The sequence below is a fragment of the Nonomuraea mangrovi genome, from assembly GCF_042681425.1.
Lineage (GTDB): Bacteria > Actinomycetota > Actinomycetes > Streptosporangiales > Streptosporangiaceae > Nonomuraea > Nonomuraea mangrovi.
Window position 1 is genome coordinate 3,121 of sequence record NZ_JBHUFV010000026.1, and the last position, 55,609, is coordinate 58,729.

Genomic DNA, 55,609 nt, shown 5'->3' on the forward strand with positions numbered 1-55,609 from the left:
GAGCTCGCGGCGGTAGGTCCCGAGCACCCGTTGGCGCAGCATGAGGTCATGGCGGGCCCGCCAGGCCAGGACGTCGTCGGCGGTGACGAGATGGACGGTGCGGCGCATGAGGTGGGTTCGCACCACGCTCCGCCGGATCAGCAGGTCCGAGAGCACCGCCGGGTCGAACGCGCGCAGCCGCGACCAGAGCCCGACGAAAGGCTCCTGCGGTTCCTGCGCCTGCAGGCCGCACAGGTGCGCCACAGCGTCGAGGACCGGCACGTCGGCGTGGTCGAGCAGCAACTGCCGGGCGAGCGTCGCGCGGTTGAGCGCCCGGGTGTCGAGAACGGTCACCGGCTTCTGCCACGGGCGGCGACCCGCTCGTAACGCGCGAGAACCCCGGCAAGCGTCTCGCCCGGCAGCATCCGGAAGTCGCTCTGATGGTCGATCGCCCACTGCGGGACCTCACGTGCGGTACCGGCCGCGAGGTCGGCCCAGGTGACACCGTCGGGCAGGTCGTAGCGCATCGCCGACGGGCCCTCGGCCACGAAGCGCATCCACCCTTCCTCGATGGACGCGACATGCTTGATCAGCCCGCCCAGGCACAGCGCGCCGACCGTCGGGCGCTCGCCGAGCAGGTCGCCCCGCTCGGCGTCGAGGGAGGAAGGGGGCGTGGTGGTGGCGGTCACGGGGTTCGGGCCCTTCGGGTTGTCGTCGGCACGCGACTACGGTCGCAGGGGAAGCGGCCAGGGAGTGTCCGCTTCTCAGGGCAATATGGGGACCATGCCGAAGACTTCAGCGCGACTGCTGTCGTTGCTCTCGCTCCTCCAGGCGCGCCGGGACTGGCCGGGGGCGCTGCTGGCCGAGCGGCTGGACGTCAGCCCGCGCACCGTGCGCCGCGATGTCGACCGCCTGCGCGAGCTCGGCTATCCCATCGTGGCCTTCAAGGGGCCCGACGGTGGCTACCGGCTCGACGCGGGCACGGAGCTGCCCCCCTTGCTGTTCGACGACGAGCAGGCCGTCGCTCTGGCCATCGCGCTCCAGATCGCCACCACCACCGGTGCCGGCATCGAGGAAGCCGCGGCGCGCGCGCTGAACACCATCCGGCAGGTCATGCCCGTACGGCTGCGCCGCAGGATCGACACCCTCCAGGTCAGCGCCGTCGAGCGGCCCACGATCCGACCGAACCCCCAGGTCGACAGCAGCGTGCTCACGGCACTCAGCGCCGCCGTCCACGCCCATGAGGTGCTGCGCTTCGACTACACCCCCGCACCCGGGGTGGACGACGACGGCGTGCCGGCCCCACCGCGCCGGGTGCAGCCGCATCACCTCGTCACCTGGGGCGGGCGCTGGTACCTCGTCGCCTGGGACCTCGACCGCGAGGACTGGCGCACCTTCCGTGTCGATCGGATGACCCCGCGCACCCCCACAGGACCCCGCTTCACCCCGCGTGAGCTGCCTGGAGGCGAGGTGGCCGCCTTCGTGGCCGCCAGGTTCATGGGCTCCGGCGGCGCCGGCGACTGGCCCTGCCGCGGCGAGGTGATCCTGCACCTGCCCGCCGCCGCCGTGTCCCGCTACGCCCACGACGGAGTCGTCGAGGAACTCGGCCCGAACCGCTGCCGACTCGTCCTGGGCTCGTGGTCATGGCCCGGCCTGGCCGCCGGCATCGGCAGGTTCGACGCCGACATCGAGGTCCTCGGCCCGGCCGAGTTGAAGGACGCCTTCGCGCACCTGGCCCGCCGCTACGCCAACGCCGCAGCCGACGCACCCGCCCCGCCGCCCCCTGTCCCATGAGCCTTCCTGGCCACGGTCGCCCCCAACTGTGCCATCCGGTCACGGGCCCTGGACCCTGGCACGTCGACCACGACGGGGTGCGCACCACCTCCGTGGAAAGACCGCGCAACCATAGATCATCATTTTCGGCACTCCGAGATGAACGTGCGTCACGGTGGGTAATGGCGTGATGCCTGGCCGCAGCTGGCGGCCTGGACGATGCTCGGGGGGACGGCCGGCCCTGTGCGAGCGTGCACCGCCCTGTCCCGGCCGAGGAGTGTCATGTCGCCCACCACCGTTGAGGTTCCGACCGCCTATGGCCCGGTATCGGGGCTGATCGACAACGGGATCGCGTCCTTCCGCGGGATCCCCTATGCCGCCGCTCCCGTCGGGCCGAACAGGTTCGGCGCGCCCGTGCCGCCCGACACATGGACTGCACCGCTGCCCGCTCACGAGTTCGGGCCGACCCCGCCGCAGCCGCCGCTCAAGGGGAAACTCGGCGAGCTGTTCCGCAACCCGGTCATCCCCGGGGACGGTTACCTCAACCTGAACGTGTGGACCAGCGCCACCGATACCGACGCCGCGATGCCGGTGCTGGTGTGGATCCACGGCGGCGCGTTCACCACCGGCTCCTCCGCGGTGACGACCTACGACGGCGCCACCTTCGCCCGCGACGGCATCGTCTGCGTCACCATCAACTACCGCCTCGGGGTGGACGGCTTCGCCTACATCGAAGACGCCCCGGTGCCGGCCAACCGCGGCCTGCTCGACCAGATCTGCGCGTTGGAGTGGGTGCGGGACAACATCGCCGGCTTCGGCGGCGACCCCGGCAACGTCACCGTGGCAGGCGAGTCCGCCGGCGCGATGAGCGTGCTGACCCTGCTGTCCCTCGGCCGGGAGCTGTTCCACCAGGCCATCGTCGAAAGCGGCACCGCGCACATCGGCCAGACCCTCGAGGACGCCGCGCTGATCACCGCCGCCGTCGCCACCCGGCTGGGTGTGGAGCCGACCGCCCAGGCGCTCGCCGCGGTGGACACCGCCGCCCTGATAGCGGCGCAGGGCGAGGTGAGCGACGACGTCACCTCCAGCGCCGACCCCGAGCGGTACGGTGCGAGCACCATCGCCTCGTGCGGCATGTCGTTCATGCCGGTGATCGACGGCGAGGTGGTTCCGCAACTGCCGATCGAGGCCATCGCCGACGGCCGGGGCGCTGACGTGCCGCTGCTGATCGGCACCACGGTCGAGGAGTTCAGGACCTTCGTCGTTCCCACTCCCATGGTGGGCTGGCCAGGTGCGGCGCCGTTCAGGACCAGGACCGAGGTCTACGGTGCCCCGGCCGGTTTCTACGACCGCTACGCCGAGACCAGCGTCGAGCCGTACGTCCGCAACGCTCCCTCCGGCATCGCCTGCGCGACGTTGACCGACCGCATGTTCCGCATCCCCACCTACCGCGTCGCCGAGGCTCGCGGCGAGGCGCCTGCCACCACCCACGTCTTCGAGTTCGGCTGGCGGTCACCCACCACGCCCAACACCCTCCGCGTCAAGCTGGGCGCCTGCCACAGCCTTCCGCTCCCCTTTGCGTGGGACACGCTCGACAATCCCGACAGCGCGGAGTTCACCGGTCCGAACCCGCCTCAGGGTCTCGCGGACGCCCTGCACGGACGCTGGGTCGAGTTCGTCAAGACCGGTGAGCTCGGCCAGTGGGCTCCCTACAACACCACCGAACGCCCGGTGATGACCTTCTACCGCGACAACAAGCCGGACAACGTCATCGTCCACGACCCGCGCCGCGACGAGCGTGAGATCTGGAAGAACGAGCTCAACCCGAGCTGACCGGCAGCACACTTCCGGCCTCCGGCGTGCGCGGTGCGCGCCGGAGGCCGGAACCCCTGCGCTCCTCTCGTGCCGCCGTCGGGTCCAAGCCGCTCCGAGGCCGCGGGGTGTCACCGGTATTCATCGCAGGGTGAGCGGGGGTCGACCAGCGCACTGAGCGCCCGTCATGAGACCTGCTCGGTGCCGCCGCTCTCCGCGGCGCGCTCGATCGCCGCGAGTACCCGGTGATGGCGCGCGGCGGCGTGGAAGTCGGGGTACGCGGGGCGCCCCTCGGCGAGCGCCCGGGCGATCTCCTGGTAGAGCCCCGCCACGTTGGCCACCGGTCCGGCCGCCGGGTCGAAGGGAACCGTCCGGTACGTGTCAGGGACGGCGACCCGCTCGCCGCCGGACCGGATGTCCCAGTCGGTCCAGTGCATGTAGGCACCCGGTCGTGGAAGCGGGGAAGTCTTGCCGTCACCTCCACCAGACGGCCCGCCATCTGCTCCAGCGTCGGCAGGAAATGACCTGCCATGATCGTCAGTACCGACGTGCCGCCCGCGGGTTCGGTGCTCCACGCGAGTTCGGGGGAGATGCTTGCCCCGCCCAGCGGACCGCCGGAGGCCACCATGATCGCCGACTCCAGGCGGCCGATCCTCCCGTCGGCGACCAGGTCCGCGACGAACCGCGCGTCCGGCGAGTGGCAACCCTGCAGGCACACGGCGTCGCCAAGGCGCTCGACCGCTACGTCGGCGGTCCCGGAGCGTTCGCGGGCGAGGCTCTGGCGGCGGCCACCGTCCAGGAGGTCGTCGAGCGCCTGATCCATGGGGCCGTCGAGCTGACTGCCGGACCGCGCACGCCCCCTGGCTGCCTGAATGTGAGCACCGTCCACGCATGCGGACCCGACGCCGCCCCCGTCCGCGAGCTGGCCCTGGCCCGTCGGATGGCGGGGGAGGCGGCCCTTCGCCGGCGCCTTGAGCGAGCTCCCGACCTGCCTTCCGGCCACGACCCGGCCACCCTGGCCCGGCTCGTCCACACCATCTCCGACGGCATCGCGGTCCAGGCGGCCGCGGGCCGTACGCGCCAGGAGCTCCGCGAGGTCGCCGACCTCGCCCTGCGCACCCTCTTTCCGGACTGACCGGGCCTTGGTTCGTCCAGGCGCCGTCGGCCGACCGCCCGGTTCGGCAGCGTCACCCGGCGGCGTGCGCGACCAACAGACTCAAGCGTCAATTCAGCCAAGGCGGGTCAGCAGGATACGGCCTCCCTCGTAGACTCCGCCGTCGATGCCGACGACCCGGCCATCGGCGTACCTCACCACGTCCCGGACGTCCTCGGGGGCCACGCCGAAGTACTTCGTGAGCGTGCTGTGCCCGTGCACGAGCACGTCGCCGCCCAGCGTGCGCAGCATGACCGATACGGGATCGTCCGCATGCGCGGACTCGGCGTCGCGGAACGCCCCCCGGTCGCTCATGCGGCCACAGAACTCAAGCCACACGGCGGGGTCCGAGCAGTTCAGGGTGGTGGACACGGCGGTGTTGATGTCCGCGACGGTCGATCCGAACTCCAGGTAGCGAACAGTGTCGGAGTGGATGAGGAGGTAGTCGTCGACGAGCGCGACCGCGGGCAGATCGGCTATCCAGGCGATGTGCTTCGGGGAGAGCCGACGCAGGTCCTCCTCGCAGCCGCCGAAGCGCGCCCAGCCGCCTCGGAAGCCGCCGGGTTCATCCCATCCTGCGACGGGCGCGGCGCCGAAACGGTGAGCGGCGAGTAGTTGCACCTCGTGGTTGCCCAGCAGCGCCCCTACTTCGCCGCCGGCGGCCGTCGCCTCACCTGCCAGCCTCTGGACATCCTCGATGACGCCGACACCATCCGGACCGCGATCGACATAGTCGCCGAGCAGCCACAGCCGGGCGTTGCCCCCGGACCACCGTCCCTGGCCGTCGACAATTCCCGAGTCGCGGAGCGCTTCGCGGAACTCGGAGCGATGACCGTGGACGTCAGCAGCCACGTACAGAGGGGTATTCGTGGTCGACATGGCCCGGGAGGCTACCAGTGGACTTGCCCGGGCCGGTCATCGGCGATCCGCAACCCGGCCGACGGCGAGTGCAGGGAGTTCGCCGACGCCATGCTCATGGAGCTGCGGTGATGTCCGTATGTGACAGATAACTGTCGTTGCGGTCACGCTGCGCGGTTGGCGACAATCAGATCATGTCCGCTGCGCACCGCGTCGTCATCGCGCTCTTCCCGAACGTCGACCTGCTCGATGTCACCGGCCCGGCCGAGGTGTTCGCCCTGGCCAACCGGATCGGTGGCCGCGCGCTGTACGACGTGCGGCTCGCCGGCCCCCATGGCGGACACGTCACCACGGCCGCCGGGGTGCGCCTGGTCGCCGACCTGAGGTTCGACGAGGTCGGCGACCAGGTGGACACCCTGCTGGTCCCCGGTGCCGTGGACGTCACGCCTGATGGGCCGCGCGCCCTGACGGACTCCGAGGTGGTGGCATGGGTGCGGCGGACTGCTCCGTCCACCCGACGCGTGGCGTCGGTGTGCGTCGGCGCGCACATCCTGGCCGAGGCCGGGCTGTTGGACGGCCTGACCGCCACCACCCACTGGTCCACCGCCGCGCAACTGGCCGCCGACCACCCGAACGTCACGGTCGACCCCGACCCGATCTTCGTGCGGTCCAGCGGCCGGGTGTGGACGGGCGCGGGCATCAGCGCCTGCCTGGACCTGACCCTCGCTCTGGTGGCTGAGGACCATGGCGAGGAGACGGCTCTGGCGGTGGCTCGCGAACTGGTGATGTACCTCAAACGCCAGGGCGGTCAGAGCCAGTTCAGCGTCCCCCTGGCCCATGCCGCCTCCGGCCGCCGCGACATCGACGACCTGCGCCTGTGGATCGCCGAGCACCTCGCCGAGGAGCTCACCACCACGGAGCTGGCGGCTCGGATGGGGCTGAGTCAACGCCAGTTCACCCGCGTGTTCCGGCAGCAGACCGGCACCACGCCGGCCGCCTACATCGAGTCCGCCCGGGTGGAGGTGGCGCGACGGCTGCTGGAGACCACCGACCTGTCGTTGCCGCAGATCGCGGCCGACAGTGGGCTCGGCTCGGTGGAGACCCTCCACCGCGCGTTCCGACGCCGCCTGGGCACCGGCCCTGGCTCCTACCGCCGCCGATTCCACACGATGGCCTGACCCCTTCACCTCGTTCGCCGCACACCCGCGGCGGCGCGAGCCTGCCCGAAAACCGAAAGGAATCCCGCCATGAGCACCACCGCCTCGCCCACCCTCCGCCAGGTCATCGGCCTGCCTGCCGACCTGGCGCGCCTGGCCGACGCGACTCTGGTCCTGATCGACTACCAGAACACCTACCGCACCGGCGTCATGGCCCTGCCTGGCGCCGATCGGGCTCTTACGGCCGGAGCCCGCCTGCTGGAACGCGCCCGCGCCGCCGGAGCCCACGTCATCCACGTCGTCAACGACGGCGGTCGCGACACCCCCTACGACGTTCGGGCCGAGATCGGCGCCATCAGCTCACAGGTCGCTCCGCGCGACGGTGAACCGGTCGTGGTCAAGACGTTCCCCGACGCCTTCCACCAGACCGACCTGCACAAGATCCTGACGGACCTGAACGCCGGCCCCGATCTGATCCTGGCGGGCTTCATGACGCACATGTGCGTCGCTTTCACCGCACAGGGAGCGTTCAACCTCGGCTACCGCCCCACCGTCGTCGCCGACGCCTGCGCCACCCGCCCGCTTTCCGGCCCCGACGGCGCGCTGCTGTCCGCCGACACCCTGCACGACGCGGCCCTGGCCACGATCGGCGACCTGTTCGGCCTGGTGGTGCCCACCGCCGATCTCCTGCCCGCGTGAGGCGCCGGGCAACCGCCATGCTCGCGCGCCTGACCTTTCCCGGCGACGCGTGCGGTTGACGGGTCTGGGGGGTGGGCGCCGGCGCAGGGGCGTGAAGCCTGCGTAAGGACGCGTGCGGTTGACGGGTCTGAGGGGTGGGCGCCGGCGCAGGGGCGTGAAGCCTGCGTAAGGACGCGTGCGGTTGACGGGTCTGAGGGGTGGGCGTCGGCGCAGGGGCGTGAAGCCTGCCTAAGAGGGGCGGCTTCACGCCCTTCATGGCCGGTCAGGGACTGATCTCCTGACGGGCCCGCGGGTCAGGTGCGCGGGACGCGCCAGCGCCAGAACTGGTCCGTCCACGGGCCCTGCTCCTCCATCTCGAGGAGGGCTTCCACATCCTGGTGGCCCTCTCTGGGGGCCATCACGAGGTTGGGCTTCTTGGGAGAGGCGATGAGGAAGTCGGCTTGGGCCGGGTCGGCGTGGATGATGAGCCAGAGCTGGTTGTCGTCGTCATCGTCGCGTTCGGCGAACATGACGGGCGCGCGCTGCTTGACCTCCTTGAGGGTCAGGCAGCGGTTGTAGCCGGCGTTCTTGATGCGGACCAGGTGATGGTTCCCCTCGGAGGCCTGCGGGATGATCTCCCACATGGCTGTCTTGACCGAGGTCGTGGGGGCCGCGCGCCAGAGCCGGACCTGAAGGTCCAGATCGTGGTTTCCTTCGGGGGTGACGTAGCGGCCGCTGACGGAATGGGTGATCAACTGCGTACCTGTCGGGACGCTCTTGACGACCATGAAGGCGCCTTTCGCTGGAAGGGACGTGCACGTTCGTACGCAATCGCCATCATTACCGGCCGTGACGATTCGCTACCTTAAGTAACGCACAGTAACTTCTCAAGGGTTGACATCGATGGACAAAACACCCAAAAAGCGACCCTGGCTCTTCTCTCAGATGCAGATCGCCGGTGAGGCCATGGCTCGCCGTTCTGCGCCGAGCCGGCGAACACGGACGTTCGACGGGCTCGGCGGGGAGTGGCCGACGCGGCCGACCCGTGACGGGACGGTCGAGGCGTCAGGCAGGAGAGCCTGACGGTCGCCGCTCATGGCAGAGCGTCGCGGTCAGTGCCTGCCCGCTCGGGCCAGGGCGTCCTCGGCCTGCCTGGCCAGAGTGGCGACCAGGTCGGCCGCGGGCGGCAGGTCGGTGATGAGGTCCACGGCCTCGCCGGCCCACACCGGCAGCGGAGGCAGGTCGCCGCGCGCCACGCCGTCCTGGTAGGCCTGCCTGGCATCGGGGTCCGCGGCCAGTTCGGCCTCCCGACCACGCCAGTGATCGAGGTAGGGGTGGCCCAGCGTGCGGGCCGGGTATTTCGCCGGCCACCGGGAGCCTCGTGCGATGTCCAGGATGCTGCTGCGCTCGGTGTCCTGCCCGCGCCCTGCGACGATCGCCGCGGCGATCGAGGGGGCGAGCAGGGTCTCGGCCGTGGCCTGGAAGCGGGTGCCGATGAGTGCCCCGGCGGCACCCAGCGCCAGGGCGGCGGCCACGCCGCGGCCGTCGGCGATCCCTCCGGCCGCCAGCACCGGCACCGGTGCCGCCAGGTCCACCACGATGGGCACGAAGGGCAACGTGGACCGTCCGCGCCGCGCGCCATGCCCACCGCTCTCGGTCCCCTGCGCCACGATGACGTCGGCGCCCAGGTCCACCGCCTGCCTGGCCTCCTCCAGGTCGGTGACCTGGAGGATCAGCGCCGCTCCTGCCTGGCGGATGCGTTCGGTGAACGGGCTCGGGTCGCCGAAGGACAGCATCACCGCCCGTGGGCCGTACTCCAGTGCCCGCTCGATCGCGTCGCCATCGATCGCCCAGCTCTGGAAGCCGACACCCCACGGCTTCTCGGTGCCCTGCGCGACGATCGGCAGCTCGCGGGCCATCCAGTCCCGATCGCCGTTCCCGGCACCCAGCAGTCCGAGCCCGCCGCCGCGAGAGACGGCCGCTGTCAGCGCGCCACCGGCCGACCCGCCCATCGGCGCCAGGGCGATCGGGTGCCGCACACCGAACAATGTCGTGAACGCCGTCGACAATGCCATAGCGTGATCATCCCCCATATCTGGCGTACAGAACTGTTAACCAGATCACTCCACGAACCAGGCGCCCCCGAGCAGATCACCTGCCGTGCCGCCGCACGCGGCCAGGCATGTGGCCATCGGAGCTTCCCTTTCTGGGAAGCGGCGGCCTGCTCGCCGCCGTCCGACGGTGGCGGCTTGTCCGGGTATCGGCGGCCACAGTGTGGCCCTTTTCGCTTCTCGAATTACCGCAATCCGGAATTAGCAATTAAATCCGCGTGGACATTCACGCGAATTCGCGGTCTCATAATTCCGTCCACTTTCAGGGATGGGGGAGAATCGCGTGCGCAATTCACGGAAAATCGGAAGAATCGTTGTCGCATGTGCGGCGGTGATGAGTTTCGCCGTCGTCGACGCGGCGCCGGCCTCGGCCGCCGCCGATCCGCAGGCCGAGCTGAGGATCACCCGTTTCCTCGGCGAGCAGCGCCTGCCGCACAAGATGGAGGTCGAGGGCACCACTCTCGGCGGCCTGTCCGGCATCGACCGTGACCCGCGCACCGGCACGTGGTACTTCATCTCCGACGACCGCTGGCGTTACCAGCCGGCTCGTTTCTACACCGGACGGCTGGACATCGATCCGGCGACCGGCGCGTTCACCGGGGTTCACATCGACGGGGCCACCACCTTGCTGCGCTCCGACGGGAGCCCGTATCCGGCCTACGGCCTGCCCGAGTCCGCCGATCCCGAAACCATTCGCTACGACCGGTGGAGCGGCAGGCTCCTCTGGGGTCATGAAGGGGATCGGCCTGACGAGAGAAACCCCGATATTCCGGTCTCCGATCTTTTCGTCCGCTGGGCAGACACGGACGGGCGGACTATCGGCGCGCTGCCGATCCCGCGTAATCTGCGACTGACCCGCACCTCGCGCGGCCCCCGGCGTAATTTCGGCTTCGAGGGACTGACCTTCGCCCCCCGCACCATCGCCGCCGTCGTCGAAGGGCCGCGCTTCGAGGACGGGCAGCCGCCGACCGTTGAAAGGGGAGCACCGGCCCGCATCACCGTGTGGAGCCGCGGCGGCCGTCCGCTCGCGCAGTACGCCTATCCGATCGACCCGCTGCCCGCGGCGCCGATCCCGCCGACCGGCCACACCGACAGCGGGGTTTCGGAGATCCTGGCCATCGACGACGACAGCTACCTCTCGCTGGAGCGCTCCTGGATCGAGGGCGTCGGCTACGAGGTCAGGCTGTACGAGATCGACCTGCGGCCGGCCACGAACGTGCTGCGCAGGAACAGCCTGACGACCGGCGGGCCGTACCGCCCCGTCGGCAAGCGGCTCCTGCTCGACCTCGGCACGCAGCGGCAACCGACGCAGAACCTGGAGAGCCTCGCCTGGGGGCCGCGGCTCAGGAGCGGCGAGTGCACGCTGGTGATCGGCTCCGACGACAACTTCGACGACCGCGAGGTCACCCAGTTCCTGGCCTACGGCGTGCGCGGCTGCCCTTCCGCGTACTGAGCGCCGTCGACGACCTCGGTGTGAATTCCCGGCACATCGTGGTTCGGCCCCTGCTGTTCGCACCGGCCGCGGTCAGGGCGATGCCGGCATGGCCGGCGACGTCAGGTTCGACTCCGCCGCGTCGAGGATCCACGCGGCGGGGTCGGCGGGCCGGGGTCCGGTGACCAGCGGACGATCCTGATCCAGCCGGGAGGGAAAGCACGGTCGGATCATGTTGTCCGTGATCGGATCTGGCCGACTCCCGGGCCATTCCCTACACTCGGCTGCCATGGGCGATCTTCCGGTTTATGACGTGGTTCTCCTGCCTGCGTCAGAGGTCAACGCGCGATCGATCCATCTGAGTCAACAGCTGGCCGACCTGTACGGCACCGAGTTCGTCCTGCGAGACAAGGGTGTCTACCCACACCTGTCGCTCTACATGGCCAACTTCACGGCGAGCCAACGGGATGAGGCGATCAACCGGCTTCACGCCATCAGCGTGCGGACGCCGGAGTTCGTTCTCGAAGCCAGCCACTTCGCCGGCAACGAGCACGGCATGTTCGAGCTGTTCTACGACAAGACCGACGCGATCACGCGGCTGCAGGAGGATGTCGTGGCCGCGATGAACCCGTTGCGCACCGGCCTTCGACAGCGTGACCCGGTCGGGCGGGCCCTGGCCGACCTCCTGCTCACCGCCTCATCCGTCGCCCGCGCCAATCTCGACCGCTATGGCTATGACGAGGTCGGCGAGCTCTTTCGCCCGCACATCACCGTCACCCGGTTCCAGCACCGCGACCAGCGGCCCGGCCCCGCGCTCCTACCGCCCGCAAAGGTCTTCACCGCGGCCTATCGCACCCTCGCGTTGTGCGTCATGGGGGAACACGGCACCTGCACCGACATCGTCGCGGAGTTCGACCTGGCCACGGTGGCAGTGGGCCCGTCCGCCGACTAGCAGGGCCTCCCGTTCCAGCCCCGTCGACGGCCGACACGGAACGGCTCCTTCCGGCGGTCCTCGTCATGCGCTGCGATCTTCGACTCAGCCCTTGACCGAGCCGGCGAAGCTGAAGGAGCCGGCCAGGTATTTGTTGACCGCCACGTAGAGGACCACGGCCGGCGCGGTGTACAGGATCGAGAACGCGGCCAGCTGGCCGTAGGCCACCTGGCCGTACTGGGAGAAGAACGTGTAGACGGTCACCGCCGCCGGTTGCTTTTCCGGGGTGTCCAGGAGGACGAAGGGGGCGAAGAAGTTCCCCCATTGGCCGACGAAGACGAAGATGGCCACGACGGCGATCCCGGGGGCCATCAAGGGGCCCACCACCGCCGTCAGCGATCGGAACCAGCCCGCCCCGTCCACCCAGGCGGCCTCCTCCAGGCTCACCGGCACTCCGTCCATGAAGTTCTTCATCATCCAGATCGAGAAGGGCAGCGAGCTCGCCGTCAGGAACAGGACCATCGCCGGTACGGAGCCGTACAGGTTGAAGCGGAAGAACATCGCGTAAACGGGCACGAGGATCGCCGTGACCGGCAGGCCCGTGGTGAACAGGAGCGTCAGCATGAAGTGGCGGCGGTAGCGCAGTTGGTAGCGCGACAGCGGGTATGCGGCCAAGCCGGCTACGACAACGGTCAGGACGGCCGTGGCGCCCGAGATGACGATCGAGTTGATCAACGGAAGGATGATCGTTTCCCAGGTCAGGACTGCCCTGAAGTTGTCCAGGGAGAAGGTGGGCGTCGGCTGGGCGGCCAAGGTCGCCTCCGGCTGGAACGCGGCGATCAGGACCCAGAGGAAGGGGCCGACGAAGGCCAGAGTGATGAGCGCGAGTGACAGCGACGCCGCAGCGCGAGCCGCGAGCCTGCTCATGCGTCCTCCACCTTGATCAGGCGCAGGTAGACCAAGGAGAACAGCGCACCGATCACCAGCATCACCAGGGCGATCGCCGAGCCGTAACCGATCTCGAAATAGCGGAACGCCTGCTCGTACATGTACAGCGGCGTCGTCTGGCTGGCCGCACCTGGACCGCCGCCCGTCAGCGCGTAGATGAGCCCGAAGCTCGCCAGCGTCTGCAGGGTGATCAACATGAGGTTGGCCATGATGGAGCGGCGGATCAGCGGGAGCGTGATGTGGAGGAGGCGGCGGCCGAGGCCGGCGCCGTCCACCGCGGCGGACTCCAGCAGGTCGGCGGGGACCTCTGAGAGGGCGGCCGAGTAGACGAGCATGGAGAAGGCCGTGCCGCGCCAGATGTTGGCGAGGATGACCGCCAGCATGGGCGCCGTGTAGAGCCATTCCTGGGAGATGCCGAGGACCGTGTTCAGGGTGCCCTCGTCGGCGAGGAACGAGAACCAGCAGGCCGCGGCCACGACCTCCGGCACCACCCAGGCGGCTATCACCACGCCGTTGACGATGCCGCGCGTCACGCGGGCGCGGCCACGCTGGAGCAGCGCGATGATCAAACCCAGGGTGTTCTGGCCGATCACCGCCGAGCCGATGACGAAGACGAACGTGAGCAGGAACGAGTTCAGGAAGTTCGGGTCGCCGAAGAGCTTGACGAAATTGCCCAAGCCGACGAACTGCGAATGAACCGAGGCCGAGCCTGTCAGCGTCTCGTTGGTGAAGGCTATGTAGACGCTCCAGAGGATCGGCCCCGCCAGGAAGAGGGCGAGCAGGACGAGGGCGGGGGCCAGGGGGAGGAGCCAGCGGAGGGCGCCACCCCGTGACGAGCCGCGTACCGGGTGGCTCGTCACGGGATGGGACGGGGCGGTGGTGATCGTCATCGAGCCAGGACCTTGTCAGGGCCTCCGACGGCGGCCGGCAGCGCCTTGGCGTAGTTCGCGGAGGCCTCCTCAGGGGTCTGGGAGCCCGTCGTGACCGCCTCCATGGCCTCCTGGACCTGGGTGGACACCTTCGGGTACGCCTCGTACGCCGGCCGGTAGTGGGTGACGGCGGCAAGGTCGGTCCAGAACGTGACGCTCGGGTTGTCGGCGCTGTACTTCGGGTCGGCGGCCACGTCCTTGCGCGGCGCCAGGTCGCCCGTGCCGACCGAGTACGTCATGGAGTTGTCCTTGTTCGTGGCCGTGGTGATGAAGTCGAACGCCTCCCGCTTGTTCTTCGTGTACGCGCTCATCGCCATGACCCAGCCGCCCGACATGCTGACCGCGCCCGGCGCCTCGCCGTTCTGCGTCGGCATGCGCGTCCAGCCGATCTTCTGCGTCCACTCGGGCCACGGCTTCGTGCCGGTCGGCTTCCAGGCCGAGCTTGCCCACGCGCCGTCGAGGGAGATGCCGAGTCCGGCCTTGGGGAACCACTCCAAGGTCACCTTGTCACCAAGCTTGGCGTTGTGGGCGTCGGCCTGCTTCGGGCCGAGCTCCTCGCGGTAGACGGTGTTGACGAAGGTCAGCGCGTCGGTGAAGTTCTTGCCTCCGGCCACCCACTTCTTCTGCGTCTCGTCGTAGAGGGTGCCGCCCGGCGTGCCGTACAGGAGCATCTCGAAGCCCTGCATGGTCGAGGCCTCGCCGTGGACCTTCGTGGAGTACATGCTGAAGGGGACGACGCCCGGGGCCTTCTGCTTGATCGTACGGGCCGCCGTCAGCACGTCGTTCCAGGTCTTCGGCTCCCATGGGACCGGGAGCCCGGCCTTGGCGAAGACGTCCTTGTGATACCAGAGGCCGCGCGTGTCCGTGCTGATCGGCACGCCGTAGATCTTGCCGTCGCCGCCCTTGGCGGCCTGCTTGACCGAATCGGGGAACTGGGTGCTCCAGTCCGGCCACGTGGCCAGGTAGTCGTCGAGCGGGGCCAGTTTGCCGGCCGCGACGTCCGCGTTGACCTGGAACGTGTCGTGGTAGTAGAGGTCGGGCGCCGAGTCGGGGGAGCGGTTGAGCAGGGCCAGCTTCGTGTAGTACGCCTCGTTGTTGCCCTGGACGGGTGTGAGCTTGATCTTCATGCCCGGGTGGGCGGCTTCGTACTGCTTCTTCGCATCGCCGAGCATCCGCTCCAGATGTGGCCACGTCGGCTCGACCTTGTAGAGGACCTCGAGTTCCTTGGCACCTGGGGCGTTCTGCGAGGTGTCGGCGCCGCACCCGGCGACCGCAGTCAAGAGGAGGAGGCAACCGGTCAGCGTACGTTTCATCACGCTCTCCCCACGTTTCCTTGGGTTTGCGGTGACCGTAAATCTTTTTGATTTACTAAGTCAACACTCTGTGGTGACATGGCTCACATGCGACTGGGCACGAACCTGCCCAAGGTGGGCACCTACAACCGGGCCGTGGTGCTGGAGGCCATCCAGGCGTCCGACGGCATCAGCCGGGTGCAGCTCGCCGCCCGCACCAGGCTGACCGCGCAGACCGTGTCCGTGATCGTGCGCAGGCTGCTGGAGGAGGGGCTCGTCGTCGAGGACGGTTCCATGCCGTCCAGAGGCGGCAAGCCGCGCACCATACTGCGGGTGGATCCCGGCGCCGGGTACGCGGTCGGGGTGCACTTCGATCCCAAGGAGATCTCGTGCGTCCTGGCCGACCTGGCCGGGCGGCCTGTCGCGCGGCTGCGCCTTCCCGTGCGTCCCGGGCTCGAGCCGGAGTCGGTGGTACGGCAGATGGCCAGGGCGGCGAGGCGAATCCTGCGTGAGGCCGAGGTGGCCGACCGCAAGGTGCTCGGCGTGGGGCTGGCCTGTCCTGGGCCGCTGGACGAGAGCGGCGTGATGGTGTCCCCACCCAGGCTGCCCGGGTGGGATCAGGTACCGATCAAGGCGCTGCTGCACGAGTACACGCGGTTCCCGGTGACCGTGGACAACGACGCCACCGCTGCGGCCATCGGCGAGCGGTGGGCGGGAATCGCCCGTATCACACCCAGCTTCGCCTACCTGTATCTGGGGACGGGGATAGGTGGTGGGATATTTCTGGATAACCAGGTGTATCGGGGGCGGTCGCTGAACGCGGCCGAGTTCGGGCACATCACGGTCGAGCCCGACGGGCCCGAGTGCTACTGCGGCAATCGGGGCTGCGTGGAGGCGGTCTGCTGCCCGAGCGCCATCGAGGCCCTCATGGGCGGGCACATCCCCCATGACGTCATCTGCGCGGCCGCCGCCGCGGGGGAGCCCGGGGCGCGGCGGGTGATCGAGCGGGTGGCGGGACGGCTGGCCGACGCCGCCGTGAGCGTGGTCAACATGCTCGACATCGACCTGCTCGTGCTCGGCGGGCCCGCGCTCAGGGAGGTCGCGGAGATCTACCGCGAGGTGATCGCGCGGGCCGTGTCGACCAGGTCGCTGGCCAGGCGGCTGCACGCCGTACGCGTGCACACCTCGCCGATCGCGGACGACGCCGCCGCGATCGGCGCGGCCTCACTCGTCTTCCACGCCACGTACGCGCCCCGCCTGGGCGACTAGCGCCTGGACGGACGGCGCCGGGGGAGGTGCTGCGATCAGCTCTCCGCCACGCTGAACAGCTCCTCCTCGACCCGGTCCAGCGCCAGCCGCACCGCGCCCATGGCCACCGACTCGTCGCCCAGGATCGAGGTCTCGACCTGCACAGGGAAGAGGCACAGCCGGGCCAGCTCGGCTCGCAGCGGCTCGGCCAGCAGGTCTCCGGCCTGGGACAGGCCGCCGCCGATGACGACGAGCTGGGGATCGACGGTCAGTACGGTGGCCGCCACGCCGGTGGCCAGGTCGGCGACGAAGGCGCCCACGATCGAGGCGGACCGGCACACCAAGATCTTCGGTACGGCCGGCCAGCTGACCGGCGACGGCCGCCTCATCCACATCTACGACTTCGCGTCGGAGAAGACGACCACCTGGGACACCTCAGCGGACGGATCGTCCGCCGCCGAGGGACACGCCGGCGGCGACGAGAGCCTCACCCGCTCCTTCGTCGACGCCCTCCACCAGGGCCGCCCCGAACTGATCCGCTCCGGCATCCGGGAGAGCGTGGACAGCCACCGCGTCGTCTTCGCCGCCGAACGCGCCCGCCTGACCGGCGCCGTCGTCACCCTCTGAGCCGGGAGGCACCCCCATGACCGTCTCCTCCGCCACCGCCCTCCACGTCAGGGCGACCGCCACCGTCAACACCGCGCCACCCTCCCGGAGCAGCGCGGTGACCCATCGGCTACACCTCCGCCCTGCTGCTGGGGTACCGGAGAAGAAGGCCTGACCGCCGGGTGCGGGCAGGGGAGGAATCACCCGGTCCGCACTCCCTGCGCGGCTCAGGCGCGCCAGGCGTCGGCAGCGTCCTTGGCGTACTGGGTGAAGTCGCGCGCCGGCCGGCCCAGCGCCTGCCGCACTCCGTCGGCGAGGCTCTCGTTGCGGCCGTCGAGCACCTCGGCGAACAGCGCGTTGAGGCCGACGATCTCGTCCTCCGGCAGGCCCGCCGCTCGTGCGCCCTCGGCGAACTCCTCGGGGGTGACCGGTGCGTAGGCCACCTCGCGCCCGCTTGCGGCGGAGATCTCCGCGGCGGCATCGGCGAAGGAGAGCAGGCGCGGCCCAGTGAGCTCGTACACCTTGCCTGCGTGCCCGTCCTCTGTGAGGGCGGCGGTGGCCACGTCGGCGATGTCCTCGACGTCCACGAAGGGCTCGGTCACGTCCCCGGCGGGCAGCGCGATCGTGCCGCTCAGCACCGGGTCGAGCAGCCAGCCCTCGCTGAAGTTCTGCATGAACCAGCTGCAGCGCACGATCGTGGCCTCGACGCCGGAGCCCAGTACGACCTGCTCGGCCTGCTGGGCCAGTTCCTCGTTACGGCCCGACAGCAGCACCAGACGGCGCACTCCGGACTGTACGGCCAGCGCGGTGAATCGGCGGATGCGGTCCAAGGCGCCGGGGAAGGCCAGGTCGGGATAGTAGGTGATGTAGACGGCATGGACGTCGCGCACGATCGGCGCCCAGGTGCTGCTGTCCTCCCAGTCGAAGTCGGGGCGGGAGCCGGCGCGCACGTCGCGGCCCATGGCCTTCAGGCGTTCCGCCACGCGGCGACCCGTCTTGCCGGTGGCTCCAAGGACGAGGATGGTGGTGTTGTTCGTCATGGCTCCAGTCCACCAGCCTGCGATGAGATCGAACATGGCCGAGACGCGCGAGCGCATAAGCGATCGTCTCGTCCGCGATCCGCGGTTCGGCGACCGCCATCCGCCAGGCCGTCCCGAGTCCCCGCCCCACGGACCGGTTGGTGGATCTTCTGCGTCGACGACCCCGGCGCGTGACTGGATGCAGGCCGGCCTGCGGCAGGCGAGACCGTCGGCCGAGGGTGGAGCCGCCGGACACCCGGCGGCGCGAGATCCCCGGGGGAGCGGAACAGGTCGGCATGATGAGTCGCGAGGCCGCATTCGAACGCGCATCCCCGACGGAAGCACGGCTGAGGACTTTCTGCCCGAAGACGGCTTCTAGGGAGTGACGATGGCGAAGTCGGGCGTCGGGTCGTCCAGGACGGCGACGAGGCGCCGCAGGACGCCCATGTCCCCGTCGTGGTCGAGGCCGTCGGTGCCCTTTCCCGCGAGCAGGCCGAGCAGGTGCGCCTTGGTGAGCCGCACGGTGAGGTCCACAGCGGCGGCGGGCGGGTCGGGCTGCTGGATGAGCGCCCCGTTCGACATGCTGGTGCGGAAGCGCTCGCCGGAGTCGGTGAGGTGCCAGTCGATGGCGAAGCGCTCGTTCCACGCCTGAGGCCCGTTGACGCGGATGGCCAGCGAATCGAAGATCTGCTCAGGGGTCAGGGCGGCGATCATGTCGGGTGAGGTGACGTCGACGCCGGCCGGCACGACGTCACCGTTCAGCTCCAGAGCGCCCATCAGGTAGAAGTTGCGCCAGGTGCCGTTCTCCGCGCCGTGGCCAAGAGCGGTGTACACCTCGGCGAGCAGTTTGCGCGCCTCGGTGTCGTGCTCGTCGGCGAAGACGGCGTGGTTGAGGAGTGTGGCGGCGAAGCGCAGGTCCCCCTCCTTCCTGTAACGATCGGCCAGCCCGACGACCGCCGCGGTGCCGCCCAGGCACTCGACGTACCGTCTGGCCTGCTCGACCGGCGGGTGCTCCCACAGATGGGCGGGATTGCCGTCGAACCAGCCGAGGTAGCGCTGGTAGATGGCCTTGACGTTGTGACTGACCGACCCGTAGTAGCCGTGCGTGTGCCAGGCCTGCTCCAAGGCGGGCGGCATCTGCATTCCCTCGGCGATCTCGATGCCGGTCAGGCCGCGGTTGAGCAGGCGCAACGTCTGGTCGTGCAGGTAGGCGTACAGGTCGCGCTGCTCTGACAGGAAGCGGACGATGTTGTCCTTCTCCCAGGTGGGCCAGTGGTGGGAGGCGAAGGCGACATCGGCCTTGTCGGCGAACAGCGCGATCGCCTCGGTCAGATAGCGGGCCCAGACACGGGCGTCGCGCACCACCGCACCGCGCAGGGTGAGGATGTTGTGCTGGTTGTGGGTGGCGTTCTCGGCCATGCACAGCGCGCGCCGGTCGGGGAACAGGAAGTTCATCTCCGAGGGCGCCTCGGTGCCGGGGGTGAGCTGGAAGACGATGCGTACGCCGTCGACCGTCTCCTCCTGACCGGTGCGGGTGATGTCGACGGTGGGTGCGATGAGGGAGAGGGTGCCGGTCGAGTTGGTCATTCCCAGACCGCATCCGATCTGTCCTTCGGCTGAGCGGGGCAGTGCCGGGCCGTACATGTAGACGGAGCGTCGGGTCATGGCGATGCCGGCGTAGACGTTCTCGGAGACCGCGTGTCCCATGAACCCGGCGGGGGCGATGATGGGAATGCCCTCACCGTCGGTGATGCCGCGCACGCCACCGAAGTGGTCGACGTGGGAGTGGGTGTAGATGACGCCGGTGACCGGCCGGTCACCTCGGTTGTCGCGGTAGAGCCGCAGTGCGGCGGCCGCGCACTCGGTGGAGATCAGCGGGTCGATGACGATGACGCCGGACTCGCCCTCCACGATCGTCATGTTCGACAGGTCCAGGCCGCGAACCTGGTAGATGCCGTCGGTCACCTCGAACAGACCCTGCTTGACGCACAGCTGGCCCTGGCGCCACAGGCTCGGGTGGGCGCCCTCGGGGCACTCGCCGTTGAGGAAGTCGTAGGAGTCGTTGTCCCAGACGACCCGGCCGTCGGCGGTCTTGACCACAGCCGGGCTCAGCCGCGCGACGAACCCACGCTCGGCGTTGTCGAAGTCGGTCCGGTCATGAAAAGGAAGGTCAGCCATAAAAGGTGCCTTCCCGACATAAGTTATAAACAGGGTACAAAAGGGTCTAAGAGTCGGCCGTCGGCCAAGCTGGTGGCGTCCTGTCGTGCGTTGACATGGCCGACCTGCGGCCGGCCGGGGTACGCCCGGGCCGTGCCTGCGGTTTCGCTCCGTCAGCGTGGCGTCACCCATTCCGAACGGCCGGCGGCTTGGCTGTCACCGGAGGTGGAGGAACTCCCGCCCGCCCTCGCGCCTCCTCGACCCGCTCCGGGTCACCGAACGCACCGGGAGGACGCATGAACGACGAGGCCACACCGAATGTCGGCACTCGCGCTCGGGATCACCTGGCCAACGAGAGAACGTACCTCGCGTGGTTGCGCACCGGCATCAGCGTGGCGGCGCTCGGCGTCGCGGTGGCGAAGTTCGCACCGCACAGGGGTATCCACGCCGTGGTCTCGGGCGGCATCCTGATCTTCGCCGGCCTGCTGGTGAGTGCCTATGGGACGGTGCGGTACCGCTCCGTCGGGCGGCAGTTGGACTCCGGGCTCTTCGCCCCGACGCGGTTCGGCGCGATCACGGCCGCGACCGTGGTCACCGTCCTGGCTCTGATCGCCGTCGTGGTCCTCATCTGACACCGAGGACGGAACGAACGCCTGCGGGCATGAGGGAGGGCGCGGCCCTGCGCTTGCAGGCCGCTAACGAAAGCCATTGCTTCATCAATAAACCTCCGCGAAAGCGACATGCAAGGAGGTTCACATAGAAATACTCCCGAAAGACCCGAAACCGCACATAACGGGAGTTTTCTATCATGCAGGCATTCAAGAAGGCCGTCACCACCGGCGTCATCGCGGCCTCGGCGCTCGTCGCCCCGTTGCTGATGTCGGCGCAGCCGGCCGGCGCCGGCACCAACCCGACCACCAGCGCCGTGGCGCAGTCCGCTACCACCCCTGTTCAGGCGTCGGTCGACACCAGCCAGTGCCGCAAGAACAAATGCTTCCTGAGGCAGTGGAAGAAGAGCTGGAAGAAGAAGCGCAGGGGCGACAGGCACACGATCATCGTCGTCCCGGGTGGCCGGGAGGTTCACCACCACCACTATTACCCGGAGCACAAGCCGGAGACCAAGCCGGAGCACAAGCCGGAGACCAAGCCGGAGACCAAGCCCGCGCCCGCACCTGCCCCGGCACCCGCACCCGCGCCCGCGCCCGCGCCCGCGCCCGCGCCCGCGCCTGCGCCCGTGCCGGCACCCGCGCCCGCACCTGGCCCGGACGGTCATGTGGATCGGCTGCCGCCGGGGGACCCCCGGAACCCCGCGGGTCAGTGAGCGCAGGACACAAAGGCGACTCGTGGCACCCGGGAGCGCGTCTGACGCGAAACAGCCATAAGAAGTGAATGCCGCTCTGCCGGACACCAGCAGGCCCTCGCATCCGCCGATGCGAGGGCCTTTGTCCATGACCGGCCCCGGGCGCATCTGGTGCGCCACCCGCGTCCGGGCCGATGCCGACCAGGCCGAACTCCGCACCTGGGACGGCGTTTTCCCGCGGCTTCATCGCCCTCTTCCTCCTCGGCCGCTGCTCGCCATGCCCGCACGGACTGGGCTCACCCGCATCCCCGATCCGCATGACAACGAACTCGTGATCACACCTGATCCAAGGCTGCGACGACGGCGCCGAGGGCTCGGGGCTGCTGCGGCTCGCCTTGCTATCCTAGGAGCCTTAGGTTTAGCCTAGTCTCATTAGTTTCGATCGAAGTGTTCTAGGAGAAGGGTGGCGTGCCCATGGCGCGGGCCGGGTTGACGGCGGACCGGGTGACGCTCGCCGGTGCCGAGCTGGCGGACGAGGTCGGGCTTGACCACGTGACCATGTCGGCAGTGGCGCGGCGCCTCGGGGTGAAAGACGCCAGCCTTTATGCGCATGTCCGTAACCTGCAGGACCTGCGCGGGCGGATCGCCCTGCTGGCGGCGGACGAGAAGACCATCCGCATCGCGGAGGCCACCGCCGGGCGGGCGGGAAAGGACGCCCTGGTGGCGTTCGCGAACGCCTACCGGACGTACGCCCACGACCACCCGGGCCGGTACACGGCGACGCAGATCCCGATGGAGATCGACCCCGAGCTCGTGGCCCAGGCCCCCGGGCCACGACGCGCGATCGAGCTGACGTACAGCATGCTGCGCGGCTACGCACTGGACGAGCCTGACCTGACCGACGCGGTCCGGCTGATGCGGAGCATGCTCCACGGCTTCATCGGCCTCGAGGCCGCGGGCGGGTTCGCGCACACCCGCCCGGCGGAGGACTCATGGGTCCGCTGCCTCGATGCTCTGCACACCCTCCTGGAGCACTGGCCCGCACACCATGAAGGAGATCCGACATGACCAGCCCGACCATCGGCCGCCTGCGCGTGGACGGTGCCACCCTGCACTACGAGGTGCGCGGAAGGGGTCCGCTCCTGCTGCTGATCCCCGGCGGCGCGGGCGGCGCGGCGTCCTTCGACGGCGTGGCTGACGACCTGGCCGCCGAATACACCGTCGTGTCCTACGACCCGCGCGGCCTGTCCCGCAGCCCGCTGGACGACCCGGAGGCCCAACAGCGGGTGGCGCAGCACGCCGACGACGCGTACCGGCTGCTGGAGCTGCTGTCTCCCGGCGCGCCCGCCCGCGTGGTCGGCAGCAGTTCGGGTGCGATCGTCGCGCTGGACCTGCTCGCCACCCACCCCGAGCGGATCGAACGCGTCGTGGCGCACGAGCCGCCGGTGGTGGAGGTGCTGCCGGACGCCGCCGAGCATCGCGCGATGCTCGCCCGAGTACAGGACACCTTCCGCCGGGAGGGACTGATGCCCGCGGTGGCCGTGTTCGCGGCCGGCCTCCGGCGGCCCGGCGATGATCCCGTCGACGCCCATGCGGCCACGGAGCTACCGCCACAGGCGACGGCGCGAGCTGAGCGGACGATGGCTGACATGCCCTACTTCATCGGGCGTATCGTGCCGAGCTTCATGGCCTACGCCCCGGACCTGGATCGCCTGAAGGCTCTGTCGGACCGGCTCGTACTCGGCGGCGGAGCGGACTCGCGTGGCGAACTGCCCTACCGTCCCGCCGCCTTCCTGACCGAGCGGTTCGGCACGGAGCTCATCCACTTCCCCGGCGGGCACACGGGACTCAGCACGCACCCCGCCCAGTTCGGCGAGGTGCTCCGCAAGGTGCTGAGCACCTGAGGATGCCGCCGAGCCGGGCCGCCACTAACCTGGACGCCTCATCTTCCACGCCGAGGAGAGCCGATGCGCAGTGGTCTGGAGTTGGCCGGGCGATATCGGCTGGAGGCGCCTCTCGGACAGGGCGGCATGGGCGACGTGTGGCGGGGCGTGGACCAGCGCCTGCGCCGCCCGGTCGCGGTCAAGATCCTCCTGCTGAGCGCGTCGGCCGACGGGGCCGGGGTCGCGCGCTTCCGGCGGGAGGCCGAGATCGCCGCGGCGTTGAACCATCCGGGGATCACCACGGTGTTCGACATCGACGAACACACCGACGGGGGGCTTCACCTGCTGTTCCTGGTGATGGAGCTGATGCGGGGGCGTGACCTGGCCTCGGTACTGCACGAGCGGCCGGGCGGGTTACCCCTCGCGCAGGTGACGGACTGGGCGGCGCAGATCCTCGATGCCCTTTCTGCGGCCCACCGGCACGGGGTGGTACACCGCGACATCAAACCGGCCAACCTCTTCCTGACCGACGACGGATGGGTGAAGGTCTGTGACTTCGGGATCTCCCGCCTGGCCGACGCCACCAAGATCACCGCTACCGGGTCGTCCGCGGGGACTCCGCTCTACATGGCGCCCGAGCAGATCGAGGGCCGTACCGTCGACGAGCGCACCGACCTGTACGCCTTCGGCTGCGTGCTGTACCAGATGCTGACCGGGACCACATGGGTGGACACAGGCTCGGGCGTCGGCGCCGTCCTCTACCAGCACCTGAACCAGATCCCGGCACCCCCGCAATCCGTGCGGCCCGACATCGACGACCGGTTGAGCAGCCTGGTGCTGGACTTGCTGGCCAAACGGCCCGATGACCGGCCCAAGGACGCGGCCACCGTCGCCGAACGCCTGCGCGGCCCGGACCCTCGCCCCTCCTCCAGCGGCGGGCCCGCAGCGCCACGGCAGATCCACCCCGAACGGCGCAGTGGGGACACGCTCCCGCCCGCGCCCCAGACGGCGGGCCGTCCGACCATGGGGATCAAGCACGGTGGCGGCACCGCGACCGCCGCGATAGCGCTGGCGCTGCTGTGCCTTCCAGGGCTTCTGGTCATGATCCTTCAGGTCGCCGAGTTGCTCCTGCGCTTCCCCGGCGATGCGCCGGTCACGTTGTTGCTGGCGAATCTCGCGGTGAGCGTGGTGGAGGGGTACGTGCTCGCCAAGGGCGCGCTGTTGCTGTTCCGGCAGAGGACGGCAGGGCGCTGGATGATCGCGGCGACCGGCGGCGTGGTGGCCGTGCACGGTATGAGCGCCGGCGCGCAGTACCTTCTGACAGGCGGGAGGCTGTCCATGGACACGCCCGCCTCCATGGTCGTCTTCGTCGTCGCCCCGCTGACGGCCGTGGTGGCGGCTGCCGCCATGCTCATGGCAGTACTCCCGTCCACCGGCCGCTGGTGCCTTCGCCGAAGCTAGACCGCCCTCCGCTGCGCGCGGAGGAACAGGCTGTGGACTCGCGTGCACCTACCCCGCCGCCTGTGCGTGTCGCCTTTCGGGTAGCGGCCGCTCCATGCGACAAACGCGCCTACCTCTTCCTCGGCGCCATCACGCTGGTCGCCCTGGTGGTCTGGCTCCGCGCCTGATCCAGGAGACAGCCCTCAGCCGCCGTCTTTCACTCAGCCCAGGCCTGAGCGGTCGAGGAAGCCGGTGAGCGGGCCGTCGGTGAGTTTGCCCTGGCGTTGTGCCTTGGCCAGGTCGCGGCCCAGTTCCTGGATCTTCTCGCGTGCCTCGCCCGCCTTGCCCTGGGCGAGCTTCCTGGCCGCGTCCCGGATCTTCCTGTGTGCCTTGTCGGCCAGTTTCGCGTCGATGCCGCCGTTGGCTTGTTGAGCGGTGATGGCGCGGTCGAAGGCGGCCAGCCAGGTTCGGGGGCCTTGCGGTGGAGGAGTGGGCGCCGCGCTCGGCCTGCGGGTAGGCCGTGGCATCGGCTTGGTCGGCGCGGCGGCCGAGGTCGGCTGCCGTGGTTCTGCCGTGACGGCCGCAGGCGAGGAGGAGGGCGGCGCGGCCTGTTGCCCCGAGCCGGAGAACAGAGCGACGGCGCCGAAGGTGACGAGCGCGATGGCGGCCAGGGCGGCGGCGAGCTGGATCAGCAGGCGTTGGCTGTTCGCGGGCGACGTTCTGGCGGAGCCGGGCCGTGGGAGTGGCGTGAAGAGGACGGCGGTGTCCGCGACCCGCGTCATCCCCGCTGGTGGCGGCACAGGTGCTGCCTGAGCCGGCGATCCGGCATGGCGGCCGCCTGCCTGGGCGGTGTGGACGACGGAGAGAAGGATCTGCCGGACCTGGTCGGCGCTGGCGGGCCGGGCGGCGGGGTCCTTGGCGAGCATGGCCAGGATGAGCCGCTCCAGCTCCGCGGGGAGACCAGGGCGGTGGGCGCCCGGTTGCACGGGTGACCTGTGGATGTGCTGGTAGACCAGCTCGGCGGGGGACCCGCTGAAAGGCGGCTGCCCGCACAGCAGCTCATAGGCCACGCAGCCCAAGGCGTACAGGTCGGTGGTGTTCATCCCGCCCGAGCCGTCGATCTGCTCGGGAGCCAGGTAAGCGGGGGTACCGATGATGGTGCCGACCGTGGTGAGCCGGGCCGCCTCGGTGGCGATGTGCGCCAGGCCGAAGTCGACCACCTTGATGGTGCCGTCGGCGGTCAGGTGCAGGTTGGCCGGTTTGATGTCCCGGTGCACCACGCCCACCTCGTGAGCGGCATGGAGCCCGGCTGCCGCCTGGGCGAGGAGGTGACAGGCCTCCGCGACGTCGAATCGGCCGCGCCGAACAAGCTCGGCGGCCAAGCTGCGGCCGGTGAGCAACTGCATGACCAGGAACCGGCGGTACTCGTCGGCTCCGACGTCCAGGACGTTCACCACGTTGGGGTGGATGACCTGTGCGGCGGCGCGAGCCTCGCGGGCGAATCGCTCGGCGGCGGTGATGCCTCCGGCCAGCGGGTCGAGGATCTTCACGGCGACGGACAGGTTTCGCTTGCGATCGTGGCCACGCCACACCTCGGCCATGCCACCGCGGCCGATCTGGTCGATCAGCTCGTACCGCCCGGCGACGAGCACCGGCTGTTGCGTTGTCATGCCCGTTCTCAATCTCCCCTTACGCCTCACGTATCCCGCCTCACCCTAGTGGGCGCATCAGCCGCTATCTGGGCGTAGCGGGCAAGCGTGAGGTGGCCGTGACACGGATGAGAACCCGCACGAGCGGCTACGAACGGGAGTCGGCGTCGAGCCACCGAACCTCAGGCGAGACGTCCGAGAACGTCGCGCATGTAGGCAAGGGCTTGACGGTCGTCGAGACGGTTCCCTGAGGCCCCTGCCCGGGCCGTATCGGACCGGGCGGCCACCTTGTGCACGGCCTCCGCGACCAGGGTGCGGGTGGCCAGTGCGCCGAAGTCGTTGATCCCCTCCAGATACTCGATCATGTACGCCGCCTCGGGGAGACGGTCGATCGCCGCCATCATGGTGATGAACTCGATGGAGACCACGCCGGCGGCGATCACGTTGCCAGTCTCGATGAGCTCATCGATGTAGGAACGGAGCAGTCGGAAGGCCTGCGCCCGGTGCCCTCGCCGGAACGCCGTCCGGGCCTCGATGGCCTTGTTGGCCGAGAGCGCGCCCTCGGGGAGGTCGACGTCGGCCGCGTCGTCGAAGTACCGTTCGGCTTGGTCGCGGCGACCTTGGAACGAGGCGGAGTACCCGAGGGTCTGCAACGCCCAGTGCAGCAGCGTCGGCGGTCCCTGGGCCCGGTAGAAGTCGGCCAGCGCCGAGACGGACGCGTCGACCTCGTCGAAGCGCCCGATACCCAGGAGCGTCCCGGCCGATGTCATCTCCAGGAACACGGCGAGGTATTCCTCGCCCTGGTCGCGCAGCTCGGATGTGGCTGTCGGCAGGCACCGTCGCAGAGCCTCGCCGTCGCCGGACACGTACGCTCGGGCGTACCGGCTCAAGGGCAGGTCGGGTTCGCCGCAGCGGCTCACGACGTCGTCATAGCCGTCGGGGTTGCCGCTCTGGGTGTACCGCTCGGCGACCCAGACGAGCCAGAACGCGACCAGGTCCTCATCGCCCTGCGATGTCACGGCGAGCAGGCGCTCGGCCCAGTCGCCGATCTCCTGCAGCCCTCGCAGAGTGATCTCGGTCACGACCGGCCGGACCAGCGCATCGGCCAGTCGCGGTTGTCCGGTTCGACAGGCCCAGGCGACACTCGCACGCAGATTCGGCCACAGTTCGGCGAGCCTGGCGACGCCCTCGATCTCGCGGGGTCCTCTGAGGAGCCCGCCGATGACGCCGACCTGGCGGAGGCACCACCTCGCGTGACGCTCGGCGACCGGGTCGGTCTGCCCGTGATCCCGCAGCTGCTCCGCGGCGAACTGTCGCATGGTCTCGAGCAAGCGGAACCGCCGGCCGAACGGGCCTGACTCGACGTCGACCATCGACCGTTCCACCAGCACGCCCAGGATGCCGTCGACGTCCAGTAGCGCCGAGGCCTCATCGGTGACGGCTTCCGCCGCGCCGAGGTCGAACGAGCCGTTGAAGACGGACAAGCGTTGGAACAGGGCCTGTTCGGCCCAGCAGGTCGTAGGACCATCGCATGGCCGCCCGCAGGGTGCGATGGCGCGGGACACCGGTCCGGCGTTCGCCGGTCACCCGGAGACGATCGTCGAGCCGGGCGACCAGATCGGCCGGCCTGTGGCTTCTCGCGCGTGCGGCCGCCAGCTCGATGGCAAGCGGTATCCCATCCAGCCGGCGACAGATGTCGTCGACCTCGTCCCGATACAGGCGTCTGTCGTAGGTCCGATCCGCGGCCAGCGCCCTGGCGTGGAACAGCTCGGCGCCGGCGGGGCGATCCAGCGGCCCGACGACGAGGACCAGCTCGTCGTCGACGCCGAGCCGCTCACGGGACGTGGCGAGCACGCGGGCCTGGGTGCCCGTGACGATGGCGTGGGCCAGCTCGGCGGCGCCCTCGATGACGTGTTCGCAGTTGTCGATGAGCAATACCGCCGGACGCGACCTCAGGACAGTCATGACCGACTGCGTCAGACTCTGTCCCGCGCGCTGTGTGACACCCAGCGCGTCGGCCACGGCGCGGGGCACCTCGCTTGACGATCTGATCGTCGCCAGCTCGATCAGCCATCCGCCCCAGCCGCGGTTGCCTGCCGCGATGCGGGCCGCCGCGAGTGCGAGCCGGGTCTTGCCCATTCCGCCCGGCCCGACAAGAGTCACCAGGGGCGATGCGGCCACCATGTCGTCGATGACCCGCAGATCCTCATCCCGGCCGATGAGCCGGCCCGACCGATGGGGAAGGTTGCCCACCGTCGAATCGTCGATCGATGCGACGTTCTCCGTCCCCGACGGAGGACGGGCTGGTCCTTGCGCCGCCTCGCGGCGTTCACCGAGCCGATCGTCGTGACCGAGGATCTGCGACTCGAGCGCCCGCAGCCGCGGTCCGGGTTCGACGCCGAGCTGCTCGACGAGGTTGTGCCGGGCTTGCCTGAACGCCTCGAGCGCGTCGCCCTGACGGCCCACCCGGTAAAGCGCGGTCATGAGCAGCGCCCAGAGCCCTTCCCGGAAGGGATGGCGCCGCGCGAGCTCGGTCAACGGCCCGACGGCCGCCTGCGGATCAGATTCGATCCGGCACTCCAGATCGACCTCGACGGCGCTCAGCCACTGTTCGGTCAGCCCGTCCAATGTCGCTGCGAGGCCGGGGGCATCCACCCCGGCCAGGGGAGGCGCCGTCCACTCGGCGAGGGCCGCGCTGACGTCGCCCTCGCGGAGGTACCGCTGAAAACGCGCGATGTCGACCGCATCGGCCCGGACGTCGAGGCGGTAGGCCGCGCCCGCCCTGACGATCACGGCGGGACCCAGCCCCTTGCGCAGTCGGGAGATGTGCCACTGCAGCGTCTTCTCGGCCGTCCTGGGCGGCGCGTCGCCCCACACGAGCTCGACCAGCCGCGCGACCGGTACGGGAGTGCCGGGCGTCATGGCGAGGGCGGCCAGCACCGCCTGGGAACGACCCGAACCGATGTCGACGGGCCGGCCGTCATCGGTGACGGCACCGACGCCGCCGAACAGATGGATCCGCACCACGGGACTCCCGGACATCTCAACCCTGACTGACCCGGCCGCAGGCCGACGACATGCCGCTCACAGCCGATTGTCCCGGACGCCGACGGCATCCCCACCGCGCGCACACCGGCGGCCAACCGTCTGCCCACCACGCAAGGGCATCGTTGGCCCCGAAGCCACGTGGCAACGCAGACCACCGGGCTGGTGGCTGGGACGAGGGAGTAGCGGAAGTATGCAAACGCGCACAACGGCACGAGTCGTCGGCACGCTGTTCGTCATCGCGACGGCCGCGGGAGTACTCAGCGTGGCCCTCTTGGGACCATCGGACCACATCTCCGCACCACACGAGTTCGCCAAGATCCATCACCAGGTAGCGGCGGGCGCCCTCATGGTGCTGGTCATGGCCGCCGCGATCGCCATGATCCCCCCGATCCTCTATCCCGTTCTCAAGGAACACAACGAGGCGCTCGCTCTCGGCTACGTCGTCGCCAGGGGTATCGAGGCCGTTCTGGTGCTTCCTGCCGCGATCGGCCCGCTCCTGCTGCTCTCGATGGCCTCACCGCAGCCGCAAGGTGCGCCGAACGACCCCGAACGGTTCGACTACGTGCGAGAGTTGGCTCAGACGTACGACACGTGGGGATATTCCGCCAGCGTCGTCTTCTTCTGCCTGAGCGTCCTCCTCCTGAACTATCTGCTGTACCGTTCCCGGGTCGTTCCCCGGCTGATCTCAGGCTGGGCTCTCGCCGCTGTGCCGCCCTACCTGGCGGGCGGTCTTCTGGTCATGTTCGGCCTGCTCACCACCTCCTCGGCGGTCAACACTCTGCTGATCCTGCCCTTGGCCGTGAACGAAATGGTCCTGGCACTGTGGCTGCTGGTGAAAGGAATCAAGCCTGCGACGGTGCGGGTTTGAGCTGCTGGTCGTCCGCTGGGGAAGTAGTGGGGAGCCGGCCGGCGGTCTGCGGGCTTCTGCCGGATGCAGGTCAGCCGCGCGGGTGTGGTCCGTGTGACTTCGCGTGCCATCCAGCCGGTGGGTCCTCGCCGACCAGCCCGTCCACGGCCTCGCGGAGCAGGTCGGCATGCCCGGTGTGCCGCCCGTACTCCTCGATCAGGTCGCAGATCAGCCGGCGCAGGCTGACATGGCGCCCGTCGGGGAAGGCGAGGTGGACGAGCTGGTCGAGTCCGCCGGCGGCCAGGGCCGTTTCGAGCCTCGCCTGCGACCGTTCGACGGTGGCGTCCCAGAGCGCGTAGAGGTCTTCGGGGGTGTCGTCGGCGGCCGAGTTGAAGTCCCAGTCGGGGTCGGCGGCCCAGTCTGCGGTGTTCCATGGCGGGCCGAGCGGCGCGCCGCTGAGTTTGGTGCTGAATATCTGCTCTTCGACGCATGCCAGGTGTTTGAGCAGTCCACCCAGCGTCAGCGAGGAGGCGCCGATGCGAGTCCGCAGCCCGGCCGCGTCGAGGTTGTCGGTCTTCCAGCGGAAGGTCGTGCGCAGGCGCCCGAGCGCACCGAGGAGGTGCTCGGCCTCGGTGCCGGCGGCGGGTGGTTCCCACCAGTAGTCGCTGTTGGTCATGGCGCCACCGTAGAGGCCAATCCGGACGTTCTGTGTCCGGAAGCCATCGAAGCCGGTGCGGCGTCATGCCGGGTGGTTCGAGCTCCACGCGCCTGGCTCAGCCGGTGCCCAGTAACCGGCGGATGAACGCGGTGGAGAGCTCCAGCGCCGCCTTGTTGGCGTGGGTGTCACGGAGCTGGTCGACCATGACGAAGTCGTGGACCATGCCCTGGAATCGGACCGCGGTGACCTCCACGCCCGCCTCGCGCAGCTTGTTGGCGTAGGCCTCGCCCTCGTCACGCAGCACGTCGTCCTCGCCGTTCAGGATCATGGCAGGCGGCAGCCCGCTCAGCTGGTCCAGGCTCGCGCGCAGCGGTGAGGCGTACACCTCGGCACGCTGGGCGGGATCGGTCGTGTACTGGTCCCAGAACCACTTCATGCCGTCGCGGTTGAGGAAGTAGCTGAGCGCGAACTGGTGGTAGGAGCCGGTGTCGAAGTCGGCGTCGGTGACCGGGTAGAACAGGATCTGGCCCTTGACCGCGACGTCGCCCCGCTCTTGCGCCATGATCGCCAGGATGGCCGCCATGTTGCCGCCGACGGAGTCGTCCGCCACCACCATGCGGGAGGCGTCCAGGCCCTTGCCGGAGCCGTGGCGCGTCACCTACTGGCGACGGCGTAGTTCTGCTCGATCGCGGTCGGGTACTTCGCCTCGGGCGCGCGATCGTACTCGGAGAGGACCACGGCGGCGCCGGTCCTGGCGGCCAGTTCGCGCACGAGGCGGTCGTGGGTGTGGGCGCTGCCGAAGGCCCACCCGGCGCTGTGGATGTAGAGGTCCTTGATGATCACGTCCGCCGGGCGGCCCGGTGACGGACCATGACCCCGCTCCACCGCTCGGAGACTTCGAGCCACATGCGGACGACAAGATGTACGCAAGGCTCATGCGCGAACATGATCACTTGGCGCCATGCGCGGAGAATCGGCGAGTATCGCCGGCCGCCGTCGTCCGGCCAGGCGTCATGTGCAGGGGGAGACATGGGCGCACGCTTCAGTAGGAGGACCACGGGACGCGGAACCTCCCCGAGGACTCCCGGGACAGCCGTCGACACCGGTGACCGCGGCGTTGTCTGGGATGACGTCCGCGATCTTTCGTGTACGACGTCGGCATGGCGTATCTGGAACATGGGAGGCTGGATGCTTCGGGCCGCTGCGCAGAATCTGCTGGCCATCGCTATCGTCGCGGTCGCCATGATGATCTGCGTGAAAAGTCTCGGCGCCCAGCTCCACCTGTCTCTGGTTTGGCGAACGATCGCCTTTGTCGCGATTCCGCTGAGCATTATCAGTCTTGTGTTCGCGATCGCAGCGCTCTTGTTCACCGGCCGATACGGATCTGCCTTGCGACTCGAATCACCTGCGGAGGTGTCTGCTCGACGCCAGCACGTCAAGACGACGCTACTGAAGATCTCTTCTGCCCTGTTGGCGCTCAGCGCGGTCGTCGTGATCGCGACCCGATGCTTCGCCCCATGAAGAGTGATCCTCTCGGCACAGCGGCGGCAGGCCTGTGATCGTCACCGTGACGCTGCTCGCCAGCCGGGTCAGGCGGTCGCCGGGCACCTGACCTCCGGTCGACCCGTGCGGATCGAGCAGAACGGCTGGGACGAGCTGGGTGTTGACGTAGGCGACAGAGGTTGGGAGCGGGTAAGGGGCCGGCAGCCGGCCATGAGAGACGCGCTCTCCGTGCTCAGCCTTCCGGATGCAGGACGCGCTTGAGGAACGAGCGGGTGCGCTCGTGCCTGGGGTCGCCGATCACCTGGGCGGGCGGGCCGTCCTCGACGATGACGCCGCCGTCCATGAACACCACGCGGTCGGCCACCTCGCGAGCGAAGCCCATCTCGTGCGTGACCACGAGCATGGTCATGCCCTCCTCCGCCAGCTTGCGCATGACGGCGAGCACGTCGCCGACCAGCTCGGGGTCGAGCGCAGAGGTGGGCTCGTCGAACAGCATCAGGTCGGGGTTCATGGCCAGCGCCCTGGCGATGGCCACCCGCTGCTGCTGACCGCCGGAGAGCTGGGCGGGGTAGGCGTCGCACTTTTCTGAGACGCCGACCTTGTTCAGGTTGTCCCTGGCGATGACCTCGGCCTCTTTGCTGCTCCGCTTCAGGACCCGACGCTGCGAGATCATGACGTTCTGCAGCGCTGTCATGTGGGGGAACAGGTTGAACTGCTGGAACACCATCCCGATGCGGCGCCTGACCGCGTCGATGTCCGCGTCGGGATCGGTGATCTCGATTCCCTCGACGTGCACGGTGCCCTTGGTCGGCTGCTCCAGCAGGTTCACGCAGCGCAGCAACGTGGACTTGCCCGAGCCCGAGGGGCCGACGATGCAGACGACCTGGCCCGCTTCGATCGTGACGTCGATGCCTTTGAGCACCTCGTTCGCGCCGAAGTACTTGTGCAGCCCCTTGATCTCGATGGCGGGCGTCATCGACCACTCCCCTTGCGCTTCTCCAGCCGGGCTGCGAGATAGCCGAGCGGGACGGTGACGATCAGATACGTCAGTCCCGAGACCATGATGGGCGTGGCGTTGGCGTACTGGGAAGCCAGATCGTTGCCGAACTTGGCCAGCTCCACGTACTGCCCTGAGACTCCGAGGAAGAGCACTAGCGAGGAGTCCTTGAGCAGGCTGACGAACTGGTTAGTGGTAGGCGGGATCACGATCCTGATCGCCTGGGGGATCACCACGGTGAACTGCGCCCTGGCCGCCGACATGCCCAGCGACCTGGCCGCCTCGGTCTGTCCCTTCGGCACGGCCTGCAGCCCGGCACGGAAGACCTCGGCCTGGTAGGCCGCGCCGACGAGGCCGAGCCCCAGGATGCCCTGGCCGTAGGTGCCGCCAGGCACCTCGAAGCCGGGCAGCGCCAGGGGCAGGAAGGTGATCAACAGGAAGATCAGGAGAGCCGGCAGGCCACGGAAGATCTCGATGTAGATCGTCGCGATCCACCGGTAAGGACGCACCGGTGAGATTCGCATGAGGGCGAAGATCAGCCCAAGCACGAAGGCGAGGACGAAGCCGCCGATCGTGTAGATGAGCGTGTTCCGCAGCGCGATCGTGAACAGCTCAGGCAGCGCCTTGTCGGCCACGTCGCCCTTGGCGAAGTTCTGGGCAAGACTCGCCCAGTCCACATACAGGACCAGCGCGACAAGGGCGACACCGAGCACGACGTACTGGCTGCCGCGAATGATCTTCTGTTTCTTGCGAGGGCTGAGCCGGGCACGGCCCGGCGCAGCCGCAACAGGCTGATCCGACATGTACTAGCCCAGCTCGCCGGGCTTCTTGCCGAACCACTTCACGAAGATCTGCTCGTAGGTGCCGTCGGCCTTGGCCTGGGTGATCGTGTCGTTGATCGTCTTGAGCAGGACCGGGTCGGCGCCCTTCTTGAGGCCGATGCCGTACTGCTCGCCGGTGTCGAGGCTGGCTATTAGCTCGAACTTGGCGGCGATCTCCGGCTTCTTCAGCCAGGTGAGGACCACGGGCAGGTCCTGGACGATCACGTCGGCCTGCCCCGCCTGCAAAGCCAGCAGTTCCTTGGGCGAGTCGGCGTACTCGGTCGGGTCGAACCCGTTCTTCTTGACGTAGTCGAGGCCGGTGGTGCTGGCCTGAGCGCCCAGCTTGAGACCCTTGGCCTTGACGTCCTCGAGGGACTTGGCGCCGGTGCCCTTCTTGGCCAGCAGCGCCTGCGTGGCGTCGAAGTACGGCACGGAGAAGTCGATGTTCTGCTTGCGCTCGTCGGTGATCGTCATACCGGCGGCGGCCACGTCGCACTTCTTGGCGGCCATGGCGGCGCCGCTCTTGATCACGGCGAAGTCGATGTCGACGATATCCTGCGTCACCCCCAGCTTCTTGGCCGCCAGATCGACGATGTCGACGTCGAAGCCGACGACCTTGCCGCTCGCGTCCTTGAACTGGAACGGCTCGTAAGGGATGTTCGTGCACGTCGTGAGCTTGCCCGGGTTGACGAGCTGAGCACCGGACGCGCCCGCGCCGCCAGGGCTGGCGGTCGCGGTGGTGGTGCCGTCTCCTGAGCCGCCGCAGGCGGACAGTCCCAGGACGGCGGTCAAGGCGAGCGCGCTGATGGCGTTTCTGCGGCGGCTCATGGACCAGAGGGCCATGTCAGGCCTCCTCAAAGGGGTATGTCATGAATATTTGCATTTTGTGTAGCTTAATTCGCCCCGTGTGACGATCCGTCAGCAGAACCTCGTCCAGATCCTGCTATGGCCGCGTTGGACAGCGTAGAGCACCTTGAGGCCAGCCGTCTGCGGGCGGAGGCCAACGCGCTGACCATAGGCGCACGGTATCGGCGACGCCGCCGGGTGTTTCACCGTCCGGGCCGAACACGAGTTGCTCTGTCCCGCGGACAACGTGCGGATCCTGCGGGTCGGTTCGCGTCCCACAGCGGGCCGCCTCCGACGCGCCGGTCCTGCTGCCCTCTCGGACGCCAGAGGTAGGGAACCCGCAGCGACCACCCCGGCCGAACCGGCGAGCAAGAGCCCGCGCCTCGATGGTCCGGGTTGGGAAGCCGTATGCGCGTGCCGGGTGCACCGGTCCGGCGAGCTGAGATCCGGTGAACCCGGTCCGCCGTCTCGTGGGGGAGTGGGGGAGTGGGGGTGGGAAAGCGCCCCGGGGCGGCGACGATGGGCAGGGCCGGCGCTTCGACAGCGAGGGCGGCTCGTTGGCCGGTGTCATGCGGGCCGGCTCGCGCCGGCGGCCCCATGTTCGGCCGCAGCCGCCGAATGGTTCTCCCGGTTCGTCGGCGAGGTCGCTGAGGAATCTCGTTGGCGGGCCCGGCACGTCACGGCGATCCTGGCAGGGCCGCTGGCGTTGGGGCCGCGGATCGGCGGAGTGATCGGGCGCCTCATGGTGGCCACCACCGAGCTGTTCTGCCCGGAGGAGGACCCGGCGCCGCAGCGGATCGCCATGCGCGAGGTCGCCGGCATCGGGAGCACGATCACGGTGGGCGGGGACCCCAGGAGGCGGCGCTGGAACGCTGGGCGCGCACCCGTGTGATCGCGCCGCTTCCCGGCAGCGGCGCAGCGGGGCATGCCGCCGCACTCTTTCCGGCCAGGACCAGCAGGAGTGGTCTCCTGCGCATGAGCGACGTGATCGGCTGCCGGGTCATCGACAGCGAAGGGCGGCCGGTCGGGAGGTGGCCGACGTGCAACTGAGTCAGGACGGCCCACTGCTCGGCGAGGTGGGACACGCTTTCCGGCTGAGCGGGCTCGTCGTGGCGCCCCGTAGCACCGGCCAGCTGTTCGGCTACGAGCGCGGGCCCGGAGGCAGAAGCCCCGCTCTGGTCCGCATGCTCATCCGGCGGCTCCACCACGACAGCCGCTTCGTCACCTGGCAACAGGTGGAGGCGCTCGCCTCCGAGGTGCGGCTCAACGTCACCCGTGCCGATGTGGCGCCGCTCAAGGAGCTCTACCAACCCGACCCACAGGCGAGTCTGTAGCCGGCTGGATCGCCTGCGCAGAAGCACTCCTCAGGGAAGTGGCCACCGGTGCGCGAGCAGGACTTGACCGTCGCCCCGTGAGCCTCCCCTCGACATGAAGAGTCGGGCTCCCCGGTCCGGGGAGCCCGACAAGCCGCGCCTTGTCTACGGCATCGGGAAACGGCCGTAGTAGTCGCCGACCTCACGCCGGTAGGCGGTGTCCTTGTAGGTGTTCTCGTCGAACTCCGGAGCGTCCTTGATCTCGTCCTTGGTGCGGGCGAGGTAGACCTTCTCCTCTTGGGGGTCGATCCGGATGATGGTGCTGGCGGGCAGGACGACCTTCTTGCCGAAGATCCAGAATCCGGTGTCGACGACGAGGTAGTTGGCACCGACCTCGTTGTTCTGCTCGTCCACCGAACCGATCTTGCCGTCGGTGGCTTCGACGTCGTAGCCGACCAGGCTCATGGTCGGGTCGGAGACGACGTCTTCGCGGTAGCTCCACGGGTCACTCATGTATGTCCACTCCAGATGGTCGAAGATTCGTGGTGGGTCAGCTACCCGGTCCACGTCCGCGAAACGCCCAGCCCCGGCACATCACCCGGCATGCAGGTGGGAAAGGCTTGATTCGTGCGTTCACCTCAGGAGGTGGCCAGTGCGGCGGCTCCCCATCGCCGGCGCCCTGGTCGACTGGACGTGGCGGAGGCTCCGGCGCCGGTACCCATGTGACGGCGGTCGCTGCTGTCGGCCGGCGCGACCTGCACGGCCGGCGCCGGTGGCCGGCCGTCGCGACGCCAGAAGAGGGCCTGTTGGCTGCCCTTGGGCACGAGCGGTTCGAGCCGGGCCGAACGCTCCGGGGACTCCGGCGGGCTCGGGACGTACAGGCCCGAGCCGGCCGATGATTCCGGCGGAAGCCGATCATGATCGCCACGGCTATGGTGTGGTGATGAGACCGCTCGTGCTCGACTTCCAGCACCTTCCCGACGCCACTCTTGTCACCGTGGTGGGGGAGCTGGATGCCACCACCAGCGGGCAGCTGGACGACTTCCTGCGGCAGGCCCGCCGAATGCCGGGCGAGCATCTGGTCCTTGATCTGAGCGCGTTGACCTTCATCGACAGCACCGGCCTGAGCGTGCTCATCAAGGCGCAGAACCTCAGCCGTCAGCACGACGGCAGCGTACGCCTGGCCGCTCTCCAGCCGGTCCCGGCCCGGCTCCTGCGGATCACCGGCCTCGATGCCCACCTGCCGGTGTACACGAGCGTCGGTGACGCTCTGGCCGCGCGAGAGGATCAGTAGCACGCGCGGAACCGGTCGCGCCGAGGTCTCGGAACCCGTCCTGCCAGGTTTCCGGGCGCTCTCGGCGGGCAGAGGGGGCACCTGCCTCGAAAGGATCCCCGTCCCGGGGCAGGCGTGCCAGGCGTTCTGCCGGCAGCGCGGCGCGTGCGGGTTGTAGGGGCACGGGGCCGGTTGCGGGACCGGCTCCGCCTGCCACGTGCCGCTGCTGGGCACCTGCCCTGAGACGGCCGCGAAGCTCGTCTCGGGGCAGGTCTGCCTCGGTGGAGCGGGACGCCGCGGGTGTCCTGTCCGCGGACGCGCGCCACCTGGCCGGCGCATCCAGGCGTTGTATGCGGGCTGTCCGGAGCTTCCGCGCATGAGAGGCGCACCGTGGGTAGGGGTGCAGATGCTGGTCAGCGCTGTGGAGCGGGGGCGGTGATGAGGGGGACGGGTGAGGCGGTCGATCACCGCCCTGCGTGCCGACGACCTTCCGCCTCCATGCTCACGTTCGGGGTTGAGGAGGAGTTCCTGCTGGTCGACGGCGCTACGCGGAGGACGGTATCGCGTGCAGGCGCGTTGCTCGCGCGGGCGGGTGAGCATCCCTGGGGAGGTGAAGGCGGCGGATATCACGCCGAGATGTTCGACACCCAGGTCGAGGCCGCGACTGGAACCTGTGACGAGCTCGGTCAGCTGCGGCACCAGCTGCGGCAGGCGCGCGAGCACCTTGCCGGCGTGGCCGAGGGCGAGGGCCTTCACCTCGTGTCGACGGGCACCCCTGTGCTGCAGGGGCCGGCTCCCGTGCTGGCGCCGGGCGAGCGGTTCAAGCGGATCCGCCGCATGCACGCCGGTGTGGTCGCCGACTACCAGTCATGCGGCTGCCACGTCCATGTGGGGGTGGAGGATCGCGATACGGCGGTCGCGGTGGTCAATCATCTCCGGCCGTGGCTGCCCACATTGCTGGCCCTGTCGGCCAACTCACCGTTCGACCATGGCCGGGATTCGGGATACGCGAGCTGGCGCATGATGGAACAGGCGCGTTTTCCCGGCTCGGGTGTGCCGCCGTGGTTCGCGACGGCGGCGGACTACCAGCTGCGGTTGGAGCGCCTGATCGATTGCGGTGTCCTGGCCGATCCCGCCATGACGGTCTGGCTGGCGCGTCCCTCCTCGCGGTTGCCGACGGTGGAGATCCGGGCCGCGGACGCGGCCGCCACTGTGGACGAAGCGATCCTTCAGGCGGCCCTGACCCGCGCCCTGGTCGGTACGGCACTGGCCGATCTGGCGCTCGGGCGTGAGGCGCCGCGCGTCGATGGCTCGATCCTCGCCGCCGCCGTGTGGAGCGCCGCGCGCCATGGTCTCGACGGGCCGGGTGTGGACCCGTTCGAGGAACGCAGGGTCCCGGCGGTTCACCTGCTGGACCTGCTCCTGGGGCGGGTGCGCGACGCACTGGAGGTCAGCGGCGACCTTGCCGAGGTGACCACATTGGTCGCCGGAACGCGGCAGCACGGCACAGGGGCCGTTCGGCAGCGGACGGCCGCTGCTCGAGGCCGGCGGGCGGTGGTGGACATGCTCATTGCCCAGACCCTTTCGGGCACGCTCGCCGCACAGGGGAGCCAAGGGACATGAGGGCCCAGGGGCCGTCATTGCCCACATCCCGCGGGCCGATATCGGCCGCGCTCGTCACCGTACTGTCCGGTGGGTCGCCGCCCACGTCGTCGACGGTGCAGGGCGTCCACGCGACTGATCCTTTCGGGGAGGACCTGCAGCTCGCCCTCCACCTGTGTTACGAACTGCACTACAGGGGCTTCGACGGAGTCGCGCCGGAATGGGAGTGGGATCCGGGACTGCTGGGGGTTCGCAGGGAGCTGGAGGACGCGTTCCTGACGGCATTGCGCGGACGGGTGGCCGGAGGGGACGATGTCGCGGCAGTCCTGGAGGAACAGCTGGTCGAACCCGTCGACGCGCACGGTGTCTCCCATCATCTGCACGACCGTGGTGAGCTGTGGGAGCTGCGGGAGTACGTCACGCATCGCTCGATCTACCACCTGAAGGAGGCGGATCCGCACGCTTGGGTCATCCCACGGCTACGCGGCCGCGCCAAGGCCGCCCTCGTGGCCGTCGAGTACGACGAGTTCGGCGGCGGGCGCCCCGAGATGATGCATGCTCAGCTGTTCGCCGACCTGATGGACGAGCTCGGACTGAACTCCTCCTACCTCGCCTACCTGAACGTCGTTCCCGCGCCCATGCTGGCCCTGGTCAACATGATGTCGGCGTTCGGCCTGCACCGAGCTCTGCGCGGTGCGCTGGTCGGCCATTTCGCCGTGGCGGAGATCACGACCCCGCCCGGCGCCCAGCGCATGGCGGACGCCTTGGAGCGCCTGGGCGTCGGTCCCCGCGGATCGTTGTTCTTCACCGAGCACATCGAGGCGGACGCCGTCCACGAGCAGGTGCTCCGCCGTGACGTGATCGGCGACCTTCTCGGCACAGAGCCGGACCTGGCCGCGGACATCGTCTTCGGGATCCAGGCCACGAACCTGCTTGAGGAACGGCTCGGCGACCACCTGCTCGGCTGCTGGCGTTCCGACCCGGCTCGCTCGTCTTTGCGCAGGTCGTTAGCGGTGTCCGATTCGGGGTAGCTGCGCGGGATGTTGTTGCTGAGACCACCGGGCGTGTACCGACCGCAGGGCGACACCTCGATGCTGGCGGAGGCGGTCGCGAAGATCGGCGTCCGGCCGGGCTCCAGAGTGCTCGACCTGGGCACGGGCACGGGCGTGATCGCGATGACCGTCGCCCGGACGGCCGCCGCCTCGGTGACCGCGGTCGACATCTCGTGGCGCGCCGTCGTGGCGGTCCGGCTCAACGCCTTGATCCATGGGCTGCGGGACATACGGGTACTGAGAGGCAATCTGTTCGCCCCGGTCGAGGGTGAGCTTTTCGATGTCATCCTGGTCAACCCGCCGTACGTTCCAGGAAAGGCCGCCTATCCCGGCAGGCATCGCAGAAACCGGGCGTGGGATGCGGGCATGGACGGGCGCAGGTTGCTGGACCAGATCTGCGCACACGCGCCCGAGCATCTTTCACCAGGCGGAACGCTCCTCTTCGTGCAGTCCGCGCTGTGCGGGGTGGACGCCTCGCTGCGATACCTGAGGAACTCCGGCTTGAACCCCAGGGTGGTCCACCGCAGGCCGGAGTCATTCGGCCCGGTGATGCGCGCCAGAGCCGTGCTGCTGGAAGCCCATGGGCTGATCAGCCCGGGACAACGTCACGAGGAACTGGTGGTGATCCGTGCCGACCGTACCGAAGCGGCCGCTCGGTTGCGGGCCGTATGAGACGAGAGCGGGAGCCGTCACCAGGATCACGATGATTCCCGGTGGGCCGATCCTCGTCCAAGGGCCGGTCGAGGTGACCATGGAGGATGGTTCGGTCATTCGATCCGACCGCTTCCTCGTGGCGTTGTGCGCGTGCCGACGAAGCCGGCACTACCCCTTCTGCGACACCAGCCACCGGCGTCGCGTCCGCTCGCGACCCGCCGAATCCACCTGATCCCTGTGACTGACGCTCCTGGAGGGAAGTCGCCGAAGGGACCAAGGGCCGCGAGCCCATCTCTACTGCTCACGGTCTCCGGTGGGCCGCTCGTAGCCTTCGGCCTGGCCGTACACGCGCTCATCCGGATCATCCTCAGGCTGGTTCGCCGGATCGGTCGGAGAGGGCGTGAACTCTTCGGCGAAGTCCGCCGTGTCGTAGTCTTCGGGTCGCTCACGGCGATCGCTGAGCGGCCGCTCATCGGGTTGTCGGCTCATGAGGTTCACGCCTACCCACGTCGTGGACGGCGAACCCGTTCGATGACCGGGCCAGGACAGGACCGCCTCGACCGGCGGTGCGTGCGCGATTCCGTCCCCGAGATCCGGCGCGCTTGTGGCAGCATGTGCGGGTGGATGTCGGTCGGCCTCTTCTGCGCGCTTTGCGTGCCACGGCGTTCGCCGTGGTCTGCGTGCTGGTGTCGGCCGCCCTCCACGTGCTGGCGGGAGGCGTCGCCGTACGGCCGAGCGCCCTGGCCGGGGCGGTGGCGCTGACCTGGGCCGGAGCGTTCCTTCTCGGCAGACGTCAGCGAGGCATGGGCGTACTGCTCGCAGCGTGTTTCGCCGCGCAGTACGGCATGCACCACCTGTTCACCGCCGGTGCCGAAACCCCGCCGCCTGCCTCGCTCGACCACGCCCACGGCGGCAGCGGCCTGGCCATGCTCCTCGTCCACGTCGCCGTCGCCGCCATGTCGTCATGGTGGCTGGAGCGAGGCGACACGACCCTGGCCACCATCCTGCGCCTGGCCGTCACATCGCTCGGGGTGCTCTGGGCAGGACTGCTCATCCTCGCGGGCGCGCCGGTCGAGTCCCGCCTGCCGCGTCGTCCTCAGGTGGAGCACGGGATCGACCGGCTGCGGCGCCTTCTGCTCGGCGCCGGCGTCCGTCGGCGTGGTCCTCCCACGTCTGTCTCCGTTCTCTGATCGGACTGTAGCCCGATCCGCGGGCCGCGGCCGGCTTCTGCCGTCGCGCCCGTATCCCGCCATGCCGACGCGTGGCTGAACCCCCACTCGAGGCGGCGCGTACCTGTCGATGTGCGCGTCCCCCTGAACGGAGATCCCCCTTGACTTCTACCGACGTGCGCTCTGTCGCCGACCCTGAGCAGTCGTCCGGACGAGGGACCGCGTGGACCGCGCTCAAGCCTCTGGTCCTGCGGTTGCACTTCTACGCCGGAATCCTCATCGCCCCCTTCCTCCTTGTCGCCGCCACCACCGGGCTCCTGTACGCCGCCTCCTTCCAGGTCGAGCAGATCGTCTACCGGCATGAACTGACCGCGCCGGTGGGCGAGTCCCGGCTGCCGCTCACCCGGCAGGTCGCCGCCGCGCAGACGGCACGCCCAGACGGCAGGATCACAGCCGTAAGGCCGGCGGACGAGCGCGACTCCACCACGCGAGTGCTGATGGACGTGCCCGGCCTGCCGGACAGCACCCAGCTGGCGGTCTTCGTCGACCCGTACACCGGCCAGGTGCGCGGCATGCTGGACAGCTACGGCAGCTCGGGCGCGCTCCCGGTCCGCGCCTGGATCTCCGGCTTGCACCGTCACCTGCACCTGGGTGAAACGGGCCGGATCTACAGCGAACTGGCGGCCGGCTGGTTGTGGATCGTCGCCCTGGGCGGGCTGGTTCTGTGGGTCACCAGACGCCGCCGCAAGCGCCTGCGCGGACTCATCGCTCCTGACCGCTCGCTCGCCGGAGCGCGCCGCCGCCTGTCCTGGCACGGGTCGGTGGGTCTGTGGGCGGTGGTGGGCCTGCTCTTCCTGTCGGCCACCGGCTTGACGTGGTCGAAGTACGCAGGAGAGAACGTCGACGAGCTTCGCGCCGCGCTCGGCTGGACCACTCCCACGATCGCCACCTCCTCCGGCGACCACGCCGCCCACTCCGAGAACAGCGGCCACCAGCACGGCGGTGCGGGTGCGGACGTGGACCGCGTCGCCCAGGCCGCGGCCGGCAAGGGCCTGTCGGGCCCGCTGGAGATCGTCTGGCCCGGCGAGGCGGGCGGCCCCTACCTCGTCAAGGAGATCGACAAGAGCGTCCCCCAACGCCTGGACCAGGTGGCCGTCGACGCCACCACCGGCCAGGTGAGCGCCGAGCTGCGCTTCGCCGACTATCCTCTCGCGGCCAAGCTCACCAGGTGGGGCATCGACGGTCACATGGGTCTGCTGTTCGGCCTGGCCAACCAGCTCCTGCTGGCCCTCCTCGCCGGTGGCGTGATCACACTCATCGTGCTCGGCTACCGCATGTGGTGGCAGCGCCGCCCGACGCGCGGCTTCGGCAGGCCTTACCCGCGTGGTGGATGGCGGAAGGTGCACGGGGCCGTCCTGGTGCCGCTGTGCCTGCTGGCCGTGGCCGTCGGCTGGTTCCTGCCGCTGATGGGCATCTCACTGGCCGTCTTCCTGGTGATCGACGTCCTGCTCGGCGTTCGTGCCCGAATGGCTCGTTAGGGCCGGTGCACCGGGCTGTCACGGTCATCCGAGGATGAACGGGAGCTTCGCCGCCGACTCGCCCAGTTCCGCCTTCTCCGCGTAGGTCGGGGCGCGCCGTCCGGTGCCGACCAGCAGCGCGTCCCTGTCGGAGAACGACGCGGGGAACGCGGTCCCGGCGATCTGCTCCAGCATCGCGCGGGACCGGGCGAGGCCCTCGGCGGGCGGTCCCGCCGCGTCCGGGAGGTGCGCGACCAGGTCGAGGTGGTGCAGCGTCCACTCCAGGACGTACGCGGAGAGGTAGTCGGCCGCGGTGATGACCTCGTCGCGGGTGCCGACCCGGAGGCCCGGATCGGCGAGTTCGGCGGCGCGGCCGGCGGCGGAGCCGACGTCGTCGAGGTGGAACTTGAGCAGCCAAGGCTCCTGGTAGGCGGCGGCCAACCGGACGATCAACGCGTCGAGCGGGTCGTCGCCGGTCGGCGGCGTTTCGGCGACGTCCCAGTAGGTCACCGCGTCGCGGGTCGGTTCCGCTTCGACGGGGGTCACGAGGGTGATCAGGACGTCCTGGGCGTCGATGACCAGATGGCACACCAGGTCCCGCACGAGCCAGCCGGTACAGCCGGACGGCTGTGCGAAGTCCTCGTCAGGGAGTTCGGCGACCGCCGCGCGCAACGCCGTCCACGAGCGTGAGAAGAGATCCACATCAGAAAGGTAGTGCGGCGCCGGCATGGCTCGCGGCGCCGTCGGCCCGATCGATCGTGATCGATCCGGCCGCTTGCGGCTTTCAGACAGCCCGAGGCTGGGCTGAGCGGACAGGACGGACCTGCCCGCTCAGTCCACGTGCCGTGGTCGTGACCGACCCGCCTGTGAAGACAGGGTTTAGCCTCTGACCTGGACCTCGGCCAAGGACAGAGGGTTGGACGGAGAGGCGAGCTGGATCCTGACGTACCTGCCCGTGGTGCCCTCGGGCAGCTTGATCTTGCTTGGCGACCCGGCCTGCGCGCCGACGTGCACGGCGGTCACCCCGGGCGCGGTGCGGGCCTGGTCCAGGTCGTCGGTGGTGAACGGCTGGTCGGAGGCCATCACCCAGAAGTCCTTCAGCCGGTCGGTGCAGCAGTCGAGCCGGTTCCAGACGTCGACGCTGTCCAGCGCGGCCGAGGCGCCGAGATCGACCTGCCACCAGGCCTGGCTTTCCGGTTCGGCGGTGTGCGTCGTCGTTCCGGCGCCCCAGTTGCCGTCGGTGTCGCCGTCGACGGCCCGGGAGGCCGGCGCGTCGTAGCCGGTGCTCTTCTGTACGGCCGGCTTGCCGAGCGAGAGGTTGGGCCGGTTGACCGTCAGGGGCAGGGTGGTGGTCGTCTCCATCCGCCCGGTGCGCTGGCGCAGAACGAGGGTGTACTCGCCTGGCGCGGCTCCCGCGGGGGCGCTCACGCTGATCGGTAGCTTCATGCTTTCACCGGGGCCGAGCGGGCGCACGCTGGGCGCCCCGAGCGTGGCCGACCAGCCCTGCGGTGCGGCGAGGGAGAGGGTGGTGGCCGGGGCCTGCCGTTTGCCGGGGTTGGCGACCGTGAGCTCGCCGCTGATCGTCTGGCCGGGGGCGATCTCCTTGGCCAGGTTGGAGGAGGTGCGCAGCAGGCTGCGCACGCCCGGCGTCTCGATCTTGAAGACGTAGGCGTGCTTCCCGGTCTGCTGCGGGGTGTTCACCACCACGCGGCCCTGCTCGTCGCGGCTCCACGACAGGCGTGCCGCGGAGCCCAGCATGGTGATGCGGGTGCTGTGGTCCACTGGCAGGTCGGCGCCGAGGGTGAGCCGCTCGCCCGGCCAGTCCAGCGCCGTGGCGTACAGGGTGCCGTCCTTCACCGTGTAGCGGACGTCGTCGGGGCCGCCCTTCTCCTCGGCCCGGTTCCAGTAGGTGGTGCCGTAGATCGCCTCGCCGTTGTCCTTGAGCCACGCCCCGATGTCCAGCAGCCGCTGCCGCTGGATCTCGGGGATCGTGCCGTCGGCCTTCGGGCCGATGTCGAGCAGCAGGTTGCCGTTCTTGCTGACGATGTCCACGAGGGAGTCCACGAGCTGGTCGGAGGTCAGGTGGTCCTCCTCCGGCTCGTTCTGGTTGTAGCCGTAGGAGTGCGCGATGCCGCGACTGGACTCCCACTTCACCGGGTCGATGTCCGGCTTGACGGTGTATTCAGGGGTCTGGAAGTCCAGTTCGGGACTGTCGAGGTTGCCGCTCTGAATCTTGCACCGGTTGGCGACCGCGACCTCCTTGCCGCTCTTGAGCGCCTTGTTGTAGTAGTCGGCGAGGACGCCGGCGGTGTTCCAGTAGGAGGCCGGCTTCTCCCACTGGCCGTCACACCAGATGATGTCGGGGTCATAGCCGTCGATGAGCTCGCGCATCTGCGGGAGCATGTAGTCCTTGACGTAGTCACCCCCGCTCGGTGCGCCGGTGTACGGAATCTGCGTTCCCGTGTAGGGGTTGGTCGCCGGCCGCCCGGTGTAGGTGGGGTTGTACCACTCGTAGAGCGAGTAGTAGAAGCCGGCCTTCAGCTTGGCGTCGTCCTTGCGCGCCGCGTCGAACAGCTCCTTGGCAAGATCGCGGCCCGGCCCGAGGTCGACGCTGTCCCGCCCGCTGACCTTGCTGTCCCACAGGGCCATGCCCTCGTGGTGCTTGGAGGTCAGCACGAAGTACTTGGCGCCCGCGTCCTTGAACAGCTTGACCCAGTCGGCCGCGTCGAACTTCTCCGCCTTCCACTGCCGCAGGAAGTCGTCGTAGTTGAAGTCTTGGCCGTACGTGGCCTTGTGATGGGCGTTCGTCGCGCTCCCGCGCGAGTTCATGTAGTTCCAGTACCACTCGGCATAGCTGCCGCGCGGTCCCCACGCGGGCACCGAGTAGGCGCCCCAGTGGATGAAGATGCCGAACTTGTCGTCATTGAACCATTGAGGCACCGGATGGCTGTTCAGCGACTCCACCGTGGGCTCGTACGCAGGCGGCGTGTCGGCGCTGGCGACAGGCTGCGTGACGCAGACAGATCCGATGATAACGAGGCTGATAGCCGGAGCTAAGAGCAGTTTTCGCCTCATGTTGGGGTCTCCAGACGTTGATTGATCGGATGAAACGTAACCGCGGCGTTATCGTCTTCACAAGGGGGCTGTGTCAAAAATGAGGTGATCCACGACAGGGAGCCCCTATGCGTCACGGCAAGCTCTGGCGGCTGCGGCTGCTCGCATCGGCCCCACGACCGTGCGGCGCTGCTTCACCCTCACGGAAGCTTCTCGGGCGACCGCGTCAGCACGCTCACCGCCGCGACCGGCACCAGCAGCAGGGTGAGGAGACCCGAGACGACCAGGCCCGTGCCGGCGGTTCGTGCGGGCGTTCATCGTCCGCCGCCGCCGCTCGAAGGTCGCGACGGCGACGGTGTCATGGAGTGAGCGGACGACATCCGTGGGGGCTCACCAGCTGCCGGCCACCTGCCGGATCGGGGCGTTCAGGCGGTTGAAGAGGTTGGTGACGGCGGTCATCAGCAGGATCGAGGCCAACTGCCGCTCGTCGAAGTGGTCGGCGGCGTTGTTCCACACGTCGTCGGGGACGGCGTCGGCGTGGTCGGCCAGCCGGGTCGAGGCCTCGGCCAGCTCCAGCGCCGCCCGTTCGGCGTCGGTGTAGTACGGTGCCTCGCGCCAGGCGGTGACCAGGCCGATGCGCTCGTCGCTCTCGCCGAGCTTGCGCAGGTTCTTCAGGCCGGCGTCGACGCAGAAGCTGCAGCCGTTGATCTGGCTGACCCGCAGGTGGATCATCTCCATGAGCTCCTGGGGGAGGCCCTGCGACTGAGCGGCCTTCATCAGCTCCTGGATCGGCTGCATCACGGCGGGGATGATCCTGGCAGGGTTCTTCATCCGGGCTTCCATCGTGTTTCCTCCGTCTCGGTTCGTGTGAGATCAGAGTGGCCACCCGGATTGATAGATTCGCGATGCGCGGGCGATGCATGCGGCGCTTCACCCTTCACGGCCCGTCGGATGATCGTTGACGGCGCACATGATGGACAGCGCCCCACGTCATCGGGCTGCTCCGGCCTCGACGCCGAGATGATCGGCATCGAGCGGTTGGTCGACGCGATGTGGGGGCTACGGCCGGCGCCCGGCGTTACCCAGCCCTGTGGTGTGCGGAGCGCGCCACACGATCACGTTCAGGCCGCCGACCTCGCCGAGCCTGCGGCCGCCCACGACGAGAAGCTCTGCTCGGGGGGGCGGCCGGCTGCGGCTACCGGCGGTTGCTCGCTACTCGACGAGTTTGCCGACGGTCGAAACCTCGCGCATGAGCGCCGCGACCTCGCCGGGAATCGGCGGAATGGCCTCCCGCTCCACCGATCCAGGACCGGACCACACCAGATTGACCTGCAGTGCCGGGTCGAGCTCGGGGTAGTCGGAGCGGTTGTGGCAGCCGCGGGTCTCGCGACGCTCAAGCGCCGTCTCGATCGTCGCGCGGGCGGCGAGCGCCGCGGACTTCAGGTCGAAGGCGTGGGCCAGGTCATGGAAGCCGGCGCGGTCCGGGTGCACGCCGACGTCGGTGATGCGCGCCTCCACCGCGGTGAGCTCTGCGAGGCCTTTGCCCAGGCCGCTCTCGTCGCGCACCACGCCGGCGTACTCGGTCATGATGTCGCGGAGGGCGCGCTGCAGTGAGCGCACGTTCTCGGGGCCGTCGGCGGCGAGGAGTTCGTCCACTTCTGCCCGCGCCGCGTCGAGTGCCTCTGCCGAGCGGTGCTGGGCGTCGAGTCCTGCGGAGTACTCGGCCGCCGCCTGTCCGACGATGCGGCCGAAGACGAGCAGTTCGATGAGGGAGTTGCCGCCGAGGCGGTTGGCGCCGTGCAGGCCGCTGGCCGCCTCCCCGATCGCGTACAGGCCGTCGACGCCCGTGCCGTGGTCATCGGGTCGCACCCAGACCCCGCCCATCGAGTAGTGCGCGGTCGGCGCGATCTCGATCGGGTCCTTGGTGATGTCGAGCATCTGCAGTTCCAGGAGCGTCTGGTAGACGCGAGGCAACCGCGTCATGATCGTCTCGCGCGGCAGATGTGACACGTCCAGCCACACGCCGCCGTCCGGAGTGCCGCGGCCTTCTTTGATCTCCGTGTAGGCGGCCAGGGCGATGCGGTCGCGCGTGGACAACTCCATGCGCTCGGGGTCGTACCGGGACATGAACCGCTCGCCGACCTGGTTGCGCAGGATTCCGCCCTCGCCCCGTGCCGCTTCGGAGACGAGGGTGCCGGCCGCGTTCTCGGGCGCGATGAGCCCGGACGGGTGGAACTGCACCAGTTCGGCGTCGCGGATGCGGCAGCCCGCCTGGACGGCCAGGCGGAAGGAGTCGCCGGTGTTCTCGTCCCTCCTGGAGGAGGTGCGCCGCCAGATCCGGGTGTGGCCGCCGGCGGCCAGGATCACCGCGTCGGCATGGATGACATAGCGATTGCCATCGGCCAGGCTGAACCCGTACGCGCCGAAGACCGCGTTGTCGCGCACGAGGATGCGGGTGATGTAGACGGTGTCGAGGATGGGGACGTCGAGCTGTGCCGCACGGTTGATCAGGGTGCGCTGGATCTCGAGCCCGGTGTAGTCCCCGGCGTAGGCGGTGCGCCGGTAGGTGTGGGCGCCGAAGAAGCGCTGCGAGATGCGCCCGTCCTGTTCGCGGGCGAACGGCATGCCCCAGCGCTGGAGGTCTTCGATGCCCCGCGCGGCCCCCTCGGCGACGATGCGCACCGTCTGCGGGTTGGCGAGGAGGTAGCTCTCCTTGAGGGTGTCCGCCGCGTGCTGCTGCCAGCTGTCCTCGGAATCCATCGTGGCGAGCGCCGCGTTGATGCCGCCCGCCGCGAGCGAGGTGTGCGCGTCCGCCTTCGGTCGTTTGCCCACCGCGAGGACGTCGCACCCGCGCTCGGCGAGTTCGATGGCGGCCCGCAGACCGGCTCCTCCCGTGCCGATGACCAGGACCGACGTGGCGATCTGCTTCTCTGGCGGGTGCATGGCGCTCCTTTGGGGGCATCGACGAAAGCCATTCCGGAAACAAGACCGCGCAACGGCATGATTTGTGACATTCATGCCTGTGCGCACGGCCGCCCGTGCGAGCGAACCGCTTCGCCACCACGGAGGTCACCCCTATGACCAACTGGAGGAAGGCGGGCCATGGCGGCGCGCTTCGGCGCGGGCCCCAACGGCCGCGGTCCAGATCGTGACGGCGACCAGCGACCACGAAGGTGAGGTCGAACAGGAGCTCCAGCTGGCTCGATGCGCGGTGCGGCTCGTCGATGGAACGGGCGCTCATCCTGACGCGGATGCGGATGGTGGTGCTGGCTGGTGGCAAGTTCTCGCTCCTGTCGCTGAGTGAATCCGTCCTGCAGAAAGACAGGGCAGCACGCCTATCTGTGACAGGCGTCGCGTCGCCGCAGCTCGGGACACGGCACCGAGCTTTGCCGCGCTACAGGCAGGCTGCGCGCCTGCCGCAGAGAGATCCCGAGTGAAGGGATCGGCTCGTCAGGAGTTCTTCCGCGGTGGGGTGAGCAGTCGGTCGAGCAGGAGGTGGAGGAACCTGCGGAAGTCGCGGCGGGCTTGCTGGTCATCGGGGCCGAGGCGGTTGCCCTCGTCGTCGAGTACGTCGCCGCAGCAGAAGCCTTCGACGCACCAGATCATCGTCCAGAGGACGTACCTGAAGTCGGGGGCGTCGTCCATGTGTCCGGCCTCGAGGGCGGGTTTGACGCTCTCGTGGACCTGGGCGTGCAGCGGCCAGACATAGCGACGCTCGAGATCGGTGATGTCCTGGGCGTCGAAGAGGCTGCGGTGCGCCCAGAGCGCGGGGATTTGCGGGTTGGACAGGCAGAAGTCCAGGTAGCTGTCGGCCAACGCGTGGATCATCTGGGGGGCGTCGGCGGGGGACAGGGGAGTGAACCGGGCCATGACCGAGTCGATCGCGGCGCGATCAGCCTCGTGGGCGCGTTCCATGATGGTGAGGTAGAGGTCTCGCTTGCTCCCCAACTGGGAGGTCACCGTGGCGACATCGAACCCGGCGGCCTCCGCTATTTGCTGAAGAGAAGTCCCGTCATATCCGAGCGCCGCGAACATGCGGGTCGCGATCTCCAGGATCGTCTCTCTCTGGTCGGCAGCAGAGGTCATGAAGCGGAAGGTATGGATGGAATCGGGCAGGGTCAACCATTGGACGGGCAAGGGCAGGCCATCTGTCGGCCCATTCGCGGAGCAGGGACGCCTGGCCATTCAGGCCCCGCGGTGGCGCCTGTCCGCCGCCGGCGGTCACGTGCACACGAGCGATCAGCGGCGGCGCAGTGACGGGTCGAGCAGGGCGGGCGGCGTGTCGAACTTCTCGTGTGCGGCCAGGTCGATGCCGGGTGCGACGATCGCATCGATGGCGTCGAGCACGTCGGCGGCGAGCACGGTGTCGGCTGCGGCGAGCTGGGAGTGCAGGTGGTCCAGCGTGCGGGGGCCGATGATCGCGCTGGTCACGGCCGGGTGCGCGGTCACGAAACCGAGCGCGAGCTGGATCATCGTCAGGCCGGCCTCGTCGGCGACCTTCGCCAGCTGCTCGACCGCGTCGAGCCTGGCGCGGTTGGACGGAATGGAGGTGTCGAAGCGCTGCGGCATGAACGTGGAGCGGTTGGTGGCGATCTCCCGGCCCTCGCGGATCGCGCCCGACAGCCAGCCCGAGGCCAGCGGGCTCCATGCCAGCACGCCGAGCCCGTACTGCTCGGTCACGGGCAAGACGTGGGCCTCGATCCCGCGTTGCAGGATCGAGTAGCTGGGCTGTTCGGTGACGTAACGGCTCAGGTGGTTGTCCCGGGCGGCCCACTGGGCCTGCACGATGCGGTAGGCGGGGAAGGTCGAGGAGCCGAAGTAGCGGATCTTTCCCGCGCGCTGCAGATCGGTCAGGGCCGACAGCGTCTCCTCGTCGCTGGTTGTCGGGTCCCACCGGTGGATCTGATAGAGATCGACGTGGTCGACGCCGAGGCGGCGCAGGCTGTTGTCGAGCTCGGTGACCAGCCAGCGGCGCGAGCTGCCCTGATGGTTGCGCTCGTCGCCCATCGGCATGCTCGCCTTGGTGGCCAGCACGATGTCGTCGCGGCGGCCGGCGATGGCCTTGCCGACCATCTCTTCCGACTCGCCGTCGCTGTACCGGTCGGCGGTGTCGATGAGGTTGATCCCGGCCTCCAGGGCCGCGTCGACGATGGCGGTGGCCTCGTCCTGGGTGGTGCGTCCGATCGCGCCGAAGTTCATCGCGCCGAGCACGAGGGAGCTGACCTGCACTCCGGTGCGGCCCAAGGTGCGGTACTGCATGACCGTGTTCCTCCATTGCGGTAAGGCGTGGTGGCAATGCGTGGCTTGGTTGGCCCCTGCTCTGGCATCATGAGCAAACGGAACCGTGTTCCGTAAACGATAAGGAACGTTGTTCCGTTTGGCAAGCTCGGAGTGGAGGAGCGGCGCGGTGAACGACAGTGACGGAGGCGCGGGGCATGCGGCCCCGCGCAAGCGGGCCGACGCCCGGCGCAACGAGAGGGTGCTGCTCGACGCCGCCGCGGCGGTCTTCGTGGCCTCGGGCGTCGAAGCGCCGGTGCGCGACATCGCGGCCAGGGCGGGGGTCGGGGTGGCGACGATCTACCGCCACTTCCCGACGCGAGCGGATCTCATCGTCGCCGTCTACCGGCATCAGGTGGAGGCCTGTGCCGAGGCCGGTCCGGCCCTGCTGGCGAGCGGCGCGACTCCTCACGCCGCACTGGGGCGATGGATCAACCTGTTCGTCGACTTCCTGGTCACCAAGCACGGGCTGGCCGCCGCGCTGCGGTCCGGCGACGCGGGCTTCGACACGCTGCACGCCTACTTCCTCGACCGGCTCGTTCCCGTGTGCGCCCAACTGCTCGACGCCGCGGCCGTCGCCGGCGAGATCCGCCCCGACGTCGACGCCTACGAGCTCATGCGTGGCGTCGGGAACCTCTGCATCGGCGCGGACAGCGATCCGCGCTACGACGCACGTCGGCTGGTCGAACTGCTCATCGCGGGACTGCGCCTGCCGCGCTAGCCGCAGTGCGCATCCGGAACTGCGATCCGCATGCTGGGCGTCCCGAGTGACGACGTGACGCCCAGCCCCGTGAGACCGGAGCTGCCTCCGCTGTCGCATTTACGACATGGCATACAAACGGCAGGTCCAGACGCTGGCGGGCAGGGCCCGCCGGCACCCACTCTCGTGATCACTAGTGGTTGACGCGAGAGGTTTACCCCCCATGCACTGGTTCGCACATGCGGCGGTGGGAGTATCCACCGCCGCTCTGTTGAGCTCTCCGTTGCCGGCAGCGGCACCGCCTGCCGCTTCTGGCGTCCACCGCGTCACCTTGATCACCGGTGATGTGGTCACCGTCAGGGAGGCGGCGCGGGGCAGGCGCGCGGTAGAGGTGAAGCCGGGGCCCGGCCGTGACCGGATGGGCTTCCACACCATCGAGGAGGATGGCGAGCTGCGGGTCCTGCCGGGCGACATGGTGCCCTACCTGGCGGCCAAGCGGCTGGACCCGAGCCTGTTCTCCGTGAGCGATCTGATAGAGCAGGGATACGACGACGCGACGACGGACAAGCTGCCCCTGCTGTTCGTCTACGACGCCATGGCCACCACAAGGACCGCGACTCCGCTGGAGAGCGTCAACGGCCGAGCCGTCTCGGCGGACAAGCGCACGATCGGCCAGCTGTGGAAGTCCCTCGACGAGGAGCGGGCGAGCCTGGCCCAGGGCGTGGCGAAGATCTGGCTCGACGCCAAGGTCAAGGTCACGCTCGATCACAGCGTGCCCCAGGTGGGCGCGCCTGAGGCGTGGCAGGCCGGATTCGACGGCAAGGGCGTCAAGGTCGCCGTCCTCGACACAGGAGTCGACGCGACCCACCAGGACCTCGCGGGCCGGGTGAAGCAGACCAAGGTGTTCACCGGCGACCAGAACGCGAACGACGCCCACGGGCATGGCACCCACGTGGCCGCCACCATCGCGGGAGGGGACGGTAAGAAGGGCGTCGCCCCGGGCGCCGAGCTGATCATCGGCAAGGTGCTCGGAGATGACGGGTCCGGCACCCTGTCCGGCGTCATCGAGGGCATGGAATGGGCTGCCGCCGAGGGCGCGTCGGTGATCAACATGAGCCTCGGCGGTGATGTCACCGACGGCACCGACCCGCTCAGCGTCGCCGTCGACAATCTCACCGAGCGGACCGGTGCGCTCTTCGTGGTCGCGGCGGGCAACAACGGCACGGCCTACTCCGTGGGCAGCCCGGGAGCGGCCACGTCCGCGCTGACCGTCGGCGCCGTGGACGGCAAGGACGCCATCGCGGACTTCTCCAGCAGGGGTCCGCGCCTGGACGACGCGCCCAAGCCCGACCTCACGGCGCCGGGCGTGGGCATCGTCGCGGCCAGGGCGACGGGCACCGCCATGGGCCGGCCCGTCGACGAGCACTACACGGCCGCGTCGGGAACCTCCATGGCGACTCCGCACGTGGCGGGGGCCGCCGCGATCCTCAAGCAGCGGCATCCGGAGTGGAAGGCGGGGCAGATCAAGGATGCCCTGGTGGGCTCGGCCAGGACGGTGGCCGGCCAGCAGGTCGACGACGCGGGCGCGGGCAGGCTCGACGTGGCGCGCGCCCTGCGGCAGGGAGTGACGGCCACGGGCGTGGTCAACCTCGGCAGACACCAGAAGGGTGAGGGCACGGGTACGGCCGAGGGCACGATCACGTACACCAACGGCACGGCCGCGCCGATCACCCTGCAGCTCTCCAGCAGCCTCGAGGGCGCCGTGCTCGGCGCGCAGAGCGTCACCGTCGCGGCCGGTGGCACCGCAGAGGTCCAGGTCCGGGTGGACCTGGCCAAGCTGCCCTTCGGCAGGTACGGCGGGCAGGTCACCGCGACCGCGGGAGCCGAGAGCGTGCACACCACGCTGGCGCTCACCTGGAAGGGACCGCAGCACACGGTCCGCTTCACCGCCGTGGACGCGGCGGGCAGGCCCACCGGCACCGACACCCTGTCGATGTTCGGCGGGTCGCAGCAGGACGACGTCTTCACCTGGGTGCCCGAGCAGGGCCTGACCGTGGAGGTCTCCGAGGGCACCTACATGACGCAGGCGATCAACCTGGCGAGCGGGTGGGGCCGCACGCACCCGCGCGACGGGCTCTTCGTCATTCCGGAGCTCAAGGTCGACCGCGACCTGGAGGTACTGCTCGACTACCGCAAGACCAGCCCCGTCACCGTCAAGGTGAGCGAGCCGGTGGAGCAGGTGGGCATCTTCACCTACTTCACCCACCGCGCCTTCGGCTCCCGCAAGATCTCCCAAGGCGTCATGAACTTCGACGTCGTCGAGGGGCTCAATGTATCGCCGACCAGGCCGGTCAGCGAGGGCACGTTCGAGTTCGCCTCCCGTTGGCAGCTGATCGCTCCGAAGATCTCCGCGCGGGTGGCAGGTGCCGCGTACCCGATGGGCTTCCTGGGCGGCTCGCCCGGCGTGGAGGGCCGTCACCTGTGGCGGCTCGCGGAGGGGGCGGACGGCGCTCGAGGCAAGGTCGCCGTGATGGGCGACCCATCAGTGGCATGGGAAGACGCCGCTGCGGCGGCGGTGAAGGCGGGGGCGGTCGCGGCGATCATCGTGATGACTCCCGACGACGCGCTCGGGCGTGGATGGAACCCGGTCAACGTGTCGCTGCCCATCCCGGTCATGCTGATCGCCAACGATCACGGTCAGCGGCTGCTCGAACAAATCAGAAAGGGTCATGCCCTGCTGGACATCAGCGGGACGATGGCGTCGCCGTACCTCTATGACGTCATGCAGGTCTCCGGCGGGCACGTGCCGGACAAGATCGTGCACGAGGTGAGCAACCGCAACACCGCTCGCGTGGATACGAAATATCAGGACACGGGCGGGTTCGGGTGGGCCAAGGAGCAGCGGTTCGGCTGGCGGCCATGG

Annotated in this window: 54 protein-coding genes and 2 pseudogenes (1 of these 56 cut by a window edge); 27 read left to right on the top strand and 29 right to left on the bottom strand. The window is 69.3% G+C overall.

The window, feature by feature from the left end; translation table 11 throughout:
* The coding region (locus ACFSKW_RS17130; protein ID WP_379573242.1) for a DNA glycosylase AlkZ-like family protein at window positions 1–333 on the bottom strand (333 nt) is incomplete at its 3' end.
* Complete coding sequence (locus ACFSKW_RS17135; RefSeq protein ID WP_379573243.1) at window positions 330–668, bottom strand: mycothiol transferase; 339 nt, start codon at window positions 666–668, stop codon at window positions 330–332. The genes ACFSKW_RS17130 and ACFSKW_RS17135, both read right to left, overlap by 4 nt.
* Window positions 669–762: 94 nt before the next feature.
* Between ACFSKW_RS17135 and ACFSKW_RS17140 the strand changes: the two genes are divergently transcribed.
* Both ACFSKW_RS17140 and ACFSKW_RS17145 read left to right on the top strand, forming a co-directional pair.
* Window positions 763–1,773: a helix-turn-helix transcriptional regulator gene (locus tag ACFSKW_RS17140; protein WP_379573244.1), complete on the top strand. Its 1,011-nt coding sequence runs from the start codon at window positions 763–765 to the stop codon at window positions 1,771–1,773.
* 261 nt (window positions 1,774–2,034) lie between these two features.
* Complete coding sequence (locus tag ACFSKW_RS17145) at window positions 2,035–3,585, top strand: carboxylesterase/lipase family protein (protein ID WP_379573245.1); 1,551 nt, start codon at window positions 2,035–2,037, stop codon at window positions 3,583–3,585.
* 164 nt (window positions 3,586–3,749) lie between these two features.
* Here the strand turns inward: ACFSKW_RS17145 and ACFSKW_RS17150 are convergent, their stop codons facing one another.
* A complete protein-coding gene (locus ACFSKW_RS17150; protein ID WP_379573246.1) occupies window positions 3,750–4,001 on the bottom strand; it encodes a hypothetical protein in 252 nt (83 codons plus the stop codon).
* 260 nt (window positions 4,002–4,261) lie between these two features.
* Between ACFSKW_RS17150 and ACFSKW_RS17155 the strand changes: the two genes are divergently transcribed.
* On the top strand, window positions 4,262–4,699 hold the full coding sequence (locus tag ACFSKW_RS17155; protein WP_379573247.1) for a hypothetical protein: 438 nt from the start codon (window positions 4,262–4,264) through the stop codon (window positions 4,697–4,699).
* A gap of 93 nt (window positions 4,700–4,792) precedes the next feature.
* Here the strand turns inward: ACFSKW_RS17155 and ACFSKW_RS17160 are convergent, their stop codons facing one another.
* Complete coding sequence (locus ACFSKW_RS17160; RefSeq protein ID WP_379573248.1) at window positions 4,793–5,596, bottom strand: metallophosphoesterase; 804 nt, start codon at window positions 5,594–5,596, stop codon at window positions 4,793–4,795.
* Window positions 5,597–5,769: 173 nt separating this feature from the next.
* Between ACFSKW_RS17160 and ACFSKW_RS17165 the strand changes: the two genes are divergently transcribed.
* Complete coding sequence (locus tag ACFSKW_RS17165; RefSeq protein WP_379573249.1) at window positions 5,770–6,753, top strand: GlxA family transcriptional regulator; 984 nt, start codon at window positions 5,770–5,772, stop codon at window positions 6,751–6,753.
* Window positions 6,754–6,822: 69 nt separating this feature from the next.
* Entirely contained in the window at window positions 6,823–7,431 is a 609-nt protein-coding gene (locus ACFSKW_RS17170; protein ID WP_379573250.1) for a cysteine hydrolase family protein, read from the top strand.
* A 293-nt stretch (window positions 7,432–7,724) separates the two neighbouring features.
* On the opposite strand, the gene ACFSKW_RS17175 is transcribed toward ACFSKW_RS17170, so the two are convergent.
* Window positions 7,725–8,198: a hypothetical protein gene (locus ACFSKW_RS17175; RefSeq protein ID WP_379573251.1), complete on the bottom strand. Its 474-nt coding sequence runs from the start codon at window positions 8,196–8,198 to the stop codon at window positions 7,725–7,727.
* Window positions 8,199–8,522: 324 nt separating this feature from the next.
* Window positions 8,523–9,485, bottom strand: a complete 963-nt coding sequence (locus ACFSKW_RS17180; protein WP_379573252.1) for an NAD(P)H-dependent flavin oxidoreductase — start codon at window positions 9,483–9,485, stop codon at window positions 8,523–8,525.
* 370 nt (window positions 9,486–9,855) lie between these two features.
* On the opposite strand from ACFSKW_RS17180, the gene ACFSKW_RS17185 reads away from it, so the two are divergent.
* Both ACFSKW_RS17185 and ACFSKW_RS17190 read left to right on the top strand, forming a co-directional pair.
* Complete coding sequence (locus ACFSKW_RS17185; RefSeq protein WP_379573253.1) at window positions 9,856–10,974, top strand: esterase-like activity of phytase family protein; 1,119 nt, start codon at window positions 9,856–9,858, stop codon at window positions 10,972–10,974.
* A gap of 268 nt (window positions 10,975–11,242) precedes the next feature.
* Window positions 11,243–11,905: a DUF1045 domain-containing protein gene (locus ACFSKW_RS17190; RefSeq protein ID WP_379573254.1), complete on the top strand. Its 663-nt coding sequence runs from the start codon at window positions 11,243–11,245 to the stop codon at window positions 11,903–11,905.
* Between the two features lie 84 nt (window positions 11,906–11,989).
* On the opposite strand, the gene ACFSKW_RS17195 is transcribed toward ACFSKW_RS17190, so the two are convergent.
* The 3 genes from ACFSKW_RS17195 to ACFSKW_RS17205 are packed head-to-tail and all read right to left on the bottom strand — an operon-like array spanning window position 11,990 to window position 15,041.
* Window positions 11,990–12,811, bottom strand: a complete 822-nt coding sequence (locus tag ACFSKW_RS17195) for a carbohydrate ABC transporter permease (protein ID WP_379573255.1) — start codon at window positions 12,809–12,811, stop codon at window positions 11,990–11,992.
* The gene (locus tag ACFSKW_RS17200) at window positions 12,808–13,722 is read right to left on the bottom strand and encodes a carbohydrate ABC transporter permease (protein WP_379573256.1); all 915 of its coding nucleotides are present in this window, start codon (window positions 13,720–13,722) and stop codon (window positions 12,808–12,810) included. The genes ACFSKW_RS17195 and ACFSKW_RS17200 overlap by 4 nt, the downstream gene beginning before the upstream one ends.
* Complete coding sequence (locus ACFSKW_RS17205) at window positions 13,719–15,041, bottom strand: extracellular solute-binding protein (protein WP_379573257.1); 1,323 nt, start codon at window positions 15,039–15,041, stop codon at window positions 13,719–13,721. Before ACFSKW_RS17205 ends, ACFSKW_RS17200 begins: the two co-directional genes overlap by 4 nt.
* A gap of 111 nt (window positions 15,042–15,152) precedes the next feature.
* Here ACFSKW_RS17205 and ACFSKW_RS17210 point away from each other — a divergent pair, with 111 nt between their 5' ends.
* On the top strand, window positions 15,153–16,322 hold the full coding sequence (locus ACFSKW_RS17210) for an ROK family transcriptional regulator (RefSeq protein WP_379573258.1): 1,170 nt from the start codon (window positions 15,153–15,155) through the stop codon (window positions 16,320–16,322).
* A 35-nt stretch (window positions 16,323–16,357) separates the two neighbouring features.
* Here the strand turns inward: ACFSKW_RS17210 and ACFSKW_RS17215 are convergent, their stop codons facing one another.
* Window positions 16,358–16,588, bottom strand: coding sequence for an ROK family protein (locus ACFSKW_RS17215; RefSeq protein ID WP_379573259.1), 231 nt, complete (start codon window positions 16,586–16,588; stop codon window positions 16,358–16,360).
* Here ACFSKW_RS17215 and ACFSKW_RS17220 point away from each other — a divergent pair.
* Window positions 16,578–16,928: a hypothetical protein gene (locus tag ACFSKW_RS17220; RefSeq protein ID WP_379573260.1), complete on the top strand. Its 351-nt coding sequence runs from the start codon at window positions 16,578–16,580 to the stop codon at window positions 16,926–16,928. The two genes, ACFSKW_RS17215 and ACFSKW_RS17220, sit on opposite strands and share 11 nt — an antisense overlap.
* A 206-nt stretch (window positions 16,929–17,134) precedes the next feature.
* Here the strand turns inward: ACFSKW_RS17220 and ACFSKW_RS17225 are convergent, their stop codons facing one another.
* Window positions 17,135–17,947 carry a Rossmann-fold NAD(P)-binding domain-containing protein gene (locus ACFSKW_RS17225; protein ID WP_379573261.1) on the bottom strand — a complete coding sequence of 271 codons (813 nt, stop codon included), beginning with the start codon at window positions 17,945–17,947 and terminating at the stop codon, window positions 17,135–17,137.
* Window positions 17,948–18,301: 354 nt separating this feature from the next.
* A complete protein-coding gene (locus ACFSKW_RS17230; RefSeq protein WP_379573262.1) occupies window positions 18,302–20,104 on the bottom strand; it encodes an alkyl/aryl-sulfatase in 1,803 nt (600 codons plus the stop codon).
* Window positions 20,105–20,379: 275 nt separating this feature from the next.
* On the opposite strand from ACFSKW_RS17230, the gene ACFSKW_RS17235 reads away from it, so the two are divergent.
* The 5 genes from ACFSKW_RS17235 to ACFSKW_RS17255 all read left to right on the top strand — a co-directional run bounded on the left by ACFSKW_RS17235 (window position 20,380) and on the right by ACFSKW_RS17255 (window position 24,727).
* Entirely contained in the window at window positions 20,380–20,715 is a 336-nt protein-coding gene (locus tag ACFSKW_RS17235) for a YidH family protein (protein WP_379573263.1), read from the top strand.
* 176 nt (window positions 20,716–20,891) lie between these two features.
* The gene (locus ACFSKW_RS17240) at window positions 20,892–21,404 is read left to right on the top strand and encodes a hypothetical protein (protein ID WP_379573264.1); all 513 of its coding nucleotides are present in this window, start codon (window positions 20,892–20,894) and stop codon (window positions 21,402–21,404) included.
* Between the two features lie 453 nt (window positions 21,405–21,857).
* Window positions 21,858–22,451, top strand: coding sequence for a TetR/AcrR family transcriptional regulator (locus ACFSKW_RS17245; RefSeq protein WP_379573357.1), 594 nt, complete (start codon window positions 21,858–21,860; stop codon window positions 22,449–22,451).
* Window positions 22,448–23,287, top strand: a complete 840-nt coding sequence (locus tag ACFSKW_RS17250) for an alpha/beta fold hydrolase (RefSeq protein ID WP_379573265.1) — start codon at window positions 22,448–22,450, stop codon at window positions 23,285–23,287. Before ACFSKW_RS17245 ends, ACFSKW_RS17250 begins: the two co-directional genes overlap by 4 nt.
* A gap of 63 nt (window positions 23,288–23,350) precedes the next feature.
* Complete coding sequence (locus ACFSKW_RS17255; protein WP_379573266.1) at window positions 23,351–24,727, top strand: serine/threonine-protein kinase; 1,377 nt, start codon at window positions 23,351–23,353, stop codon at window positions 24,725–24,727.
* Between the two features lie 200 nt (window positions 24,728–24,927).
* Here ACFSKW_RS17255 and ACFSKW_RS17260 read toward each other — a convergent pair whose 3' ends face one another.
* From ACFSKW_RS17260 to ACFSKW_RS17275, 4 genes and pseudogenes are all read right to left on the bottom strand, one after another.
* Window positions 24,928–26,376, bottom strand: coding sequence for a serine/threonine-protein kinase (locus ACFSKW_RS17260; RefSeq protein WP_379573267.1), 1,449 nt, complete (start codon window positions 26,374–26,376; stop codon window positions 24,928–24,930).
* A gap of 161 nt (window positions 26,377–26,537) precedes the next feature.
* Window positions 26,538–27,839 carry a hypothetical protein gene (locus tag ACFSKW_RS17265; RefSeq protein ID WP_379573268.1) on the bottom strand — a complete coding sequence of 434 codons (1,302 nt, stop codon included), beginning with the start codon at window positions 27,837–27,839 and terminating at the stop codon, window positions 26,538–26,540.
* Window positions 27,784–29,148 (bottom strand): ATP-binding protein, encoded by a 1,365-nt coding sequence (locus tag ACFSKW_RS17270; protein WP_379573358.1) that lies wholly within the window; start codon window positions 29,146–29,148, stop codon window positions 27,784–27,786. The genes ACFSKW_RS17265 and ACFSKW_RS17270 overlap by 56 nt, the downstream gene beginning before the upstream one ends.
* A gap of 15 nt (window positions 29,149–29,163) precedes the next feature.
* A pseudogene (locus tag ACFSKW_RS17275) lies at window positions 29,164–29,397 on the bottom strand (AfsR/SARP family transcriptional regulator); the annotation flags it as partial.
* Between the two features lie 196 nt (window positions 29,398–29,593).
* Here ACFSKW_RS17275 and ACFSKW_RS17280 point away from each other — a divergent pair.
* Window positions 29,594–30,271, top strand: a complete 678-nt coding sequence (locus tag ACFSKW_RS17280; RefSeq protein WP_379573269.1) for a DUF4386 domain-containing protein — start codon at window positions 29,594–29,596, stop codon at window positions 30,269–30,271.
* 70 nt (window positions 30,272–30,341) lie between these two features.
* On the opposite strand, the gene ACFSKW_RS17285 is transcribed toward ACFSKW_RS17280, so the two are convergent.
* Window positions 30,342–30,926 carry a mycothiol transferase gene (locus ACFSKW_RS17285; protein ID WP_379573270.1) on the bottom strand — a complete coding sequence of 195 codons (585 nt, stop codon included), beginning with the start codon at window positions 30,924–30,926 and terminating at the stop codon, window positions 30,342–30,344.
* A 97-nt stretch (window positions 30,927–31,023) separates the two neighbouring features.
* Window positions 31,024–31,736 (bottom strand): annotated as a pseudogene (locus ACFSKW_RS17290) (alpha/beta hydrolase); the annotation flags it as partial.
* 360 nt (window positions 31,737–32,096) lie between these two features.
* Between ACFSKW_RS17290 and ACFSKW_RS17295 the strand changes: the two are divergent.
* Window positions 32,097–32,429, top strand: coding sequence for a hypothetical protein (locus ACFSKW_RS17295; RefSeq protein WP_379573271.1), 333 nt, complete (start codon window positions 32,097–32,099; stop codon window positions 32,427–32,429).
* Between the two features lie 214 nt (window positions 32,430–32,643).
* On the opposite strand, the gene ACFSKW_RS17300 is transcribed toward ACFSKW_RS17295, so the two are convergent.
* The 3 genes from ACFSKW_RS17300 to ACFSKW_RS17310 form a co-directional block, all read right to left on the bottom strand.
* The gene (locus ACFSKW_RS17300) at window positions 32,644–33,387 is read right to left on the bottom strand and encodes an amino acid ABC transporter ATP-binding protein (protein WP_379573272.1); all 744 of its coding nucleotides are present in this window, start codon (window positions 33,385–33,387) and stop codon (window positions 32,644–32,646) included.
* Window positions 33,384–34,121 (bottom strand): amino acid ABC transporter permease, encoded by a 738-nt coding sequence (locus ACFSKW_RS17305; RefSeq protein WP_379573273.1) that lies wholly within the window; start codon window positions 34,119–34,121, stop codon window positions 33,384–33,386. The genes ACFSKW_RS17300 and ACFSKW_RS17305 overlap by 4 nt, the downstream gene beginning before the upstream one ends.
* Before the next feature lie 93 nt (window positions 34,122–34,214).
* Window positions 34,215–35,072 (bottom strand): ABC transporter substrate-binding protein, encoded by an 858-nt coding sequence (locus ACFSKW_RS17310; RefSeq protein WP_379573274.1) that lies wholly within the window; start codon window positions 35,070–35,072, stop codon window positions 34,215–34,217.
* 730 nt (window positions 35,073–35,802) lie between these two features.
* On the opposite strand from ACFSKW_RS17310, the gene ACFSKW_RS17315 reads away from it, so the two are divergent.
* Complete coding sequence (locus ACFSKW_RS17315) at window positions 35,803–35,967, top strand: hypothetical protein (protein WP_379573275.1); 165 nt, start codon at window positions 35,803–35,805, stop codon at window positions 35,965–35,967.
* Between the two features lie 148 nt (window positions 35,968–36,115).
* Entirely contained in the window at window positions 36,116–36,409 is a 294-nt protein-coding gene (locus ACFSKW_RS17320) for a hypothetical protein (RefSeq protein ID WP_379573276.1), read from the top strand.
* Between the two features lie 144 nt (window positions 36,410–36,553).
* Here the strand turns inward: ACFSKW_RS17320 and ACFSKW_RS17325 are convergent, their stop codons facing one another.
* A complete protein-coding gene (locus tag ACFSKW_RS17325; RefSeq protein ID WP_379573277.1) occupies window positions 36,554–36,901 on the bottom strand; it encodes a PRC-barrel domain containing protein in 348 nt (115 codons plus the stop codon).
* A 430-nt stretch (window positions 36,902–37,331) separates the two neighbouring features.
* Here ACFSKW_RS17325 and ACFSKW_RS17330 point away from each other — a divergent pair, with 430 nt between their 5' ends.
* From ACFSKW_RS17330 to ACFSKW_RS17350, 5 genes are all read left to right on the top strand, one after another.
* A complete protein-coding gene (locus tag ACFSKW_RS17330; protein ID WP_379573278.1) occupies window positions 37,332–37,682 on the top strand; it encodes an STAS domain-containing protein in 351 nt (116 codons plus the stop codon).
* A 477-nt stretch (window positions 37,683–38,159) separates the two neighbouring features.
* Entirely contained in the window at window positions 38,160–39,284 is a 1,125-nt protein-coding gene (locus tag ACFSKW_RS17335) for a carboxylate-amine ligase (RefSeq protein ID WP_379573279.1), read from the top strand.
* Window positions 39,281–40,294 carry an iron-containing redox enzyme family protein gene (locus ACFSKW_RS17340; protein WP_379573280.1) on the top strand — a complete coding sequence of 338 codons (1,014 nt, stop codon included), beginning with the start codon at window positions 39,281–39,283 and terminating at the stop codon, window positions 40,292–40,294. The genes ACFSKW_RS17335 and ACFSKW_RS17340 overlap by 4 nt, the downstream gene beginning before the upstream one ends.
* Before the next feature lie 33 nt (window positions 40,295–40,327).
* Window positions 40,328–40,987, top strand: coding sequence for a HemK2/MTQ2 family protein methyltransferase (locus ACFSKW_RS17345; RefSeq protein ID WP_379573281.1), 660 nt, complete (start codon window positions 40,328–40,330; stop codon window positions 40,985–40,987).
* Between the two features lie 31 nt (window positions 40,988–41,018).
* Window positions 41,019–41,201, top strand: coding sequence for a CDGSH iron-sulfur domain-containing protein (locus tag ACFSKW_RS17350; protein ID WP_379573282.1), 183 nt, complete (start codon window positions 41,019–41,021; stop codon window positions 41,199–41,201).
* A gap of 62 nt (window positions 41,202–41,263) precedes the next feature.
* On the opposite strand, the gene ACFSKW_RS17355 is transcribed toward ACFSKW_RS17350, so the two are convergent.
* Window positions 41,264–41,467: a hypothetical protein gene (locus ACFSKW_RS17355; RefSeq protein WP_379573283.1), complete on the bottom strand. Its 204-nt coding sequence runs from the start codon at window positions 41,465–41,467 to the stop codon at window positions 41,264–41,266.
* Between the two features lie 152 nt (window positions 41,468–41,619).
* Here ACFSKW_RS17355 and ACFSKW_RS17360 point away from each other — a divergent pair, with 152 nt between their 5' ends.
* Complete coding sequence (locus ACFSKW_RS17360; protein ID WP_379573284.1) at window positions 41,620–42,159, top strand: hypothetical protein; 540 nt, start codon at window positions 41,620–41,622, stop codon at window positions 42,157–42,159.
* Window positions 42,160–42,299: 140 nt separating this feature from the next.
* Window positions 42,300–43,676 (top strand): PepSY-associated TM helix domain-containing protein, encoded by a 1,377-nt coding sequence (locus ACFSKW_RS17365; protein ID WP_379573285.1) that lies wholly within the window; start codon window positions 42,300–42,302, stop codon window positions 43,674–43,676.
* 24 nt (window positions 43,677–43,700) lie between these two features.
* Here the strand turns inward: ACFSKW_RS17365 and ACFSKW_RS17370 are convergent, their stop codons facing one another.
* The 6 genes from ACFSKW_RS17370 to ACFSKW_RS17395 all read right to left on the bottom strand — a co-directional run bounded on the left by ACFSKW_RS17370 (window position 43,701) and on the right by ACFSKW_RS17395 (window position 51,968).
* Window positions 43,701–44,357, bottom strand: a complete 657-nt coding sequence (locus tag ACFSKW_RS17370; RefSeq protein WP_379573286.1) for a maleylpyruvate isomerase N-terminal domain-containing protein — start codon at window positions 44,355–44,357, stop codon at window positions 43,701–43,703.
* A 177-nt stretch (window positions 44,358–44,534) separates the two neighbouring features.
* A complete protein-coding gene (locus ACFSKW_RS17375) occupies window positions 44,535–46,730 on the bottom strand; it encodes an alpha-L-fucosidase (RefSeq protein ID WP_379573287.1) in 2,196 nt (731 codons plus the stop codon).
* A 369-nt stretch (window positions 46,731–47,099) separates the two neighbouring features.
* On the bottom strand, window positions 47,100–47,540 hold the full coding sequence (locus ACFSKW_RS17380; RefSeq protein WP_379573288.1) for a carboxymuconolactone decarboxylase family protein: 441 nt from the start codon (window positions 47,538–47,540) through the stop codon (window positions 47,100–47,102).
* Window positions 47,541–47,921: 381 nt separating this feature from the next.
* Window positions 47,922–49,652: an L-aspartate oxidase gene (locus ACFSKW_RS17385; protein WP_379573289.1), complete on the bottom strand. Its 1,731-nt coding sequence runs from the start codon at window positions 49,650–49,652 to the stop codon at window positions 47,922–47,924.
* Window positions 49,653–50,159: 507 nt separating this feature from the next.
* The gene (locus tag ACFSKW_RS17390; protein WP_379573290.1) at window positions 50,160–50,795 is read right to left on the bottom strand and encodes a TetR/AcrR family transcriptional regulator; all 636 of its coding nucleotides are present in this window, start codon (window positions 50,793–50,795) and stop codon (window positions 50,160–50,162) included.
* Window positions 50,796–50,948: 153 nt separating this feature from the next.
* Window positions 50,949–51,968: an aldo/keto reductase gene (locus ACFSKW_RS17395; protein WP_379573291.1), complete on the bottom strand. Its 1,020-nt coding sequence runs from the start codon at window positions 51,966–51,968 to the stop codon at window positions 50,949–50,951.
* Window positions 51,969–52,116: 148 nt separating this feature from the next.
* Between ACFSKW_RS17395 and ACFSKW_RS17400 the strand changes: the two genes are divergently transcribed.
* Together ACFSKW_RS17400 and ACFSKW_RS17405 are read left to right on the top strand one after the other, a co-directional pair.
* On the top strand, window positions 52,117–52,707 hold the full coding sequence (locus ACFSKW_RS17400) for a TetR/AcrR family transcriptional regulator (RefSeq protein ID WP_379573292.1): 591 nt from the start codon (window positions 52,117–52,119) through the stop codon (window positions 52,705–52,707).
* A gap of 310 nt (window positions 52,708–53,017) precedes the next feature.
* Window positions 53,018–55,609, top strand: the 5' portion of a protein-coding gene (locus tag ACFSKW_RS17405) for a S8 family peptidase (protein ID WP_379573293.1). The gene runs 807 nt beyond the window's last position; 2,592 of the gene's 3,399 nt are visible here — the first part of the coding sequence; it begins with the start codon at window positions 53,018–53,020; its stop codon lies beyond the right edge, outside the window.

Excerpts from the sequence above, each read along its gene's own strand:
- ACFSKW_RS17140 (WP_379573244.1), top strand. The coding sequence starts at position 763 with ATGCCGAAGACTTCAGCGCGACTGCTGTCGTTGCTCTCGCTCCTCCAG.
- ACFSKW_RS17145 (WP_379573245.1), top strand. The coding sequence starts at position 2,035 with ATGTCGCCCACCACCGTTGAGGTTCCGACCGCCTATGGCCCGGTATCG.
- ACFSKW_RS17150 (WP_379573246.1), bottom strand. The coding sequence starts at position 4,001 with ATGCACTGGACCGACTGGGACATCCGGTCCGGCGGCGAGCGGGTCGCC.
- ACFSKW_RS17160 (WP_379573248.1), bottom strand. The coding sequence starts at position 5,596 with ATGTCGACCACGAATACCCCTCTGTACGTGGCTGCTGACGTCCACGGT.
- ACFSKW_RS17165 (WP_379573249.1), top strand. The coding sequence starts at position 5,770 with ATGTCCGCTGCGCACCGCGTCGTCATCGCGCTCTTCCCGAACGTCGAC.
- ACFSKW_RS17170 (WP_379573250.1), top strand. The coding sequence starts at position 6,823 with ATGAGCACCACCGCCTCGCCCACCCTCCGCCAGGTCATCGGCCTGCCT.
- ACFSKW_RS17175 (WP_379573251.1), bottom strand. The coding sequence starts at position 8,198 with ATGGTCGTCAAGAGCGTCCCGACAGGTACGCAGTTGATCACCCATTCC.
- ACFSKW_RS17180 (WP_379573252.1), bottom strand. The coding sequence starts at position 9,485 with ATGGCATTGTCGACGGCGTTCACGACATTGTTCGGTGTGCGGCACCCG.
- ACFSKW_RS17185 (WP_379573253.1), top strand. The coding sequence starts at position 9,856 with ATGAGTTTCGCCGTCGTCGACGCGGCGCCGGCCTCGGCCGCCGCCGAT.
- ACFSKW_RS17190 (WP_379573254.1), top strand. The coding sequence starts at position 11,243 with ATGGGCGATCTTCCGGTTTATGACGTGGTTCTCCTGCCTGCGTCAGAG.
- ACFSKW_RS17195 (WP_379573255.1), bottom strand. The coding sequence starts at position 12,811 with ATGAGCAGGCTCGCGGCTCGCGCTGCGGCGTCGCTGTCACTCGCGCTC.
- ACFSKW_RS17200 (WP_379573256.1), bottom strand. The coding sequence starts at position 13,722 with ATGACGATCACCACCGCCCCGTCCCATCCCGTGACGAGCCACCCGGTA.
- ACFSKW_RS17210 (WP_379573258.1), top strand. The coding sequence starts at position 15,153 with ATGGCTCACATGCGACTGGGCACGAACCTGCCCAAGGTGGGCACCTAC.
- ACFSKW_RS17225 (WP_379573261.1), bottom strand. The coding sequence starts at position 17,947 with ATGACGAACAACACCACCATCCTCGTCCTTGGAGCCACCGGCAAGACG.
- ACFSKW_RS17230 (WP_379573262.1), bottom strand. The coding sequence starts at position 20,104 with ATGGCTGACCTTCCTTTTCATGACCGGACCGACTTCGACAACGCCGAG.
- ACFSKW_RS17235 (WP_379573263.1), top strand. The coding sequence starts at position 20,380 with ATGAACGACGAGGCCACACCGAATGTCGGCACTCGCGCTCGGGATCAC.
- ACFSKW_RS17240 (WP_379573264.1), top strand. The coding sequence starts at position 20,892 with ATGCAGGCATTCAAGAAGGCCGTCACCACCGGCGTCATCGCGGCCTCG.
- ACFSKW_RS17245 (WP_379573357.1), top strand. The coding sequence starts at position 21,858 with ATGGCGCGGGCCGGGTTGACGGCGGACCGGGTGACGCTCGCCGGTGCC.
- ACFSKW_RS17250 (WP_379573265.1), top strand. The coding sequence starts at position 22,448 with ATGACCAGCCCGACCATCGGCCGCCTGCGCGTGGACGGTGCCACCCTG.
- ACFSKW_RS17255 (WP_379573266.1), top strand. The coding sequence starts at position 23,351 with ATGCGCAGTGGTCTGGAGTTGGCCGGGCGATATCGGCTGGAGGCGCCT.
- ACFSKW_RS17260 (WP_379573267.1), bottom strand. The coding sequence starts at position 26,376 with ATGACAACGCAACAGCCGGTGCTCGTCGCCGGGCGGTACGAGCTGATC.
- ACFSKW_RS17280 (WP_379573269.1), top strand. The coding sequence starts at position 29,594 with ATGCAAACGCGCACAACGGCACGAGTCGTCGGCACGCTGTTCGTCATC.
- ACFSKW_RS17285 (WP_379573270.1), bottom strand. The coding sequence starts at position 30,926 with ATGACCAACAGCGACTACTGGTGGGAACCACCCGCCGCCGGCACCGAG.
- ACFSKW_RS17295 (WP_379573271.1), top strand. The coding sequence starts at position 32,097 with ATGCTTCGGGCCGCTGCGCAGAATCTGCTGGCCATCGCTATCGTCGCG.
- ACFSKW_RS17300 (WP_379573272.1), bottom strand. The coding sequence starts at position 33,387 with ATGACGCCCGCCATCGAGATCAAGGGGCTGCACAAGTACTTCGGCGCG.
- ACFSKW_RS17310 (WP_379573274.1), bottom strand. The coding sequence starts at position 35,072 with ATGGCCCTCTGGTCCATGAGCCGCCGCAGAAACGCCATCAGCGCGCTC.
- ACFSKW_RS17325 (WP_379573277.1), bottom strand. The coding sequence starts at position 36,901 with ATGAGTGACCCGTGGAGCTACCGCGAAGACGTCGTCTCCGACCCGACC.
- ACFSKW_RS17330 (WP_379573278.1), top strand. The coding sequence starts at position 37,332 with ATGAGACCGCTCGTGCTCGACTTCCAGCACCTTCCCGACGCCACTCTT.
- ACFSKW_RS17335 (WP_379573279.1), top strand. The coding sequence starts at position 38,160 with ATGCTCACGTTCGGGGTTGAGGAGGAGTTCCTGCTGGTCGACGGCGCT.
- ACFSKW_RS17340 (WP_379573280.1), top strand. The coding sequence starts at position 39,281 with ATGAGGGCCCAGGGGCCGTCATTGCCCACATCCCGCGGGCCGATATCG.
- ACFSKW_RS17350 (WP_379573282.1), top strand. The coding sequence starts at position 41,019 with ATGATTCCCGGTGGGCCGATCCTCGTCCAAGGGCCGGTCGAGGTGACC.
- ACFSKW_RS17375 (WP_379573287.1), bottom strand. The coding sequence starts at position 46,730 with ATGAGGCGAAAACTGCTCTTAGCTCCGGCTATCAGCCTCGTTATCATC.
- ACFSKW_RS17380 (WP_379573288.1), bottom strand. The coding sequence starts at position 47,540 with ATGAAGAACCCTGCCAGGATCATCCCCGCCGTGATGCAGCCGATCCAG.
- ACFSKW_RS17385 (WP_379573289.1), bottom strand. The coding sequence starts at position 49,652 with ATGCACCCGCCAGAGAAGCAGATCGCCACGTCGGTCCTGGTCATCGGC.
- ACFSKW_RS17390 (WP_379573290.1), bottom strand. The coding sequence starts at position 50,795 with ATGACCTCTGCTGCCGACCAGAGAGAGACGATCCTGGAGATCGCGACC.
- ACFSKW_RS17395 (WP_379573291.1), bottom strand. The coding sequence starts at position 51,968 with ATGCAGTACCGCACCTTGGGCCGCACCGGAGTGCAGGTCAGCTCCCTC.